General features: G+C 48.2%; 49 protein-coding genes and 1 CRISPR repeat array (1 of these 50 running past the window's edge). Of the genes, 22 read left to right on the forward strand and 27 right to left on the reverse strand.

The features are described 5' to 3' along the window. The 3 genes from BGO59_RS14015 to BGO59_RS14025 all read right to left on the reverse strand — a co-directional run. Positions 1-165, reverse strand: a 165-nt coding sequence (locus BGO59_RS14015; RefSeq protein ID WP_293684289.1) for a DEAD/DEAH box helicase, incomplete at its 3' end; no start/stop codon positions are given. Positions 166-299: 134 nt separating this feature from the next. Continuing rightward, positions 300-1,073, reverse strand: coding sequence for an SDR family oxidoreductase (locus tag BGO59_RS14020; RefSeq protein ID WP_293684235.1), 774 nt, complete (start codon positions 1,071-1,073; stop codon positions 300-302). 93 nt (positions 1,074-1,166) lie between these two features. Further along, positions 1,167-1,982: a phytanoyl-CoA dioxygenase family protein gene (locus BGO59_RS14025; protein ID WP_293684236.1), complete on the reverse strand. Its 816-nt coding sequence runs from the start codon at positions 1,980-1,982 to the stop codon at positions 1,167-1,169. A 229-nt stretch (positions 1,983-2,211) separates the two neighbouring features. Between BGO59_RS14025 and BGO59_RS14030 the strand changes: the two genes are divergently transcribed. Then, the gene (locus BGO59_RS14030; protein WP_293684237.1) at positions 2,212-3,300 is read left to right on the forward strand and encodes a BamA/TamA family outer membrane protein; all 1,089 of its coding nucleotides are present in this window, start codon (positions 2,212-2,214) and stop codon (positions 3,298-3,300) included. A gap of 69 nt (positions 3,301-3,369) precedes the next feature. Here BGO59_RS14030 and BGO59_RS14035 read toward each other — a convergent pair whose 3' ends face one another. After that, positions 3,370-4,569, reverse strand: a complete 1,200-nt coding sequence (locus BGO59_RS14035; RefSeq protein ID WP_293684238.1) for an aspartate aminotransferase family protein — start codon at positions 4,567-4,569, stop codon at positions 3,370-3,372. A 44-nt stretch (positions 4,570-4,613) separates the two neighbouring features. On the opposite strand from BGO59_RS14035, the gene BGO59_RS14040 reads away from it, so the two are divergent. Together BGO59_RS14040 and BGO59_RS14045 are read left to right on the forward strand one after the other, a co-directional pair. Further along, the gene (locus BGO59_RS14040; protein WP_293684239.1) at positions 4,614-5,768 is read left to right on the forward strand and encodes a hypothetical protein; all 1,155 of its coding nucleotides are present in this window, start codon (positions 4,614-4,616) and stop codon (positions 5,766-5,768) included. A 248-nt stretch (positions 5,769-6,016) separates the two neighbouring features. Continuing rightward, positions 6,017-7,699, forward strand: coding sequence for a sodium:solute symporter (locus BGO59_RS14045; RefSeq protein ID WP_293684240.1), 1,683 nt, complete (start codon positions 6,017-6,019; stop codon positions 7,697-7,699). Positions 7,700-7,718: 19 nt separating this feature from the next. On the opposite strand, the gene BGO59_RS14050 is transcribed toward BGO59_RS14045, so the two are convergent. Together BGO59_RS14050 and BGO59_RS14055 are read right to left on the reverse strand one after the other, a co-directional pair. Beyond that, positions 7,719-8,915 (reverse strand): DUF4249 domain-containing protein, encoded by a 1,197-nt coding sequence (locus BGO59_RS14050; protein ID WP_293684241.1) that lies wholly within the window; start codon positions 8,913-8,915, stop codon positions 7,719-7,721. 229 nt (positions 8,916-9,144) lie between these two features. After that, entirely contained in the window at positions 9,145-10,044 is a 900-nt protein-coding gene (locus BGO59_RS14055; protein ID WP_080056938.1) for a DUF2911 domain-containing protein, read from the reverse strand. Between the two features lie 64 nt (positions 10,045-10,108). Between BGO59_RS14055 and BGO59_RS14060 the strand changes: the two genes are divergently transcribed. Beyond that, on the forward strand, positions 10,109-10,642 hold the full coding sequence (locus BGO59_RS14060; RefSeq protein WP_080056937.1) for an NUDIX hydrolase: 534 nt from the start codon (positions 10,109-10,111) through the stop codon (positions 10,640-10,642). A gap of 85 nt (positions 10,643-10,727) precedes the next feature. Beyond that, positions 10,728-11,147, forward strand: coding sequence for a hypothetical protein (locus BGO59_RS14065; RefSeq protein WP_293684242.1), 420 nt, complete (start codon positions 10,728-10,730; stop codon positions 11,145-11,147). A gap of 62 nt (positions 11,148-11,209) precedes the next feature. Here the strand turns inward: BGO59_RS14065 and BGO59_RS14070 are convergent, their stop codons facing one another. The 5 genes from BGO59_RS14070 to BGO59_RS14090 form a co-directional block, all read right to left on the reverse strand. Further along, positions 11,210-11,797, reverse strand: coding sequence for an O-methyltransferase (locus BGO59_RS14070; protein ID WP_293684243.1), 588 nt, complete (start codon positions 11,795-11,797; stop codon positions 11,210-11,212). A 95-nt stretch (positions 11,798-11,892) separates the two neighbouring features. After that, positions 11,893-12,408 (reverse strand): O-acetyl-ADP-ribose deacetylase, encoded by a 516-nt coding sequence (locus BGO59_RS14075; protein WP_293684244.1) that lies wholly within the window; start codon positions 12,406-12,408, stop codon positions 11,893-11,895. 44 nt (positions 12,409-12,452) lie between these two features. Continuing rightward, positions 12,453-14,129 (reverse strand): S8 family serine peptidase, encoded by a 1,677-nt coding sequence (locus tag BGO59_RS14080; RefSeq protein ID WP_293684245.1) that lies wholly within the window; start codon positions 14,127-14,129, stop codon positions 12,453-12,455. Beyond that, complete coding sequence (locus BGO59_RS14085; RefSeq protein ID WP_293684246.1) at positions 14,083-14,778, reverse strand: hypothetical protein; 696 nt, start codon at positions 14,776-14,778, stop codon at positions 14,083-14,085. The genes BGO59_RS14080 and BGO59_RS14085 overlap by 47 nt, the downstream gene beginning before the upstream one ends. A gap of 15 nt (positions 14,779-14,793) precedes the next feature. Then, positions 14,794-15,723 carry a LysR family transcriptional regulator gene (locus BGO59_RS14090; protein ID WP_293684247.1) on the reverse strand — a complete coding sequence of 310 codons (930 nt, stop codon included), beginning with the start codon at positions 15,721-15,723 and terminating at the stop codon, positions 14,794-14,796. Positions 15,724-15,834: 111 nt separating this feature from the next. Between BGO59_RS14090 and BGO59_RS14095 the strand changes: the two genes are divergently transcribed. Beyond that, positions 15,835-16,812 (forward strand): EamA family transporter, encoded by a 978-nt coding sequence (locus BGO59_RS14095; protein WP_293684248.1) that lies wholly within the window; start codon positions 15,835-15,837, stop codon positions 16,810-16,812. 78 nt (positions 16,813-16,890) lie between these two features. Here BGO59_RS14095 and BGO59_RS14100 read toward each other — a convergent pair whose 3' ends face one another. The 5 genes from BGO59_RS14100 to msrA form a co-directional block, all read right to left on the reverse strand. Next, positions 16,891-17,394, reverse strand: coding sequence for a hypothetical protein (locus tag BGO59_RS14100; RefSeq protein WP_293684249.1), 504 nt, complete (start codon positions 17,392-17,394; stop codon positions 16,891-16,893). Between the two features lie 94 nt (positions 17,395-17,488). Next, a complete protein-coding gene (locus BGO59_RS14105) occupies positions 17,489-18,541 on the reverse strand; it encodes a hypothetical protein (protein WP_293684250.1) in 1,053 nt (350 codons plus the stop codon). A 96-nt stretch (positions 18,542-18,637) separates the two neighbouring features. Then, positions 18,638-19,651, reverse strand: a complete 1,014-nt coding sequence (locus tag BGO59_RS14110; RefSeq protein WP_293684251.1) for a hypothetical protein — start codon at positions 19,649-19,651, stop codon at positions 18,638-18,640. 90 nt (positions 19,652-19,741) lie between these two features. Beyond that, positions 19,742-20,431 carry a hypothetical protein gene (locus BGO59_RS14115; RefSeq protein ID WP_293684252.1) on the reverse strand — a complete coding sequence of 230 codons (690 nt, stop codon included), beginning with the start codon at positions 20,429-20,431 and terminating at the stop codon, positions 19,742-19,744. A gap of 168 nt (positions 20,432-20,599) precedes the next feature. Continuing rightward, positions 20,600-21,265 (reverse strand): peptide-methionine (S)-S-oxide reductase MsrA, encoded by a 666-nt coding sequence (gene msrA, locus BGO59_RS14120; protein ID WP_293684253.1) that lies wholly within the window; start codon positions 21,263-21,265, stop codon positions 20,600-20,602. A 146-nt stretch (positions 21,266-21,411) separates the two neighbouring features. Here msrA and BGO59_RS14125 point away from each other — a divergent pair, with 146 nt between their 5' ends. After that, positions 21,412-22,008 (forward strand): tRNA-(ms[2]io[6]A)-hydroxylase, encoded by a 597-nt coding sequence (locus BGO59_RS14125; RefSeq protein WP_293684254.1) that lies wholly within the window; start codon positions 21,412-21,414, stop codon positions 22,006-22,008. A 539-nt stretch (positions 22,009-22,547) separates the two neighbouring features. Further along, positions 22,548-25,553, forward strand: coding sequence for a PD-(D/E)XK nuclease family protein (locus BGO59_RS14130; protein WP_293684255.1), 3,006 nt, complete (start codon positions 22,548-22,550; stop codon positions 25,551-25,553). Positions 25,554-25,778: 225 nt separating this feature from the next. Continuing rightward, positions 25,779-26,072: a CRISPR direct-repeat array (repeat unit 30 nt; unit sequence CTTTTAATCGTACCTGATTGGAATTGAAAT). A gap of 82 nt (positions 26,073-26,154) precedes the next feature. Here BGO59_RS14130 and BGO59_RS14135 read toward each other — a convergent pair. After that, positions 26,155-27,984 (reverse strand): acyl-CoA dehydrogenase, encoded by a 1,830-nt coding sequence (locus tag BGO59_RS14135; protein WP_293684256.1) that lies wholly within the window; start codon positions 27,982-27,984, stop codon positions 26,155-26,157. A 153-nt stretch (positions 27,985-28,137) separates the two neighbouring features. Between BGO59_RS14135 and BGO59_RS14140 the strand changes: the two genes are divergently transcribed. The 4 genes from BGO59_RS14140 (at position 28,138) to BGO59_RS14155 (ending at position 32,743) form a co-directional block, all read left to right on the forward strand. Beyond that, complete coding sequence (locus BGO59_RS14140) at positions 28,138-28,668, forward strand: DUF2911 domain-containing protein (RefSeq protein ID WP_293684257.1); 531 nt, start codon at positions 28,138-28,140, stop codon at positions 28,666-28,668. A gap of 321 nt (positions 28,669-28,989) precedes the next feature. Beyond that, entirely contained in the window at positions 28,990-29,865 is an 876-nt protein-coding gene (locus tag BGO59_RS14145) for a hypothetical protein (protein WP_293684258.1), read from the forward strand. Positions 29,866-29,954: 89 nt separating this feature from the next. Further along, a complete protein-coding gene (locus tag BGO59_RS14150; protein ID WP_293684259.1) occupies positions 29,955-31,910 on the forward strand; it encodes a sialate O-acetylesterase in 1,956 nt (651 codons plus the stop codon). Positions 31,911-32,074: 164 nt separating this feature from the next. Continuing rightward, entirely contained in the window at positions 32,075-32,743 is a 669-nt protein-coding gene (locus tag BGO59_RS14155) for a hypothetical protein (RefSeq protein WP_293684260.1), read from the forward strand. Between the two features lie 162 nt (positions 32,744-32,905). Here the strand turns inward: BGO59_RS14155 and BGO59_RS14160 are convergent, their stop codons facing one another. Together BGO59_RS14160 and yidD are read right to left on the reverse strand one after the other, a co-directional pair. Continuing rightward, positions 32,906-33,280, reverse strand: coding sequence for a co-chaperone GroES family protein (locus BGO59_RS14160; RefSeq protein ID WP_293684261.1), 375 nt, complete (start codon positions 33,278-33,280; stop codon positions 32,906-32,908). A 113-nt stretch (positions 33,281-33,393) separates the two neighbouring features. Beyond that, positions 33,394-33,603: a membrane protein insertion efficiency factor YidD gene (yidD, locus tag BGO59_RS14165; protein WP_293684290.1), complete on the reverse strand. Its 210-nt coding sequence runs from the start codon at positions 33,601-33,603 to the stop codon at positions 33,394-33,396. A gap of 180 nt (positions 33,604-33,783) precedes the next feature. Between yidD and lgt the strand changes: the two genes are divergently transcribed. The 4 genes from lgt (at position 33,784) to BGO59_RS14185 (ending at position 39,511) form a co-directional block, all read left to right on the forward strand. After that, positions 33,784-34,629, forward strand: a complete 846-nt coding sequence (gene lgt / locus BGO59_RS14170) for a prolipoprotein diacylglyceryl transferase (protein ID WP_293684262.1) — start codon at positions 33,784-33,786, stop codon at positions 34,627-34,629. Between the two features lie 196 nt (positions 34,630-34,825). After that, positions 34,826-36,982 (forward strand): S9 family peptidase, encoded by a 2,157-nt coding sequence (locus BGO59_RS14175; protein ID WP_293684291.1) that lies wholly within the window; start codon positions 34,826-34,828, stop codon positions 36,980-36,982. Positions 36,983-37,057: 75 nt separating this feature from the next. Further along, positions 37,058-38,719 carry a M1 family metallopeptidase gene (locus BGO59_RS14180; RefSeq protein ID WP_293684263.1) on the forward strand — a complete coding sequence of 554 codons (1,662 nt, stop codon included), beginning with the start codon at positions 37,058-37,060 and terminating at the stop codon, positions 38,717-38,719. A gap of 162 nt (positions 38,720-38,881) precedes the next feature. Then, positions 38,882-39,511: a transposase gene (locus BGO59_RS14185; protein WP_293684264.1), complete on the forward strand. Its 630-nt coding sequence runs from the start codon at positions 38,882-38,884 to the stop codon at positions 39,509-39,511. A gap of 86 nt (positions 39,512-39,597) precedes the next feature. Here BGO59_RS14185 and BGO59_RS14190 read toward each other — a convergent pair whose 3' ends face one another. Next, the gene (locus tag BGO59_RS14190) at positions 39,598-40,545 is read right to left on the reverse strand and encodes a carbohydrate kinase (protein WP_293684265.1); all 948 of its coding nucleotides are present in this window, start codon (positions 40,543-40,545) and stop codon (positions 39,598-39,600) included. Positions 40,546-40,652: 107 nt separating this feature from the next. Continuing rightward, a complete protein-coding gene (locus BGO59_RS14195; protein WP_293684266.1) occupies positions 40,653-42,032 on the reverse strand; it encodes an MFS transporter in 1,380 nt (459 codons plus the stop codon). 123 nt (positions 42,033-42,155) lie between these two features. Between BGO59_RS14195 and BGO59_RS14200 the strand changes: the two genes are divergently transcribed. The 5 genes from BGO59_RS14200 (at position 42,156) to BGO59_RS14220 (ending at position 49,970) form a co-directional block, all read left to right on the forward strand. Next, positions 42,156-43,592 (forward strand): BamA/TamA family outer membrane protein, encoded by a 1,437-nt coding sequence (locus BGO59_RS14200; protein ID WP_293684267.1) that lies wholly within the window; start codon positions 42,156-42,158, stop codon positions 43,590-43,592. A 234-nt stretch (positions 43,593-43,826) separates the two neighbouring features. Beyond that, on the forward strand, positions 43,827-45,791 hold the full coding sequence (locus tag BGO59_RS14205) for an SPFH domain-containing protein (protein WP_293684268.1): 1,965 nt from the start codon (positions 43,827-43,829) through the stop codon (positions 45,789-45,791). A gap of 104 nt (positions 45,792-45,895) precedes the next feature. Next, complete coding sequence (locus BGO59_RS14210) at positions 45,896-47,650, forward strand: ABC transporter ATP-binding protein (protein ID WP_293684269.1); 1,755 nt, start codon at positions 45,896-45,898, stop codon at positions 47,648-47,650. Then, entirely contained in the window at positions 47,634-49,397 is a 1,764-nt protein-coding gene (locus BGO59_RS14215; protein WP_293684270.1) for an ABC transporter ATP-binding protein, read from the forward strand. The genes BGO59_RS14210 and BGO59_RS14215 overlap by 17 nt, the downstream gene beginning before the upstream one ends. Positions 49,398-49,400: 3 nt before the next feature. Next, positions 49,401-49,970: a hypothetical protein gene (locus BGO59_RS14220; RefSeq protein WP_293684271.1), complete on the forward strand. Its 570-nt coding sequence runs from the start codon at positions 49,401-49,403 to the stop codon at positions 49,968-49,970. A 21-nt stretch (positions 49,971-49,991) separates the two neighbouring features. On the opposite strand, the gene BGO59_RS14225 is transcribed toward BGO59_RS14220, so the two are convergent. The 6 genes from BGO59_RS14225 to BGO59_RS14250 form a co-directional block, all read right to left on the reverse strand. Then, positions 49,992-51,122: an energy transducer TonB gene (locus BGO59_RS14225; RefSeq protein ID WP_293684272.1), complete on the reverse strand. Its 1,131-nt coding sequence runs from the start codon at positions 51,120-51,122 to the stop codon at positions 49,992-49,994. Positions 51,123-51,197: 75 nt separating this feature from the next. Next, positions 51,198-53,207 (reverse strand): alpha-amylase family protein, encoded by a 2,010-nt coding sequence (locus BGO59_RS14230; protein ID WP_293684273.1) that lies wholly within the window; start codon positions 53,205-53,207, stop codon positions 51,198-51,200. A 22-nt stretch (positions 53,208-53,229) separates the two neighbouring features. Beyond that, positions 53,230-54,504, reverse strand: coding sequence for an erythromycin esterase family protein (locus BGO59_RS14235; RefSeq protein ID WP_293684274.1), 1,275 nt, complete (start codon positions 54,502-54,504; stop codon positions 53,230-53,232). Positions 54,505-54,551: 47 nt separating this feature from the next. Continuing rightward, a complete protein-coding gene (locus BGO59_RS14240; RefSeq protein ID WP_293684275.1) occupies positions 54,552-55,187 on the reverse strand; it encodes a hypothetical protein in 636 nt (211 codons plus the stop codon). A gap of 201 nt (positions 55,188-55,388) precedes the next feature. After that, a complete protein-coding gene (locus tag BGO59_RS14245; protein ID WP_293684276.1) occupies positions 55,389-56,459 on the reverse strand; it encodes a branched-chain amino acid aminotransferase in 1,071 nt (356 codons plus the stop codon). Positions 56,460-56,573: 114 nt separating this feature from the next. Further along, positions 56,574-57,125 (reverse strand): cob(I)yrinic acid a,c-diamide adenosyltransferase, encoded by a 552-nt coding sequence (locus BGO59_RS14250; RefSeq protein ID WP_293684277.1) that lies wholly within the window; start codon positions 57,123-57,125, stop codon positions 56,574-56,576. A 242-nt stretch (positions 57,126-57,367) separates the two neighbouring features. Between BGO59_RS14250 and BGO59_RS14255 the strand changes: the two genes are divergently transcribed. Further along, positions 57,368-57,671 carry the 5' portion of a hypothetical protein gene (locus BGO59_RS14255; protein ID WP_293684278.1) on the forward strand. Its footprint extends 203 nt past the window's final position, so 304 of the gene's 507 nt are visible here — the first part of the coding sequence; it begins with the start codon at positions 57,368-57,370; its stop codon lies off the right edge, out of view.

Raw genomic sequence — 57,671 nt, forward strand, 5'->3', positions numbered from 1 at the left:
AAAAGCGGCTGTTTTACCGGTCCCGGTTTGCGCGCAACCCAACAAGTCGCGACGACGCAGCAAGATGGGGATGGCTTGTTCCTGAATGGGGGTGGGGGTGGTATATCCTTCTTCAGCAAGCGCTTTCAGGATAGGATCTATTACTGATAAATCGGAAAATTGCATGAATTGGTTGGACGTCGGCAGGCTTGGGAACTTGGTTTAAGATAAGGTCAGCATCCAACGTCTTTATATAGTTATATGTCTAAAACTACAGTATGACAAATAAAGTGCCATTTATTAGCGGAACGCAAAAATGGTTACTCGTAAATGCTGCCAGCGGTCTTTTCCACGAGTCCTTTAGGGAGCAGCCAGGCCATGAATTTTCCCGCCTTGTTGAGTAGACCCGTTACGACTTCGGCTTGCCCGGCTAAAGTAGCTTCAACAGCCTGACGGGCTACTTCCTGGGGCGTCATATTCACTTTTTGAGCTGCTTTCCGACCTTTCTCACCAATTTGAGCCCGATCAACGAAGTTTGTATCGGTGGAACCAGGACATACACAAGTGACCGATACAGGTGAGCGTTTTAACTCCTGGTGCAGGCCCCGGCTAAACTGGAGCACAAACGCTTTGGATGCAGAATATAAACTAAGACCTGGTACGGCCTGATAGGCCGCTGAACTACCGATGTTCAGAATATAGGCTTTAGGTTGTTGCCGTAAGGAGGGAAGAAAGAGGTAAGTTAATTCTACTAGAACCGTCATATTTACCGCCATCATATCCGTATGCTCGGCTAACGGATGCTTTTCGAAGGGCCCGCTGAGGCCATAGCCTGCATTGTTGATCAGCATCTGGACGGTATAGCCTTTCTGCTGACACCAGGTATATACCTGTTGAGCAGCGCCCGTGGCGGCTAAGTCAACGGCCAGATAATCTGTTTTGATTCCATACTCACTAGCCAGTTGACCAGCTGATTCGCGCAGCAGCGTTTCGGAACGGGCAACCAGTAGTAAGTCGATTTTTTTGCGGGCCAGTTCTGTCGCAATGGCTAAGCCAATGCCCCGGCTGGCTCCTGTAATGAGGGCGTAGGCCATAAGAGAGAGGAGGTATGGAAAAAGGAAGAAGGGAAAAAGGAGAAAGTGACCAATGTAAGGCTTTCTCCTTTTTCCCTTCTTCCTTTTCCTTTCTTAAATATTGACTTTAGAGATGAAGCGGTGATAAAACGGCGTTTTGCTGTTCTCATCCTTAGGCATGTACTTACCCGTCACGACAGGCACATACATTACGCGTCGGCGGCTGGCTTCACCAAAATAAGGCGACTGCTGTGCTCGATGCCATAGTCGTCCGTCATGTACCGACAGGTCACCGGCATTGATGTCGAAGCCTACTTCGTGTTTGTCAGGCTCGTTGTCGACAAAGTATTTTTTGCGGAACAGCATTTTAAGAATTCCCTGTTTGTGGGTACCAGGAATCACACGAAGTCCTCCGTTTTCGTAAGGCGTCGCATTGAGATGAATGCCTACGTTAAGCATGGGCATAATGCGCTGACCGAGGAAAATGTCGCGAGGGCTATCCGTATGCCAGCCCATTTGAGAGAACTTACTGTTGGGGGTACGAACGTAATGGTTCAGAATAAGACCGTCTTTTTCAATTTCGGCAATACGACCCTCATAAGGCTGCAATAGGTCTACAACAGCCTGAAGGCGAGGGTCCTGCAAAAATTCATGCAGGGCTGTACTGTGCTGCGACAGGAAGCACATGCGCTGAATCATAGGGTTCCCTTCTTCGTCCTTACCAAATTTTAGGGGAACGCCGTTTACCTTATCACGCCCTTCGTCGAGCCATTGTTTTTCGATCCGCTCCGTTTCACTGATAAAAAGTTTAACTGTTTCGGGCTCAATGAAGTTACGAAATACAATGACACCATATTTGTTGAAAAACTGGCGTTGTTCTGGAGTGATAGATTCGCCTAACGTAAAGGGCGGTAAGTTTAATTTGCTCATATCGGTGGTTTACAAATCGGAGGTTCCGTAGTTGATGCCAACCCGTTGGCTGCCCCCTACTGAACGGGTGCAGACTGTATCGGTTAATAAAAGCCCAAATCTACGAAATTTACAATTTTAGGATTACTTTGCCGCAATTTAATTAATGCGAGTTTAATTAACGGTTAATTCGTTGACAGTGTCAGTTTTACTTGATAAAAGGTTGGTTTTGCTGTTAATCAGCCAATTAATGGGTTTGGGACAAACGCTTCGAGCCCAGCCCGATAGTCTCCGTGTTCCGCGTGAACCTATTCCCAGTCAGCTAATTCGTACCCGAAATACGCTGATTTTGCCGCTGGTAGCCCGTTCTATCGAAACAGACTGGTCGTTTGGCCTGGCGGGGTCATTTACATTTCGGTTCAATCGGCATGATACCATCACCCGTACGTCAAACACCCAGGCACTCGCATTATACTCCCTTCGAAAGCAATTTATTGCGGCCGTAAACGGGACAACTTATTTTCCGGGCGAACGAATTATCCTAAATTATCAATTGTCGTACAGCTATTTTCCCGATCGATTCTGGGGGCTCGGTAAGGATGCCCCTGATGAACAGGTGGAGCCGTATATTTTTAAACAATACTACATTTATCTGCATGCTCAACGTAAACTTAAAGAGCGCGTCTTTGCCGGTTTGGTTTACGAATACCAGCGATTACTGGATGTAGATTATCAGTCGGGAGGGCTTTTCGATCAGCAGCAGGTCGTTGGTCGTCAGCCGTACCACATTTCTGGAGCCGGGTTAAGTCTTACGTACGACTCACGGAATAATGCATTTGCACCCGATCGAGGTGGTTTTTTGCAGGTGTATTTCAATCATTTCAATCCCGCACTTGGCTCAAATTTTCGGTATACTAATTACGTGATCGATTTCCGTCGTTTTCTTCGGACGTACCGACAGCAGGTGTTGGCTATTCAGGCCTATGGCTTTTTCAATGGTGGGAATACGCCCTTGCGAAGTTTAGCCAGTTTCGGTGGGTCTAATAGTATGCGGGGCTTTTATGATGGGCGTTACCGTAGTGAAGATCAGATTGTAGCTCAGGCCGAGTACCGGGTGCCATTGTTCTGGCGATTTGGGGCCGTTGGTTTTTTTGGGGTCGGTAATGTAGGCGATAATCTGCATGAACTGAATTTTCAACAGCTCAAATACTCGATTGGGGGGGGGCTCCGACTGGCCCTGAATCAGAAAGAGCGATTAAACCTTCGTGTCGATTACGGTTGGGGTATTGGCCAGAGTGTGTCGAATGGCCTGTATTTTCAGTTAGGCGAAGCATTTTAAATTTTCTTTTGACAGGATTTACAGGATTTGACTTTTATGTACAATCCTGTAAATCCTGTCAAAAGAAAATTAGCCTATAGCTTCCAGAATAACCCCACAAGATTCCCGAATCTGTTCTTCAGTGATGATTAATGGAGGGGCTATACGCATGGAATTATTACAAAACAGGAACCAGTCGGTTATAATACCCAGACCATTTTTGCTGCTTGCTATGGCACGATCGATAATGGGTTTCAGAACGTCGAAAGAGTCGAATTCAACGGCCAGCATCAGCCCTTTACCGCGGATTTCCCGAATGGCTGGATGCCTTAACAACTGCCTGAACAATTGCCCTTTAGCCTCAGCCTGCTCATGTAATTTTTGTTCCTGAATAACTTGTAAAGTGGCCAGTGAGGCAGCACACGAAACCGGGTGCCCTCCGAATGTTGTGATGTGACCGAGAATCGGATTGTTTTTGAACACACTCATTAGGTCATCTGAACTGATGAAAGCTCCAATGGGCATGCCGCCACCCATACCTTTGGCACACAGAAGGATGTCGGGTATAACCGAAACCCCTTCAAAAGCCCAGAACGTACCTGTACGCCCGTACCCCGTCTGAATCTCATCAAAAATAAGTAGGGCTCCTGTATCCGAACAGCGTTGACGAAGCGCCTGAAAATAGGCTGGTTCCGGCACGCGGACTCCTGCTTCGCCAGCGACTACTTCAATAATTACGGCTGCCGTACGATTCGTAATCTGGTCAAGGTCGGCCGGGTTGCCATGTCGAATATGACGTATATCGGGTAGGAGTGGGCGAAAATTTCGTTTGAAGTTTTCATCCCCTGATAGGGATAACGCCCCCTGGGTGGAACCATGATATGCATTGAAGCAACTGATTATTTCGGAACGCCCCGTGTATCGCTTCGCCAGTTTCATAGCCCCTTCAACCGCTTCGGTGCCTGAGTTGGTAAAATACACATTATTTAGGCTGGGAGGTAACGTTTGGGCGAGTGCGTGGGCAAGCTGGGTTTGAGGGGTTTGAATATATTCTCCGTAAACCATCAGGTGCATGTACTTATCCAACTGATGATGTATGGCTTCCAGCACATGCGGATGCCGGTGCCCAACGTTGCTTACTCCGATGCCCGAAATAAGGTCAACGTAGCGCCTGGTATCGCTTTCGTATAAATAAATGCCTTCCGCTCGTTCGATTTCCAACCCTAGTGGAAAATCGGAGGTCTGAGCTATATGCTGAAAAAATAATTGTCGGTGTGTAACCGTTTGCATAAGAAAATATCAACGCCAATTCTTCAACCTTAACGTCTGCTACCGTGAAAACAGTTCTATTACTTCTCGTCCTATGTCCATTTCTAGCCCAGGCACAGCTCATCAAGATAACGCCCGAAGATACCTATCGTAAGCACTCTTACCTGCTTATGCGGGACGGCTCGGTTGTTCGGGGGCAGATTGTTCGGCAGGATAGCTCGATTATCAGTGTTCGGGTTCGAGGTGGTGATCTGTCTTTCGTAGAGGCCGATCAGGTCGTGAAAATACTGGCCGAACGCCCGAAGGACAATCGATTGATGGTCAATCCATCTGCTTCTCAAACGGTTTTTGTCTTAAAAGATGGTACGCAGTTGCCGGGTACGTTTGTCCGTCGGAATGAGACCATGATTACGGTGCGTAAGCAGAATGGACAACTTACGTATTTTGAGCCTGAATTGCTGCTTCGGGTCGATACGTTACGGGCAGGGGGTGATGAAACGGGCCTGACTACTTTGGGTAAACCCGCCTACGCTAATCGATTTTCGCCCTTTCTTCCGATTACGACTACTGCCTTTAATCCGGAGAAAGGAAAAGGCTACTATCGAAACGCCTTGTTTCTGCTCAATGAGTTCCATTATGGAGTTACGCAAAACTGGAGCGTGGGAGCCAGTGTGAATCCTTTTTTCAATGTATTCGAACGGGACAATATAGCAAGGGAAACGGTCTTGAATGCTACGTATCGTTTCTTTTCGAAGCTAACCTTCCCTATTGGCAATCAATTTCGATTTGGCGTAAATGTGACCTATCAACCCCGTCAAAAAGGGACGCTTTTCTCCATGCCTCAGCAAATTCTTTTGCATGGGTTGTTTTCGTTAGGGAGCACAGAGCGCCATGTAACCCTGGGCTATGGCATGCGGCTTTTGCCAGATTACACGGTGTATAGCAAGACCCCGTTTATATCGGCCGGCGTTATGCACAAAATCAGCCGTAACCTGACCGTGTTGAGCGATAATGTATTTTATTTGAATCCGTATCAAAGTAACGCTAGTGCAAACTTATCACTGGCTCTTCGCTTTGACCGACGTCGACACGCATTCGATCTCGGAGCGTTATCGGTTATACAACCTCGACTGGCATACTATGGATTATCGACTGATCCAGGCACCTACAGCTACTTCTATCCTTACATTGCGTATAACCTGCTTATAGGGCGTAACTGATCCGGATAGAATCTGGCATTTCGTTTGTACAGGTTCAGGAGAAATAAGCCATTCCTGTAGTTAATCGAAGTCGATACATCTATTTCTGCTAATTTCGCCGTTATAGATTCGACGACCCAATCATTCATGACCCGTAACCCAACCGATCTACCTCCTTTCGTTCGTTCCTGGCCACAGCTTTATGCTATCGTTATCGGTAGTCTGGTTGTCGAAATGCTTCTGTTTTACGGTTTAATGCGCTGGTTATCATGAGTGTTCTTGATTGGGGCGTGTTAGTGCTCACACTGGTGGGTATCATCACCTATGGCATTGTTCGAAGCCGCGGTAGCCGGAGTATGAACGATTATCTGCTGGCAGGCCATTCGCTGCCCTGGTATCATGTTGGCTTATCAGTGATGGCTACACAGGCTAGTGCCATTACGTTTTTATCGGCGCCGGGGCAGGGCTTTACCGATGGGATGCGGTTCGTACAGTTCTATTTTGGGCTTCCGTTAGCTATGGTTGTCCTGTCGGTAACGTTCGTGCCGATCTTTCATAAATTGAAAATTTTTACCGCCTACGAATTTCTGGAATCTCGTTTCGATACGCGGGTTCGGACTCTGACGGCAGGACTGTTTTTACTCCAACGTGGTTTATCGACAGGTTTGTCGATTTATGCGCCTTCCATTATTCTATCCACTATTCTGGGCTGGAACATTTACCTGACCAACCTGATTATGGGGGGGATTGTGCTGGCCTACACCGTTACCGGGGGAACCAAAGCCATATCGTATACTCATCTTCAGCAAATGGCCATTGTAACCTTTGCGATGGCATTGGCGGGTTACCTAACCGTGAAGCTATTACCCGATGGAATTGGCTTTGTTGATGCGCTGCACGTAGCGGGTAAGGCTGGGCGGATGAACTTGATCGACCTGAAATTTGACCCAAACAGTCGGTACAATATCTGGTCCGGGCTGATTGGTGGTTTTTTTCTGCAACTGTCTTATTTCGGTACCGATCAGTCGCAGGTGGGGCGATACCTAACGGGCGAAACCATCGGGCAAAGTCGACTCGGCTTGCTGATGAATGGCCTGTTGAAAGTACCGATGCAGTTTTTAATTCTGCTGGTTGGTGTGCTGGTGTTTGTCTTTTATCAGTTCAACCCCTCACCGATCTTTTTTAACAAGCAGGAAACTGACCGGCTAAAACAAAGTGCCTACGCCAGTGATTATCAGCTTGCTGAAATCAAGCATCAGAACCTGACCGCCCAACGGCAACGTGCCGTGCTCGATATGCAGGCAGCGTTACAGGCTGACGATCAATCTGGTCAGGAAGCGGCTGGTACACGAATTCGGGAAACTGATGAGGCATTGAAAGGGGTAAAGTCCGACGTGACGAAGCTCATCAAAAAGGCAAACCCTACGGCTGATACGAACGATGTGAATTACGTATTCCTGCGATTTGTACTGGATTACCTCCCGCATGGGTTAATCGGGCTACTGATTGCCGTCATATTTGTAGCTTCGATGGGATCGATTGCGTCGGCGTATAACTCCCTGGCATCCAGTACCGTTGTGGATGTGTATAAACGCCTGATCCGTCCCGATGGTGATGATATGTTTTACGTACGGGCATCGCGCTGGGTGACTATTGGCTGGGGCGTTTTCTGCATAGTGGTGGCCCAGTTTGCCAATCAGTTTGGCAGTATGATCGAAGCCGTGAATATTCTGGGGTCCTTGTTTTACGGGGTTATTCTGGGGGTTTTTGTGGTTGCCTTTTATGTCAAATCCATCGACGGGAAGGCCACGTTTTGGGGCGCTATTATCGCTGAAATTCTGGTTATTCTGAGCTGGTATTTCGACCTGACTGCTTTCCTGTGGCTGAACGCCATCGGGTGTCTGCTTGTGGTAGGAATTGCGTGGATATTGCAGCGTGCATGGGGGCGGTAAGCCAATAAAACAGCAGCAATTAGTCGCGCCAACCAACGGGCTTGTTGGGCGTACGACCATCACTCGGTACACAGGTCGCTGTTGGGTAATCCTTGGAGCCAAAACCTCCCGTATTAAAAGGTTGCGAGGGGGGCCGGTTGTTTAAAGCAATAAAAAGGCCCGGCGGACGACCCGTTGCATCCTTTCGGTCGATCCAGTCCAGTGCCACCGCCACCGATGAGGCCGTAAAGTAGCCAATTACACGTTCATGTCCATTGGCCACATTGCGAATATTTCCGACTAATCCCGTTGGCGGAGTCGTCGCCACGCCCCCATTATTTTGGGTCTGTTCTTCTACCGTCCGGTAGTATTGGTAGGCTGCCTTCGTAAGTGAGGATTGACGAAGCTGAACCAAACAACCATTCTGCTGGTAAAACGGAATCTGGGCCACTGAACGGCCTAAAATCTGCCCACCATTACTATACACATCGTCGAACACATTCGTCGTATAATTGCGCAAAATCTCCCAGCATTGGGTACGACACTGGTAATCTGAGACAAAGTACCCATTATCGACTTTCTGACCATAACAATCTTCGATGAGGATGGGTGGGTCTCTATCCAGCAAGGCGATCACATACTCATTATTAATACAAGTACGACACCAGTCCTGTTTCTCCCACAGCAGCCAGTCCCAGCGATAATAGTTATGAGCCTCGACGGGGTCTTGAAAATCAATGGTTACTTCATGCGCTCCCCGGTATTGATTAAGGGTGCCATCGCCAAGGATAGCGGGCAAACTGGCGGGGTTGAATTTTGTATGGACGCGGTCAATGGCAGGGACTGGTACCATCACTTCCGTTGTTGAGCGATACTGTGTACCATCCGAGAGGGTGAAGCGTAGTTGGTAGGCGTGGCCGGGTTGTGCCCGAAAGCCTGCTGGGGAGCGATAGGCGCCCGCTGTGTCGGTCTCGGTGAAGACCAGTACCTGGGCTGAATCAACTACAACCTCGACTCGGGCTTTGGTGATGGGCAAGCTGCCAAAACGGCCAGTTAACGAGTCGGATTTGGCACGGTTAATATGAATTTTCTGATCCTCATTCAGGTTGGTCAGCGTGCCATCGACCACGATCACATTGACCCGTTGCGTTAAGGGAGTCTCCAGCAAATCGACGCAGGCGGTTGGTAAAATCAGCGTCGTTAAGCCAACGAGTAAAACTAAACTAGCAGCACGCATAAACAAGAAGGTGTAGAGTAAGTAAAATACGGTAAGTGGAGTGTTCTACTTATTCCAGTTGATTTCTAGTCAATTGTCAGGATTTGGCCACTAGCTAACCTATAAGTAACTAGTTATGAGTACATTCGTTTACATGAAGCTCATTGTAGCTAAGCGCTTAAAAGGGTTATAAACACAAATGCAGGCCAATTTGACCTGCATTTGTGTTTTCGGAAAATGGAACTTCAGATTATGCTTTTTTCTTGCCCTTGCCTTTGATGGCTGGCACGGCTGGTACTTTGGCCGTGTATTCTGAAATGCTTTTCTCAATGCCATCCTTAAAGAAAGGGAAAGCGCCATCGGTAGACGACTGACCGAGTGAAAGGGCTTTTTGTGCCAATGGCAGCGCTTCAGCATATTTGCCCATCTTGCCCAAAATTTGTGCCTTTACATACAGGTTCCGATAATTTTCGCCCGCTGCAATTGACTGATCGATCCAGCTTAACGATTGCTCCAGATTCCGACCTTTTGAGAGGTTATAGCTGGCGGCAGCCTGTAGCACAGCCGGGTCGTTCGGTTTTTCGGCGACAGCCTTATCGACGTTGGCGGCAGAATTGGCAGCTACGTCCACTTTCAGGTCTGCAACGGCTTTGATGTTCGCCCAGATGAAATTCAGCTTGGCGGTGCTATCAGTCACATCGCTGAAACCGATGGTAAAGGTTTCCACTTTCTCACTGTTCTCCATCGGCGTCAGGTTGACACGAAGCGCGTCTTCTTCCTGTTTGTACGATTGCTCGGTACTCGTCTTGTTTTTGCTGAAAATCAGCGTTGCCGAACCTTCCTCGGGTATCGACAGAATAGCGTAGCTACCGGCTGCAAGCGTTTTGCCGTTAACCATCACATCGGTTGTGGTTGTAAATAGGGTGGGTGAGTTGGCTCCTGTTCGCCACACTTTACCCAGTGGTACAAACGATGAGGTAAAAGGCTGACGACCTTTCAGGCTTGGACGCGAATAGGTTATGGTCATGTCGGTAGTGCCGACCGTTTGCATAACGGAGGCACCAGGGCTGGGAGAAGGCAATTTGATTTGCGCGGTGGCTAACTGAGCTGCCAGACAGAGCGTTACGGCTGTAAGCGTTAACTTGTGCATAATAGTCGATAGAGTATTGAAAAAACGGTAGCAAATTGCAGTTTTTACCTAACAAAAACAACGAATGTACCGCCAGCCGTTATTAAGTTTACTTTACCAGCACACCCCATCCGATTTCAATGAAAAGGCCATGACGGAGGCCACCATTGCCTTTGTCGAACAGCATCCGGATTGCTTCGAACGGTCGTTGTTGATTGGGCACGTTACCGGATCGGCCTGGATCGTAAGCCCCGACCGCCAGCAGACACTGTTGATTCATCATCGCAAACTGGATCGTTGGCTGCAACCGGGTGGCCACGCCGACGGCGACCCTGATGTGGCGGCTGTAGCGCTGAAAGAAGCACAGGAAGAAACCGGACTCCAATCGGTTCGTCTACTCAGCCCGGCGATTTTCGACGTAGATGTGCACACCATTCCAGCGCGGAACGCTGTGCCCGAACATCTGCATTATGACATTCGATTCCTGTTTGAAGCTGACCCGGAAGATGTGTTTGGGGCTTCTGACGAACGAACAAATATTCAATGGTTTTCTCTGGAAAAAGCCACTTCAATAGCCGATTCAGAGTCGATTTTACGATTGCTTCGTAAAAAGATATAAAAACTATAAACCTAGTAGTTATTTTAATCGTTTTTTAATCTGACGAGGTGTTAACTTTGCTTTACAACAAAACCAGAGAAAAACGATGAAATCGCTAACCTTTTTGCTTGTCGGCATCGGCATTCTGTCGATAGCTGGTCAAGCCAGTGCGCAGACAAATCGGGATGATGGTCAGAAAAAGCCGTTGAATAATCCCATGTATTCGACCGCCAATTATAAGCATCCCAACATGGCGGCTGCTGCCAGTCGATGGGAGAAAAAGTCAGGAGTTGCCGTTCAGAAACCTTCTCCTTCGGATGCTCAGCTAGCAAACTACAAGAACCAGCACCCGGCGGTACAGCCAGTGGGTGGCGTTTCCGTTGATCATACGCCTTCCATGAGTCTGGCTGACAGAAACTATAAAATTCAACGGGTGAGTGAACCCCGCGAATCGTCGACGGCTACGGAGTATATGGTCAAAAAACGTACTAAGAAGAGCGATAGTACCGCTGTTGGGGAAGACTAAGTAATTCTATACTCATTTCTTAACGAGCCATCTAGCTAATAGATGGTTCGTTTTTTATGGGGTTAAATGCATTTCCAAATCAGTAGTTCGCCATTCCCTATTGGCACTAAGGACGTGTCGAGGTCGGGTGTTTGCTGTACTAGACTCATAAATTCAGTGAGTTCGGCTTCATGCGATACGGCATTATCGACGACGAGTAACCCACCAGGCCGTAAAAGCCTGAGTAGCTGATTTAACCAGCCAGCATACTGACTTCGTTCAGAATCCAGAAAAATAACATCTATGCTATTCGAGGAGCAGGTTGGTAAATAGTTTTCGGCCGGAGTCACGATCTGCGTAATGAATTCATCAACGGAAGCTTGTTGGAAATTCAACCGTGCCTGATCGACTTTCCAGGGATTCATCTCGATCGTGGTTATGTGACCGCCCGTGCTGCGTACTGCATCGGCCAGCCAGATGGTTGAATACCCATTTGAGGTGCCGATTTCGAGGACATCTTTTGCCTTCGTGGATTTGATAAGAATGGATAGGAATGGGCCCGTATCGGGTGTAATATTGAGCATTCGCTCACTGCGTTGCGTTACCTGCTGGTCGTTGGTTTTACCAAATTTCGCCAGCTCTTCCAGAAACTTGTGTAAAGTTTGATCCATATCGAATCGCCTGTATAGGATAGAACACGGATCATTATGATGATTATGATTTACACAGATCTTAAGAAATCATAATCATCATAATGATCCGTGTTCTATTGATTTTGCGAATATAGCTTTCGCTCGTAAAGTAGTTGGTTCTCCGTATCGAAGCAGACAAAAATTACCTCCTGAATAGAGGTTGGATTTTCCAGAAAGCCCCTGACTGCAGCAATGGCAACTTCAGCGGCTTTGTCCTTGGGATATCCATAAATACCTGTGCTGATATTCGGAAAAGCGATACTTTTCAGGCTTTTCTCAGTAGCAATCTCCAGCGACCGTCGGTAACAGCTTGCCAACAATTCAGCCTCACCATGGGCTCCTCCCCGCCAGACTGGCCCTACGGCATGAATGATGTAGAGGGCAGGTAAACGATATCCTTTGGTTAGTTTGGCATCACCTGTTTTGCAGCCGTGCAGCATCCGGCACTCGAAAACAAGTTCAGGACCTGCTGCCCGATGAATGGCCCCATCAACACCACCACCACCCAGTAAACTGGTGTTAGCTGCGTTTACAATAGCATCTACAGTCTGTTTGGTTATATCACCCTGAATGACACGGAGAGTTGACATAGTTTTGACGTCGGTTTAGGAAAAGAATAAACCGTAAACCGACATTACTGTTTTACAAGTTTGAGAGTACGTTTTTTATCGCCAGCTACGAGGGTCATTACATACACACCAGCCGACAGATTTAAGTTAGGAAGACGAAAAGCCGCCAGGCCGGGTGAAACATACCGATTTTGCCAGACTATCCGCCCGGCCATGTTGGTCAATGTGGCATCGAGTGGTGTATTTTCCTGGATTTCACCCCACTGAACGCCCAGCGATTGCTCGTCGCTGAAGGGGTTTGGGAACACCATCAACTCGTTGTAGGTATCCGAAAGGGACGACGCTCGCTCAAAATTGGGGATACCATAGCCTAGTTGGTCGTTGGGAGTACCGTACTGACTACCGGATCGACGGAGAGCATCAGTGACCTGAGCGGCCGTCAGGCGTGGGTGGGCCTGCCAGAAACCGGCCACCAGACCAGCGATTAGCGGTGTGGCAAACGATGTACCATTGCCAGAACCAATTGCGCCAGTTGGATAGCCTACTGTTGTTCCTAAGCCCTGCGCATCCAGATCGGGTTTTATCCGACCATCGGCCGACGGACCGAATGAACTGAACGACGCCCGTTGCCCAGTTGTGCCAACCGCCCCAATGGCCAATACAGAAGCCGCATCGGAAGGAGCAGAGAGGTAATGCCAGCTACTATTCCCCTCATTACCAGCCGCTACCACTACGACCATGCCCGTTTGGGTGGCGATTTCGGCAGCTCGGCTGGAAAGGGCCGTGTTTCCATCCATGTTCTGGTAGGTGTAGCTAGTCGATGCGTCGTCGAATTGGGTATAACCCAGCGAAGAACTAATGACATCGACGCCAGCACTATCCGCGTATTCGGCCCCGAACAACCAGTTGGCCTCCTCAATCTGACGTTCGCTGGCGGCATCTTCAGTGCGAAGTAGAATAAAAGAGGCTTTATAAGCTGTGCCGTACAGTTGATTGTCGGCCGTTGCGGCAATGGCCGAGAGGCAGGATAAACCGTGCGAATCGTCTTCGTACACACTAGTCTCTTTTTTGACGAAATCGTAGGTGGCCAGTATGCGTTTTTCGTCGAAAACAGGCTTTAAAAAACTGACTCTATCGGCATTCTGAAATCCGGCATCGAGTACACCAATGAGCATACCTTCGCCATGATAACCCTGCTGGTGCATTTTATCGACCCCAATCTGTGTGATCTGCGCCAGGGATGACCCATAGTTGAGCGGCTGTACATCGCCAAATTTATTGAGTGCATTCATTTCGTTGGCAGACGACAGTACTGAGTCGGTAGCACCAATCCGGGCATTCGCCAGAGAACGACCAAACTCCAGCCCTTTCACAATCGGCAATTGCTGAACGTTGGCTATTGTGGCATCGTTGGCTTCGACCAGAACAGCATTGAGCCAGCGCGACGAAAACCAGATTTTGGCTCCGGCCTGTTGAAGTTGGGTGAGGTAAGCAGGGTTAACCGGCAGATCACGCTCCAGAATAGTAATATTCTGGCGTTGCCGACGAGCGATCGACCGTTGAGAAAGGAACTTGTCGGGCTGGTTGACACTGTAAGGTGAATTGGCTTTGTCGCGCAGTAGAACCAGGTATTTTCGATTCTGGCCAAACGTATCAAGATGACACAGAGCGATAAGGATGAGTAAACCCGATAATTTAGTCAGTGCCGTATGTGCGGATACGGTAAATCTGTTGAGTACCATAGTCAATCTGTTGATGCCCAATGCAGGCTGGCGAGGCCGTGCAAAACTGCACATGGGTACGTTCCTTAAACACTAATCCAACCCCTCGCGCATATACATCCATGCGTTTGTTCTGCGATACCAGCGTGGAGTCATCCTGAGCGACGACCGTTACGGTATTGTCGAATTGTTTTGCCAGTACGCGATAAGGCTGTCCGACGTTGCGGACTACATACTGATCCGCACCAGCACCAGAAAGCTGGTTGCCATTCCAGCTTAAGTGATCGCTGATTGGAAACAATAAGCTAACAAAATCCCTGCCGTTTTCCGAGCGTATAGCCAGGTTATTGACTAACCGGGCCGACCATACCGAATCGGGTTGCCAGGGCTGCGTGTCATCGCTTCGTTTGTAGCGTAATAGTCGGTAAGCGTGTTGCCCTGTCACATCGGTATACGCCTGCCCAACGAGTTCTTTTAGCTGATAGGTGCGCTGAACTGGCGAGGTTGCTGATGTAAATTGCTGTTCCTGGACGTCGTATATCCAATAGCGTCCTGTTTCAAGTGGAAAATAGGCATAATCTGGCGAAGCTGGCTCCTGTAGGGAAGGTGTACAGGCTACCGCCAGAAATAGAACGAAGCAACTAAGTACCTTTGTCAGTAGACGAAGCATAGTTATTGGCATGAATTACGCAAAACAACCAGTTGTTAGGTCTTCCGTACAGGCATAGCCCTCGCGTTCGCTCATGTACGACGCTAGCTGTTGGATAAAAGCCGTTGTGTAGGGCGGAAGCTGTTTGGTTTTCAACGTGGCCGCGTACCAGGTACGAAGAATCCGCTGTTCTGTAACCCGAACAGTTGTCAATTGCCTCGATTGAGTATAGGGTTTAATAACCCATGTTGGCAAGACAGCTACCCCCAAACCCGCTTTGACCATTTCCAGGATAGCTTCCGTCAGGGTGATCTTGTATACTTTTGGTGGTCGGCGATGCTTGAAAAACATCATGAAATTGGCGCTTTCCTCGTCGGGAATGTTATACATGATGTAGTTGTATTCAGCAAACTCATCAATCTCGACCCAACGACGACTGGCCCAGGGATGGTCGGGAGCAACAACGGCAACAAACTCATCCTGAAACAGGGGTGTATAAGAAAATTTAGGATTTTCGTCGCCTTCGGTAATCGCCACATCGATTTTATTGGCGAGTAAATAGTGATCCGCAGCATGAAAAGGGGCTTCCAACTCAACCTTTACATCAACTTTGGGATAAATGTTCTGGTACTCCCGCAGAAAACCGGCCAGCCAATGATAGGAGGTATAGCATTGGGTACAGAGTCGTACTTCGCCCGATTCGGCATCGGTCAGGCAACGGACTTTCGCCCTGGTTTCGGCTACTTCCTGAAGGATTTTCTCAGCGGCCTGCAACACCACTTCGCCTGCCTGGGTAAGCAGCATCTGTTTTTTATCACGAATAAAAAGCTGGGTGTTGAAATAGGTTTCTATTTCCTTCAACTGGTGGCTCAACGCCGACTGCGTAAGGAAAAGTCGATCAGCGGCTTTGGTCAGATTTCCGCTTGCCGCAACCTCTTTGACCATCTGAAGATGCCTGATTTCCATGATGAAGAGAATTCATGATTTCTACAAAAATAATTCGCTTTACTCATGAATCAAAGTGCGCTACCTTTGATCTCTTGACCAGTAAATAACACCTGAAAAACGAAAAAAGCCATGAATCAGCCAACCCAAAAAACTGTATCGCCACTACTGGTGATCAGTGCATTTGCTATCGTTTACATTGTTTGGGGCTCTACTTATTTTTTCATCCGGATGGCCATACAGGATTTCCCGCCGATGCTGATGGGAGCCATGCGATTTCTGACGGCCGGTCTGCTGATGTTGCTGTGGGGATTCCTGAAAGGCGAGCCACTGTTTAACAAAAAAAGCATATTGACTTCGGCGGTGGTTGGTATCCTACTGCTGGTAGGGGGAAATGGGGCTGTAATCTGGGTGGAGCAGAGCCTGCCGAGTGCCTTGGTGGCTATCATGGTGTCGTCGGCTCCGCTCTGGTTTGTCTTGCTGGATAAGCCCAACTGGAAAACGAATTTCAAAAGTCAAGTTACCCTGGCTGGGTTATTAATCGGTTTCATCGGGGTGATTCTGCTGTTTAGCGAACAATTGGGCGATCTATTCAGCGGCAATGCTACCCAGGCTGAAATAATATCTATGCTACTCCTGATTGGGGGTTCAATAGCCTGGTCGTCGGGGTCGCTGTATGCAAAGCATAATCCATCGGAAGGAGGATCAACGGTTAATGTAGCCTGGCAGATGATCATAGCCGGATTGGTATTTTTGCCCGCCAGTCTGCTCAATCGGGAGTTCGAACGGGTACACTGGGCGCAGGTGTCTGGTCAGGCCTGGCTGGCGTTGGGGTATTTGGTGGTGTTTGGGTCGATCATTGCCTATAGCGCCTATGTATGGCTGCTTCAGGTGCGCCCTGCCACACAGGTTAGTACCTATGCTTATGTAAATCCGGTGATTGCTGTTATTCTCGGTGTTCTGTTTGCCAATGAACTAATTTCCTGGATACAAATTGCCGGACTGGTTGTGATTTTGGGAAGTGTATTGCTGATAAACCTACCGAAATACCGACAGGAACGAGCCGCTAAACGGATAGATGCGAACCGATTGTCTATTGCCAGTGAGTAGCCGATTCGCTATGGTATAAGCCGAGAATCTGCCCTCACTCTGACTGGGCAAAAGGAGGTTTACGTTAAGCTGAACACGTCAGAAAATTCGGCTCCAGGCGAAGCGAATGATAAGAAGAAGGGCAACAAACCCGACGGCAATATAAATAAACGGAATATAGGTAACGGCGTAAATACGGGTTCGGTCGATGAACCACATAATCCCTATAACCGCAACAATCAACGTCAGAAAGCCCGATAGCTTTCCGAAGCCCGGTATGTAATCGAAAGGGATTTTTCGCCGGATCAGCATCAGGGTGGCAATCATGGTAAGTATGGGCAGTATCTGAAGCGCCAGATTCATATCCCACACACTCTGTCGTTCGAACAAAAACAGGTAAATGTTCAGCGTAACGGCAAACATTCCCGGAATGCAGGCCAGATACACCAGCACAGCATATACATACTTCCACTTTATAATTTCTTCGGCCGTGCTTCCCGACCACAAATTCACCAAAAAAGCTCCTGTCGGTATGGCCATCAGGAGCAGAAACAATAAAGCAGGCTGGCCCGATATGGCCTGAAAAACATCACGGAGGGTCATAAAAGATGATTGAGTGATTGAGCGAATGAGTGATTTAGTGAGGGACTTATACAAGTCATTTATCACCCAATCACTCATTCGCTCAATCACTCAATTATTTTAGTATCAACAGATAGCCGATGGTGAAGTTTGCATCCCAGTCGAAGACGAACTGGTTGCAGCCGGTGGCGTCGGCAATAGCTTTGTAGACGTTCAGCCCAGCTTTCGATTTGGCACTTTCCAGCTTATAGGCCGATGGAGCATCGAGAACCGTATACCGCTCTTTACCTTTCCGAACCGACTTGGCTAACTCGAAGGGAACACCACCGATGATAAAACAGGTTTGCCGATGATCGGAAGGTACCTGCTTCGCTTTGGCTTTTACTTCATCATAGACGGTAGCATCGCTGGTACCTTCGCTGTAGTATTTTGATCCGTAGGTTTCCAGGGCCTTGATAGAACTGCCCTCTTTCCACGAGATTTTAGTGTTGCCCGATCCAATGTCTGTCACGAATGAGTTGCCTTCATAGGAGTCTGGCAGTACCGCTCGTAGGCCCAGACTGCCTTCCTGCTCAGGCGTTACTGTATTGACGAAGTAGTTCAGCGATTTCAGCACTTTGATGATTTTCTGGGTGCCTTCTGCTTTCACAGCCCCTGAGCTAACGACGAAATGGATATTCCGACCCCCCACGCCAAAATCGAGCATCTTGCCGATATAGCTTTTCAGACCAGTCCGCACGTCGTTGTCGGTAGCCATGTTTTCGAGCACGAGGCTATTGCCAAACTCAGCTTTTTCCAGTTTCCATCGTTTCTGATCGTCGATCCGAACAACGAATGAGTTGAAACCACTAGCGCCTAATTCAACTACCCCTTTCAGTACGCCATTCTGGGGTTCTGGGGCTGTATACGAGAAATCTTTTTGGGGCTGGCTGCTGCTCGCTTCATCCGATGAACCAGATGAAGAAGCACTCGACTCATCGGTAGCTTCCTCGGCCGTCTTGTCGTCGGCGCGTGGCATGGTTTGTGACTCCGTGTACTCCTTTTCTTTGTCTTTCGACTGAAGTTTCTTCAGAGCATCGTTACCACCAAAATAACGGAACGCGAAAAAGATAGCGGCCAAAATCAGGACCGTAATAAGCAGCCGACCGGCTACGGTTAATCGTTGCATAGTTTTATTGAGTGATTGTGTGAATGAGCGATTGAGTGAAAAAGGCGGTTGAGTGACACTCGCTCAATCACTCAATCACTCAACCGCTCAACTAAATTAGTCCAGCAAATTCTTATAACCAGCGTCTTTTTGTGGAGCGGGGCCGAGGTTGACGGTCTGGGCAGGAGCATCCAACTGAACCATCTTAAACTCGCCTTTATTATAGGCTTCCAGCAGGGCCTGACCTTTGTCGGACAGGATACCGTTCTGAATATCGACCCCATTGATAAAGTCCATCGACAGGTCCATGGCCCGTTTCATTTCGCCCAGTTTATTGCTCATATCATCCTGGATATACTCCATCGACTGATCGAAATAGAACTTCTTGTCGGGATCGCCTTTGAAGATACTGACCGCCGTTTTCAGCGCGTTGGAGCTTTCTTTGACGATCTGGTATTCGGTCTCTTTCAAACGAACCTTGATTTCCGTTTCCTTGATAATATAGTCGGCGCTCTGGTTCACCTTTTCCATGAAAGCCAGCACCTGTTTCATATTACGTTGCAGAGGCAGCAGTTTCTCGTTCATTTCCTGAAGGCCAGCCCCCTCGATAGTGGCTAGTTGAGCCGCTTCGCGCATGCCCGGCTTTTCGGTCATGGAGTTTGCCTTGTTAGCTTCCGCGAATTTCTGTTTGATGGCTTCGTTGTTTTCATTGATTCGCTTGTTTAGCTTCACCAACTGCCCCGCCAGCGTATTGATTTGCCCCTGCATTTTTTCGCGCTTATCCTTCAAATCCTGAACATAGATTTTCATGATCGCGATAGGATTTAGTTGGATCACCGTACCCGTGAGGCTACGCATCAGCGATTTAAACAGAAAGAAGACCGCAGTCCGAATGTCTTTACTAGTGAACAGGAAGATCAGCACACCCAGCGCACCCAGCAGCAACGACAGTTCGAGTATATTCGAAGTCGCCCGAATCAGAAATTCCAGAATATCGTTGAGGTGCCAGAGGCCAAAACCAGCGATCCCCGCCAGCACAATCAGGCCTAGTACCCCTTCGGGGCGGTTCCAGAACGATTTCTTTTCGGGGCCGGAACCACTACTCAGTTGAGAAAAATCAGGAGTTGCCATGTTTTTGATGTATGATGTAAGATGTACGATATAAGATGTAAGGTGTTGGTAGTAGGCGCAGTAAATACACCCTATATCCTACGTCATATATTATTTTAAGTACTGTGTCATTTTGGCGATGTCGCCTTTAATCTGATCGACAAAGTGCGCAAAGGTGGTTTCGTAATTTTGCTTATTCTGCGTGATTTTACCTCCCTGCTCCGTAATTTCTCCGCTGATATTGGTCAGTCGGGCTGTGTTGGCGTCGATCTGCTTCTGAATTTCGATCAATTGTTTGGCCAGCGACTCGTTTTCGGTCTGTAAACGTTTCTGTTCGTTTTGTAACCCCCCGACGCGTTCGGCCAGAGCTGCTTCCACGCTTTTGCCGAAGGCATCACGATCTTTGTTGAGCGCTGCAATATAACCATTTGCCGTATTGGTCAATGTGGCCATATCGGTACTGCCTCCCATTGCCTTAAAGCTGGCCCAGGCTGCCTGATACTGCTTGTCTTCGGGTAAACCCAGATTAGACAGGCTGCGTAAGGCTTCCCGAAACTCAAAGTAATCGGGGCCGGGCGGATTGTTCTGTGCGAGTACAGAAGCAAAGTGCTCGGCAAACTTCGAGTCGATAGAGCCGGTCTGGGCTGGGACTTCCGGCGCCGGATTCGACAGTGTAGGAGCCGGTGGTCGGGGCGAAGCTGGTGCAGCGGCTGGCGCAGAGCCCGTTGCAACGCCCGGTTCTTCTTCTTTGATGAAGAAACTCAGAATTTTACGCCCAATTGATTTATCAGATTCTGGCATAGGAGTCAGTCAGTTAGTTGAAAGACAGAACAATGTTACAAGGTTCGTCTGAATCCCACAATATCAGATTAGGCCGAACGGTTGCGGGAATGGGGAAATGGTCGTAGAACGGGCCGAATGTTAGAAATGGGTATCAGTTTATCGATTTCCGTTGAGGTGGATCGTCGCTCACTTCAGCCAGTTCTCCATACGCTCCCGAAACGTTTCGACTTTAGGCTTAGAGACGAGCTGAATATACATATTGTAATCATTGTGTTCATAGTAATCCTGATGATAAACCTCCGCCGGGAAAAACGCGTTGAATGGTACCACTTGCGTAACAACTTTCCCTTTATGATGCCCCGATGCATTTTCGCGACGGATAGCTGCTTCGATTCGGATTTTCTCGTCGGGGGTACGGTAGAAAATGGCCGATCGATAGTGTTTCCCGATATCAGGACCCTGCCGGTTGAGTTGGGTAGCATCGTGCCCGGCAAAGAATGCATCGAGCAGAACATCGTATGAAATTACGTTGGGGGTGTAGTAAACCTGAACGGTTTCGGCATGGCCCGTCTGATCGGTGCTTACCTGCTCGTAGGTTGGGTAATCGAGGTCACCACCTGCATAGCCGGAGACCGCCACGCGAACCCCTTTCAGTGATTTCATTTCTTCCTGAATCGCCCAGAAGCACCCTCCAGCAAAGGTAGCTACGGCTTCGCCGGGTTGCAGAGTGGGTAATTTGGCTGGATTTATATCAATCGTTGTACTGGCCGATTTGTCAGTTGATTGTTGGTGGCAGGCCGATAGCGGGTAAGTAGCAACGACTAGTATGAGGACGTAGGTGGCTAATTTCATAATGAGCTGACTGGAATCAATTAACAAAAAAGCAGGGGGTGGGGTTACAAAGCCCTCAAATTCGCCCTGACTGGTTACCTTTGCTCGTAGAACGTCCCGAATTAAACAGAATAGACGTTTATTTCCCAATCCAGCTTTCGACGTTTATGTCGCTGACAACTTTAGGCCTTGAATTGCCAACTGACCCTCGCTGGGTGAACATTGCCGAAATGAACATTGGCGATATTTTGATCGATCATGCTTACTGCGAGCAGAAAGCGGCCTCTTCCTGTATCTCGTTGATTGTGCAGTATTCAGATAAGGCAGAACTGGTCGAAACCCTGACGCCCGTGGTGGCGGAGGAGTGGGGGCATTTTCAGCGTGTATTAAAAGAGTTGCGAAAACGCAATATCCCACTAGGTAGGCAGCGCAAAGATGAGTACGTCAATCAACTACGCAGCCGACTTCGCCGACCTATTGGTGATCAGAAAGAACAATTGATGGATAATCTGTTGATTAATGCCCTCATTGAAGCCCGGAGTTGTGAACGATTCAAACTCCTATCCGAGCATATTGCCGATGAAGGGCTACAGAAGTTCTATCGGGAACTGATGATTTCGGAGGCAGGTCATTACCGCAACTTTATCGACCTGGCCGAAACCTACCTGCCCGCTGAACGGGTTCGCCAGCGCTGGAAAGAGTTTCTGGCTGTCGAAGCGGATATTATGGCCAATCTTGACGTCCGGGGAGATCGGATGCACTGATTAGGTCTTAAGCCAACTGATCACCAGCCGCAGGATATAGTAATGGCATAGGAGTGAGAAAAAAATAGCAACTAGCCAGGTAAGAACAAAAACAGGGTCAAAGGATTTGGTTCGATTCATGGTTACGGTAATATGGTAACACAAAGAATAGGTCTTGTAAGTTATACTTATTGATTATGCTTTTTAAGTAACACTGTGTGAGTGTATTTGGTTGGTTTTAGTTGATTGGCTGCTTACTTGCTCCGCTTAAACTTAAATAGTAACGCTACAAACGAAAAAAAAATATAGTGGCAGGTATCTTCTCTTCTTCACTATCTATTGGGCTCGACTACCAGGAAATAATAGCGCTGACCTATTGTGATTTTAGCTTCCAATCGTATTCAGACGAATGATTTATTGAACGTCTGGAGGTCAAATGCTTACGAATTTTGCGTCGTGGATTTGGCAAATTGTTGGGCTTTCGGGCAGCAAATCGGTCGTAGGAGGGTTATCTTTACTGATTGGCTGCCGGAGCAGTCTGATTAAGTACGCACCAACTCATGACATTTCTTCAGCAAACGGCCCAGCGAATTTTTGAAACCCACGGCCCCAGCCTGAGCGATGTTTGGGTAATTTTGCCTACTCGTAGGGCCGTTTCCGTTTTTCTTGACGAATTGGCATCGCTATCCGATCGCCCGTTTCTGGCCCCTCATGCCTTGGCCGTCGACGACTTTATTACGCATGCTGCCGGGGTTCAACTGATCGATTCAGTAAGCCTGCTATTCGAACTCTTTGAAGTATTCAAAGTAATTGACCCACAGGTTGAGTTTGAGCAATTCATTGGCTGGGCCTCCGTACTGCTGGCTGATTTCGACCGGATCGATCAGTATCTGGTTGATATACAGGAATTGTTTAGCTATTTAACAGCGGCTAAAGCACTTGAGCGCTGGCAGGTCGATCATCCATCATCGGCAAAACCTATTGTCGAAACACCAGGTACAACCCGTTATTTCCGGTTGTTTGAGAATCTGCACCGTGCCTATACCGATCTCCATAACCGACTGAGTGAGCAGCGATTGGCGTACCGTGGAATGGCGTACCGGCTCCTGGCGCAACACGTAGACACACTGATTCGCGATAATCTGGCATATGAGCGAATCTATTTTGTTGGATTCAACGCACTCAGCCGGGCCGAGGAACAAATCATACGGGTGCTCGTCGATGCTAAAAAAGCTGAATTGATCTGGGATGCGGATCAGTATTATGTAGCCGACTGGCGGCAGGAGGCCGGTGAGTTTTTACGACGATACCGGGATAATGGCTGGTTTTTCTCAAAGCAGAACCGTGAAGATTTAGCGCAGCTATCGAATAATCTGCTCAATACCGACAAAGCGATTCGGGTCGTAGGCGTACCGAATGCGAGTATGCAGGCGAAGGTAGCCGGGAAGCTTTACAGCGACTGGCAGGCGAGTAGCGTGTCGGGAGCCAGGGCTAAAACCGCTATTGTACTGGCCGACGAAACCCTGTTAATTCCGGTACTATATGCACTCGACGACAATGTGACGGATCTGAACGTAACCATGGGGTTATCCTTACGTTCGTCCTTACTCTTTACGTTGATCGATACGCTGTTCGAAATGCAGCGGACGGTGCACGAATTTCGGTCGAAAGATGACCCGGATGGCCGAGTGGCTAAGTACCACCATCGTCATGTCGTTAAGTTGCTCAATCATCCGTTTGTAAAGCAGTATGAGCGCATTAAAGGGCTGATGTGGCCGGGCGATGTACTGGAATCGGGTGAAGAGCTGCCACCGGAACCTTTGTTTCAGTGGATGGCTAAAGAAATTGTTCAGAACCAGCGGGTGTACCTGACCGAGAACGAACTCCGCATGCTGGGCCAGAACGACCCACTGGTGCAGGTCTTGTTTGCACGATGGCCCGAAAACGAACCCATGCGGGCTGTCCAGTTTTTGTACGAACTGATCGAGCGCCTTCGGGATGTTTATCGGGTCAGTCAGGATGCCATCGAAATCGAGTACCTATACCTGTTTTTTACCTTGCTCAAACAGCTCGAAGCCACACTCGAACGACAGATGGCAGATGGAAGAGGGCAGAAAGGACAGCCTTTATCGCAAGCTACAGTTACCGTGCGCAGTTTTCGTACGTTTTTGTACGAATTGATTCGGCAGACCAGTATTCCCTTTACTAGTGAAGGCAAGAGTCAATTGCAGATTATGGGTATGCTCGAAACGCGGGCATTAGACTTCGACCGGGTGATTATTTTGTCGGTCAATGAAGGGATTTTGCCCCAAGCCCGTCGCTTGAACTCGCTCATTCCGTTCGATATAGCTGCCGAACTAAACTTGCCGACTTATCGGGAGCAGGAGGCCGTGATGGCCTATCATTTTTACCGACTGCTCCAGCGAGCCAGCGATATTGTGCTGCTGCATACCACATCGACCGATGCCTATGGAAGCAGCAAAGGTGAGCCAAGCCGATTTATCCGACAGATCGAGCATGAGCTTGTCCCTGGCTCTCAGGGTCGTATCAGGTTAAGTTATCCAACCGTTCGTTTTGGTAAGGCCGGAAGCAGTACTGTAGCCGATCTGACCGACTTGCGCGTTCCTAAAACGGCTGCTATTCGCAAACAGCTTATCACCCTGCTCACAACGAGGGGCTTATATCCATCGTATCTGAACCAGTTCATTAGCTGCTCCATGCGATTCTACTTCAGCCGGATTGTAAATATTGCGGAAGAAGACGATATTGAAGAAAAGATGGGGGCGGCTGAGTTTGGAAGCTGGCTGCACATGGTGCTGGAACGGCTGGATAAAGAATATCGGCTAAAATCCCGACCCATTGATGAGGGCATCATCAAGCATTTGCTGGAAGAAGAGTTCGCTAAATCGATGAAGGGCCGGGTGATCGAATCGGGTATGAATTTGCTGCTGTACGAACTGGCCCAGAAGCTCATGCTCGATTTTCAGCGTGAGCAAAGCAAACTGACTGGCCTGACGGTGATCGCTACGGAACAAACGCTGGAAACCTACCTGGATGTCCCGCTTGAACAGGGCGTGTCTATTCGGGTACGTATTGCCGGTAAAGTTGACCGAATTGAACAGTATGCTGGACAGATTCGAATTGTCGATTATAAAACGGGTCGCGTTGATCTGGCCGATAAAACCCCGCCCGACTTAACCGAAAAGCTACTGAACGATGGGCGCGAGGAGAAAATGCGTCAGTTGTGGATGTATCGGTATCTGGCACTCAAAAATATCAGTCAATGGGGTGGTTTGCCCCGCGATAAAGCGAAGAACGATATATTTCCGACGCGTGGGTTACCCGTTGAAGCCGGATTTTATTCGTTCCGTGATTTGAATGGCGGTTTTAAAACGAACCCAGTCCGATTTGGCGCGAATGATGATCCCAATCAGTATATCGCCGATTCGGAGGCAATTTTGCAGCAACTCATTCGGCAGATTCTGGACCTAAGTGAACCATTCCGAAAAACAGATCGGCTGGAAACCTGCCAATACTGTGACTTTAAAGGCATCTGTGGACGGTAGAACAGCCGACTCAGTTGTCGTCGATCGGCTCAATTAGTTCTTTGACTTATAGGGAATTCAGGTTGTTATCAAGCGATTTTAGGGATAGTCATCTGATTATCAGTTAGTCGTCGATCGGCTAGCATTTTCATAGTATTGCCGATTGACGACTAACCTTCTCAAAATGAATTCTACAAAACAGCATCTATGCCCTAACGACGCGGTTTTTTATGTAAATTCCCCCGGCTTTTAATCGTACCTGATTGGAATTGAAATTGCCTAACTGAAACAGAATGCTTATTTCTACATTCTCTTTTAATCGTACCTGATTGGAATTGAAATTAAGTAGTCAGGGTGACCAAGGACAGGATTAAATAGCTTTTAATCGTACCTGATTGGAATTGAAATGTGTCGGGGTCAGTACGGGAAATGGTAGGGAAATTTCTTTTAATCGTACCTGATTGGAATTGAAATTCTTCGACCTGGTTCATGCCCGTCGCCCCCAGGCCGCTTTTAATCGTACCTGATTGGAAGTGAAATGTTGTCAAGTAAATAACGGACAGGCCGCATCCATGGGTTGAATGCGGCCTGGCTGTGTACTAGGTAAAAAGAGAATGACAGTTTATAGGGCTAGTTCTTTTTCCGTGACTATTGTCAGTACTTCGGGGTCTTTCAACCGTACGGCTAGCCCTAACGTTTTAGGTACTTCATAGTGGAAAAAGTATTTCATCGTATGAATCTTTCCTTCATAAAAAGCTAGTTCGTCGCCTTCAGGATTTTGGGTTAGTAAGGCCTGTTTGGCCACGATAGCCTGTTTGAGCCACTGCCAGGCCACCACCACAATCCCAAAGAACTCAAGGAACAAAGTGGCATCCGACAAATACCGCTCAATGTTCCCCTGCTGGGCATAGGGCAGCAGGCTGGTTAATACCTCCTGGGTGCGTTTTAACTCAGTTGTCAGGCTGTCAGCGTAGGGTTTCAGGTCATCGTAGGTGCTGGCGGTACTGATCGTTTTGCTGATTTCGGCAAATAGCAACTGGGGGGCTTTCCCGCCTTTCATCGTCATTTTGCGGCCGAGCAGGTCCTGCGCCTGAATACCTGTGGTTCCTTCATAGATAGGCGTAATACGAATGTCGCGGTAAAGCTGCTCTACCGGAAAATCTTCGGTATAGCCGTAACCGCCAAAGGTTTGCAGGCTCTGGCTGACCGACTGAACACCCATTTCGGAGGGATACGATTTGGCAACGGGCATGAGCAGATCGAGCAGCAGAAACGTGTTCTCTTTCTCTTCGCCTTCCGTTACTTCATGGAGATCGTATAAGCGAGCGGCTTCGAGCAGTAACGACAGCGACCCTTCGGTAACGGCCTTCTGAAATAACAGCATCCGGCGCACATCAGGGTGATTGATGATGGCTGTCTGGGGGGCGTCCAGGTGATTCTTCTCGTTCAGACGACGACTTTGCGGACGCTCTTTCGCGTATTGGAGGGCTGCATGGTAGGCCGCTGTGGCTATGGCAGTTGCCGTCATTCCGACGCCAATACGGGCTTCATTCATCATCTGGAACATATAAGACAACCCCTGGTTAGGCTGTCCGACCAGATAACCTATGGTGTCGTCGTTCGATCCCATCGTCAGGTGCATGGCCGGAACCCCTTTCTGCCCCATCTTGTGGTATACCCCGGTTGAGGTAACATCATTGTCGACAAAGTTGCCCTGTTCGTCTTTGCGGTATTTGGGAACAACAAACAGAGAAATGCCTTTTGTGCCTTTGGGTGCTCCATCGATTCGGGCCAGCATCAGGTGAATAATGTTTTCGGTGGCATCGTGGTCGCCAGCCGATATAAACACCTTCTGTCCCTTGATTTTATAGGCTCCTGCATGACCTGCCTTTGAGTCATCAACCGATAAGGGAGTTGCTGTTGTGATCACATCCGACAGCGACGACCCGGCCTGTGGTTCTGTAAGGGCCATAGTTCCCTGCCAGGTGCCCGAAAGCAGATTAGGTACGTAGGCCTCAATCAACTCGGGCGATCCAAATGACGTGATCAGGTGAGCCGAGCCGGATGTAAGGCCGGTATACATCATGCCATTGTTGGCGGCCATTATAATAAAGCCGACGCACGAACTGATCATTTCGGGAAGTTGCTGACCACCGTGCTCGAAGGAGAAACCAGCGCCAATCAGACCCGCTTCACCCATCGCTTTGAGGTACTCCTTGATTTGCGGATGCACCCGTACCTTACCGTCTTTAAGTTCAGGCTGATTTTTATCGACTTCTTTCAGGTAGGGGTGCATCAGTGTATCGGCAATGTATGTGGCCGAATCCAGAACCAGGTTAAACGTTTCCCGATCGTGGGCACTGAAATAATCGTATTTGGTTAGTTCATCTGCTTTAAATACGTCATAGAGCAGAAATTGCAGATTGCGCTTACTAAAATAAGTAGTTGCCATATTGGGCCTTCGGATTAGGCCAATTGTATGATAATTGGCTATTGACAGGGATAAAAATACCATCTTTTGGCCTACATTTTGTACTGATGTCGAAAAACTATCATTTACTTTAGGCTGTTATAAAAGACAGTTAAATAACTTAATAGGTTAACCATGAAAAAACTAATTGCAGTAGTTGCGCTCTTACTGACTGTGGTAACAGTGGCTCGTGTTCAGGCCCAGGCACCAGCGAGTCCGAAAATGACTGCCGAAAGCCCTGATAAGAGTATTAAGGTTGTGTATGGTCAGCCATCCAAAAAAGGTCGTGTTATTTTTGGTCCTGAAGGGTCCAGCAGCCTGGAGAAGTATGGGAAGGTGTGGCGTACCGGAGCCAATGAAGCTACGGAAGTTACGTTCAGAAATGATGTGATGTTTGGGGGTAAAATGGTTAAGGCCGGTACCTACACATTGTTTACGATTCCGGGTGAGAAAGAATGGAGTGTCATTTTAAATAGCCAGCTTAATCAGTGGGGGGCCTATGATTACGAAAAAATTAAAGCCAGTGATGTGGCGATGATTAAAGTGCCGGTTTCGATGAATAAAACACCAATCGAAAAACTAACCATCACCCCCGCGAACTCCAGCATTGCCATTGCCTGGGACAATATGACTATTTCAGTGCCTGTTATGAAACATGGTTCATGAACGGATAACTTTTTAGCGATTAAAAAGCTTCTTTTTAGTGGCACAAACCCAGTCCTGAAGGCTGGGTTTTTTGTTGGTTAAAGGGTAGAAAGTTACGCAAACGACTTTAGTAGTTAAAGCGATGCGAATACCTGATTTTTGCTCGTATTTAGCTGTATGTGGCTTGTTTATGAACCGTTTTTGTTCGAAAACGTGATGAAACGGAACGTGTATTTGTACGTTTAGTAATTTTAATCGCTTTTTATAAAAAAAAGAGTTGTAAGTGATTAACAAACAAATGTTTATCGCGTTATTTGCGATACCATCTAACCGATATCCCGTATGATAAAATACTACTTACTGTATGTACTGCTCGGCTTGGCCGTACTGCCTGTCTGTGGTCAGGGGGTGACGGACTATTACCAGCTGCCTGAAAATGGGCAACAATACAAACGATTACTGAGCCGTTATGGTGGGCCGCAGGTACGCGACCGCTGGTATGTATCCCTCGAAAGCTTCGTTCGAACCGATCGGGCTCAGCTCGATAATTCGTTAAACGGACTTATTCAGAGTGACCCGGTTGGTAAAGCAAGCTGGGGCGTTTTACTCGGATGGGCTTATCGTGAACGATGGATAGTAGAGGGCGGATACTCCCGTATGCCCATTCATACCCAAATGTCGATTAGCAACACAACACCTACTGTTTCGTTCCGGTATTCAAATGATCAGAATGCGTTTGTACTACGAGGTAAACGCTTGCTTCTCTCGACCAGCAAACCCTGGCTTCGATCGGGATTCTGGGTTAGTGGAGGTATGTGGGTAGTTCCCAATACCACGCAACAGGAAGGCGTTGTATCCATAACCGGTAAGCGGTATTCAGGCCGTTGGGAAGCGCCTGAAATGTTTCAACTGACTACCCAGACGACGACAAACGCTCAGACCGCAACACTGGCTGAACTTGGTGCTGAATACAATGTTCGGCTGTCTAATGCCCTGGATTTAGGCGTATCCGTTCGCAAGCTATGGGGCCTCGCCAATTCAGTGACAACAGATATAACGTATACCGCTAATCGTTCAGCAGCTCAGCAGGCTCAATTGCAGGGCGCAGGTTCAGGTATGAGCTATGGTGTCACACTCCGATACAATTTTGCCGTGCGACGTGCACTATCAAATGTGTTGGAAGTACAAGGGAAATCGAGAACCAGCAGAATCCGTTAAGCGATTGACGAACGAAATAGAAGAGAGTAGGCGGCTAGTAAAGCCGCCTTTTTTATGGATTCTGATTCATTTTCTTAACCTTTACCAACATGAAACGTTTCGCTTTGTGGTTCTGCCTTGCGAATAGTCTTATCAGTCAGATCTCCTTTGCTGATGTCCGTTTACCAAATGTATTTGGCTCGCATATGGTGCTCCAGCGCCGAAAGCCCATACCCATCTGGGGCTGGGCGGACCCCTCCGAAAAAGTCACCCTGACGTTCAACGGGCAGACAAAAACGGGTAAGGCAGACAAAGAGGGTAAGTGGAATCTTACGCTTGATCCAATGGAGGCTGGTGGGCCTTACCAACTGGTTGTAAAGGGAAAGAAAAATACGGTTTCCTACGATGATGTGCTGCTGGGTGAAGTGTGGGTATGTTCGGGGCAGTCGAATATGGAATGGCCCCTGCGCGCTGCTGCCAATGCAAAGACCGAAATCCCCCTAGCCAACTATCCGAGCATTCGCCAACTGCTGGTCAAAAAAGATATTAGCTTGACGCCTAAAGATAATATCGAAGGGAGTTGGGATGTCTGCACACCTGAAAATGCCCCCAATTTTACAGCCGTCGGCTATTTTTTTGCCAAACACCTTCAAAAAGAACTGAACGTACCCATCGGTCTGATTAATACATCCTGGGGTGGTACGCATTCCGAAACCTGGACCAGTCGGGAAGCCCTTACTCAGAATGATGACTTACGGCTAGTCGCCAGCAAGTTACCTGCTACCTATGAAGATGTGATCCGAAGTGGCTCCGAACGGACCCAGAAACTCGTAGCCTCACAGCAAGGAGGCTTACCTACAGTTGCTGAAATTCGAACCTGGCCCGATCCCGCTTTGAATACGTCGCAATGGAAATGGATGAATGTACTGGGCGACTGGGAGTGGAAAGGCTTGCCTACACTGGATGGCGTTGTCTGGTTTCGTCGGGAGGTTATGATTCCCGAAGGGAGCAACCTGAAACGAATGACGCTCCAGTTTGGTCCCATCGATGATCAGGATTCGACGTATGTGAATGGTCAATTCGTTGGAACAGGTAAAGGTTCGTCGCCTAGGTCGTATCCCGTACCAGATGGATTGTTGAAACCCGGTCGAAATGTGATTGCTGTTCGCGTACAGGATACGGGTGGAGCTGGCGGTTTGATGGGAGAAGCTGAACAGCTTCGACTATCGGGCGAATCGGTGTCGATTCCGCTGGCCGGAAGCTGGCAGTACCGGATTGCCTCGGTGAGTGAATCATCCTATAAACCAGGTCCTAATACCTATGCGACGCAGTTGTTCAATGCCATGCTGAAGCCATTGATTCCTTACGCTATTGCTGGAACGATCTGGTATCAGGGGGAGTCGAACGCAGGGCGGGCCTATCAATATCGGAAATCGTTCCCACTGATGATTCAGGACTGGCGGAAGCATTGGGGCTATGATTTTCCGTTTCTGTTTGTACAGTTAGCCAGCTTTAACGCGTCGAATGGGGATAGCCGGAAAGGAAGTACCTGGGCTGAACTCCGCGAAGCACAGACCATGACGCTCCAGTTGCCTAATACAGGTATGGCCGTGACGGCCGATATTGGTGAACGCTCCGATATTCACCCGAAAAATAAGGAAGATGTAGGCAATCGATTAGCAGCCGAAGCCATGCGAATTGCCTATCAAAAGCCAGGTGTAAGTGCGGGGCCTATGTTCGATAAACTTACGGTGAATGGGAATACAGCTACAATAAGTTTTCAGAATGTAGGCTCCGGACTATTGGTAAAAGATAAATACGGCTATCTGAAAGGCTTTGAAATAGCGGGTGCCGATCAGAAATTCTATTTTGCAAAAGCCGAAATTCAGGGTAGTACCGTGGTTGTACACACCGATTCGGTTACGACGCCCGTAGCTGTCCGGTATGGCTGGGCCGACGACAACGGTGATGTGAACCTGTATAATCGGGAAGGTTTTCCGGCAGTGCCTTTTCGGACTGATACCTGGAAAGGAATTACCGAAGCCGCTAAATTTGGCGAACAGTAAACAGAACCGTATCTATCTGGTAGCTGATTATTGGCTTACATGCTTTTCTGCTAAAAGCGATTAGGGTGAGGGCAGATTTGAGAATTTACCCTCACTAACTTAACTATCTTCTAAAAGTTATGAGTCGTTCTGTATATTGGATAATAATGGGTTTCTTGCTGCCTATGGCTACGCAAGTTGTAGCGCAGGTTGAGTATGGATACAGCCGTACCATTCGAATTTATGCGCCGAATTTCAAGCCTTATGATGATGTAGAGGGTTCGCCGTTTGTACCGAGCGATAGTGTTCAGAATGGTTGGCTGGTATATGGCCGGAAACAGGTACCCGCTCGGTTACGATACAACAGCTACTCGGGCGAAGTTGAGTATGTGGAAGGTGGCAAAGTACTTACCCCAGTCAATTCGGTAGCTGAGTTTGAGATCATTACTGTCGACACACTCCGGTTTCGAAAAGGCTTTCCGGCCGTAGAAACCTGGTCACCGATCGATTTTTACCAGGTTGTATACGACGGGCGACACACAAAACTGCTCAAACGGATTGTATCGGTTATCAAAAGCAATACCGAAACGATGTCCGATGATTTTGGCAAGAAGCGATTCGAACAGCGCGAAGGCTATTTTATCTGGGCATCAACGGCAAAACCATCGACAGATGCGTATGTTGAAAAACTGTCGGAGGGTGAAATGAAATTGATTATTCTGAACAAAAAGGCATTGCTAAGTGCATTGCCGCAAAAGGCCGATCAGATAAACGCGTACCTGACTGAGCAAAAAATAAAACTCAAATCCTGGAAAGAAGTTGCCAACGTATTGAAATACCTGGACACGCTGTGATTCCGGTCAAAATCTGGCTGATTTTGGGATTAACACGATTTTGTTTTAACAGGTGAACGCTGTCGATAGAGTGCTGATTATCAAGTATTATAGTAAATCATAGCAATCATAAAAATCTGCGTTCTATCATCAGACAAAATCGTGTTAATCCTCAGACATGGATTACAGCTCCTCCAGGCGCTCCAGCATCAGAATGGATGATTGAGGTACGATGATATACTGCTCTCCTTCGTATTGTACGTCGATGGCGTTCCGTTGCAGATAAATCGCCAGATCGCCTTCCTGCGCCTGAAGGGGCATATATTTTACTTTTTCTTCTGTTTCTTTCCAGGGCTCATCTTCAGTGGATACAGGAATCGGATAGCCTGGACCTACTTTTATGACATAGCCAGCCTGCACCTGTTCTTTTTCCTGAACTGTAGGGGGCAAGTAAAGGCCGCTACTCGTACGGTCGGTAGGATCTTTAGGTTTTATCAGCACTCTGTCGCCTACAACAAGAAGGCGTTTTAATTTATTATCGGCAGTGATACCAAGCATACGTTTTAGTCAATAGTAGTCAGTGAATATCGGTTTCCGGATGTTGGTTGTGGAAGGCAAAAATCGGGCAAGTTGTGTAAATGCGTCAAAATGTCAGCCTGTTTTGCGATTCATCAGGGAACAGGGTCATAACCATGGCCCCCCCAGGGATGGCACCGACCGATGCGTTTTAGCCCAAGCCAGCTACCCCGCAAGGGGCCATGTTTACGAATGGCTTCAATCGTATATTGCGAACAGGTGGGTGTATAGCGGCAGGCATTAGGGAAATAGGGCGATACCACTGCCTGATATACTCGGACCAGACCAATTAAAAATGATGTCATCATATACGCTTAAACAGCAAAAGGGTCAAAAACTTTCCCGCAATATGTATCTTTGCTTTCAGTTGGTTTACGGTTAATGTTTTTCGGTTTACGGTAGGCTGATGTGAGTAGCTTTGCTGCGTCAACCGATAGTGCCCCGACAGTCATAACCTGTAAACATCAAACGCATTTTTCTCTCTTATGCTTCAATACATTATTTGGGAGGTCAATCCCGAAATTTTCCACATTGGTTCATTCTCGGTACGTTGGTATGGCCTGCTGTTTGCGCTGGGTTTTCTGATCGGTATGCAGATCATGAGCTATATCTACAAAAAGGAAAACAAGCCTGTTGCCGATACCGACACCCTTTTGATTTACATGGTAGTGGCTACTATTCTGGGAGCCCGCATCGGCCATTTCCTCTTTTACGAACCCGACGTATTGCTGCACCATCCCTTAACGGTCATTACACCACCATTTGCTGGTTTGGCCAGTCATGGAGCTACCATAGGTATTCTGACGGGGCTATGGCTGTATTCGCGTCGTAAACAAAGCCGGTTAACTAACCAGACATTTTTGTGGGTAACCGACCGAATTGTTATTGTGGTGGCGCTGGCTGGGGCCTGCATTCGGTTTGGTAACCTGATGAATTCCGAAATTGTAGGGCGCCCAACCGATGTTCCCTGGGCGTTTGTATTCATGAATAACAGCGAATACGCCAAAATTCCCCGTCACCCAGCTCAGTTGTACGAGTCGATTTCGTGTCTGATCCTGTTTTTTATTCTGTTGTGGTTCTGGAACCGGACCAAGGAGCGCACCCCGCGAGGGAGTATGCTGGGGATCTTCCTAATCTGGGTATTTAGCCTGCGGTTCTTCTACGAATACCTCAAAGAGAACCAGGTGGCTTTTGAGGATAATTTACCCTTAAATATGGGACAGTGGTTGAGTATCCCGGCCGTATTGATGGGAGTCTATTTCCTGATTCGCAGCTACCGGACGCCGATCGTTGTGCCCGATCACGAAGCGTCGAAACCAATTGAATCCTAAGACGAGTTTAGTTACAGTAGCAGCGATACGGTTGGAGCGAGAAGCCTGACTGTATCGCTGTTTTTTTGTGTAGTGAGTTACCTGATCTCGTTTTGAGCGGTATCGGAAATCTGTGTATTTTTGGCGATTACTGACTGTAAATCACACTTCATCTGTGAAATCAACACCTATTATTTTTTGCTGCTTTTTTATTGCACTGGTAGATACGCTATCGAATCATGCGTTGTGGGCTCAGGTTCCCGGTCGGCAGGTCCATTGGTCGGCTGATGGGAACGCCTACACCAGCATCGAGCAGGGCGATTTAGTAAAAACAGACATTCGAACAGGGAGCAAAACGGTACTCTTACCCAAAGCCAAACTACAGCCAACTACCCGCAAACAGCCATCGCCCATTGCCGATTTTACGTTCTCCAGTGATAGTAGTAGCTTACTTCTGTTCACCAATACCGCTCGGGTTTGGCGCTATAACACGCGGGGCGATTATTATCTGGTGAATCGGGCAACGGGTGAGATGCGCCAGCTTGGAAAAGGCCGACCATCACAGTCGTTGATGTATGCCAAACTGTCGCCCGACAGCCGTAAAGTAGCGTATGTCAGCGAACATAATCTATTTGTTGAGGACGTAGCTACTGGTCAGATAACTCCGCTTACGACTGATGGAACCCGTAAACGCATCAACGGCACCTTCGACTGGGCCTATGAAGAAGAGTTTGGATGCCGAGACGGATTTCGTTGGAGCCCTGATAGTAAGCAGATTGCGTATTGGCAGGTTGATGCGACGGGCATTCGCGATTATCTGATGCTTAATACAACCGATTCAGTGTATTCGCACGTCGTTCCGGTCGAATATCCCAAAGTAGGCGAGTCGCCTTCGCCCACCCGTATCGGTATCGTATCCGTTGCAGGGGCTCGGGATGCCGTACCTACAACTACCTGGCTGGCTATTCCAGGTGATCCACAACAACATTACCTGCCGCGCATGGCTTGGTTGCCAAATGGGAGTGGTCTGATTGTGCAACAACTGAATCGTAAGCAAAACGAAAGTAAACTGTTGGTGTGCTCGGCAATGGGGCAGTCGATTACGCCAATTTATACCGAAACTGATAAAGCCTGGATCGATGCCAAAGATGATCCCGCTAGCTGGGAGTGGATTGATGGTGGAAGAGCGTTCGTGTGGCTATCTGAAAAAGATGGCTGGCAGCATCTGTATCGAATCAGTGCCGATGGAAAGAAAGAAACACTATTGACACCCGGTTCGTATGATGTGGCCAGTATCAGCCATATCGATGAAACGACGAACTTGATTTACTTTATTGCCTCTCCTCAGAATACGAATCAGCGGTACCTCTACCGTACCCGACTGGATGGAAAAGGGAAAGCCGAACGGGTCACCCCAGCCGATTTGTCAGGGACGAATAGCTATGTTGTATCCCCCAATGGCCGACTGGCTCAACACACGTTTACTAATTACCAGACTCCGCAGGTTCGCCAGTGGGTTACCCTGCCCGACCACAAACCTGTAAATGGTCAGAATAGCCTGAAAATCAATACAACACCTAAGCCCAACATCAATTTCTTTACGGTTATCACCGACGATGGCGTAACGCTGGATGGCTGGATGGCGAAACCAACGGATTTTGACAGTACTAAAAAATATCCAGTTGTTTTCTTTGTTTATGGCGAACCGGCCAGCAGTACGGTAAATGATGTATTTTCGGTTGGTCAGAATCGACTTTTCAATGGCGATATGGCCAAAGCAGGTTATCTGTATGTGGCGCTCGATAACCGGGGAACTCCCAATTTGAAAGGGGCTGCCTGGCGTAAGTCGATTTATCGGCAAATTGGTCGGCTCAACGTTCGCGACCAGGCCATGGGGGCAAAGAAATTATTGGCCCAGCATGCCTACATAGATACCAGCCGGGTAGCTGTCTGGGGATGGAGTGGGGGAGGTTCGACAACGCTGCACCTGCTTTTTCAGTACCCCGACATCTATAAAACGGGCATTTCCATAGCGGCTGTTGGCAATCAGTTGTTTTACGACAATATTTACCAGGAACGGTATATGGGTTTGCCGCAGGAGAACCGCGAGGATTTCGTGAATGGATCGCCGGTTACCTATGCCAAAAATCTGCGTGGCAATTTGCTTTATATTCATGGCACCGGCGACGATAATGTGCATTACGATAATGCCGAAGTACTAATCAACGAATTGGTGAAATACAATAAGCAGTTTCAGGTGATGCCCTATCCAAACCGGACGCACAGCATTTCGGAAGGAGCGGGTACCAATCTGCATTTACGGACACTGTATACCAATTACCTGCTGAAATACTGTCCTCCCGGCCCTCGTTGATAGTAAGCAGCCCTACGCACCGGGTGTAAAGTAGGCTCGCTTTTGCAGAGATGGTCATTCAGAAAATTAGGATACATGCAACAAACTAAGCTAAATCGTTCGGTTCTGAGTCGGCTGCTGATGGCCTGCTTACTCGTTTTGCCTTTTGTGTCATCAGCACAGCGAATGGAATTTACCCACGATGATACGCTGCGAGGCTCCATAACGCCCGAACGAGCCTGGTGGGATCTTACCTTTTATCACCTGAACGTGCGCGTACAGCCTACCGACAGTACCCTGACAGGATCAACAACCATTCGGTATCGAGTATTGAAGGCCAATAAGGTTATGCAGGTAGATTTGCAGCGCCCCCTTCGAATTACCCGTGTTGAGCAGGATGGTAAACCGCTGTCGGTGCGGCAGGATGGCAATGCCTGGTTTGTAACCCTGTCGAAGCCACAAACGCCAGGAAGTAAGGAATCGATTACTGTGTACTATTCGGGCAAGCCCCGCGTCGCTAAACGCCCACCCTGGGATGGGGGTATGGTCTGGAAGCGTGATAAAGCGGGCCACTGGTTTATTGCCACAGCCTGCCAGGGGTTGGGGGCCAGTGCCTGGTGGCCCTGCAAAGACCATATGTACGACGAGCCTGATTCAATGGCCATCAGTGTAACCGTACCGGAAGACCTCACCGACGTATCGAACGGACGCCTTCGCCGAGTAACAACCAATCCTGATCATACGCGGACTTTCGACTGGTATGTGCAGAATCCTATCAACAACTATGGCGTCAATCTCAACATTGCCCGGTATGAACATTGGGAAGAAACGTATTCGGGTGAAAAAGGGCCACTTACACTGAATTATTATGTACTTCCGGAGCATCTGGACTCGGCCAAAGTACAGTTTCGGCAGGTGCCTAAAATGTTAAAAGCATTTGAGTACTGGTTTGGCCCATATCCATTCTATGAAGACGGGTATAAACTGGTCGAGACACCTTACCTGGGTATGGAGCACCAAAGTTCGGTCACTTATGGCAATCGTTTTCAGAATGGCTATTTAGGGCGCGATCTGTCCAGAACGGGCTGGGGACTAAAATGGGATTTTATTATCGTACATGAGTCGGGTCATGAGTGGTTTGCCAACAATATCACCTACAAGGATATTGCTGATATGTGGATTCATGAGAGTTTTACCAACTACTCAGAAAACCTGTTTACGGAATACTACTATGGTAAAGATGCTGGGGCACAGTATGTAATCGGCTGTCGGGCCAATATCCGAAACGACCGACCCATCATTGGAATCTATAACGTCAACTACGAAGGTTCGGGCGATATGTATTACAAGGGAGGGAATATGCTCCACATGATCCGTCAACTGGTTGGCGATGATGCCAAATGGCGGCAACTGCTGCGGGGTATGAATAAAACGTTTTACCACCAGACGGTCACAAGTGCGCAAATTGAGCAGTATATGACTCAGCAAACGGGCTTGAATCTGAAACCTGTTTTTGACCAGTATCTGCGCGATGTTCGGATTCCGGTACTCGAATACAAGCTCGTTGCCGGTGGGGTACAATACCGATGGACTAACTGCATAGCCGGGTTTTCGATGCCTGTTCGGGTGTGCTATAATGAAACCGGACCATTTCAACAGCTACAACCAACTACCCAATGGAAAACGATTGCGGCTAAAGAGGTGACCTCACTGTTGCCTGATTCAAATTACTTTGTAAACTGTAGGCGTGTTGATTGAGCATTTCCTCCGGTGACGTGTCGGTGTAAACGCCTGTAGACTGTAGGGATTAATTCTTAATTAAATCAGGTATACGTTTACTCAATAGATGTGCCGTCGTATCTGAAGAAAGTGTAGTTTTCTGATCAGTAAACCTTTACCACATTCTAACTTAACTTAATTATGCGAATGAATCGACATTTGTTGTGGGCCGGATTGTTACCGGTGATGTTGTTGATGGGTTGTGGCGGAAGTAAAGAAAAAGAGGAAGAAGAGAAAAAAGATGAAGAGTCCGTTTCGGCCTTAGGAGCCGTTGGGGCGCTAAAGGAAATGGCATCGAAGGCTGAAGAATTACAAAAGAATGGCCCTGTCGAAACCGTCGATTTTCGTAAACTGAAAGAGTTATTACCCGCCGATGCGGATGGACTGCCTCGTAAGGAAGCAACTGGAGAGAAAAATGGTGCAGCAGGTATGGTCATTTCGACGGCCAACGGGAAATATTCGAATGATGATGGCAGCGAAAGTATCGAACTGTCCATTATCGATGGAGGTGGCTCCGCTATGATGATTGGCCTGGCTGCCTGGTCAATGGTTGAAATCGATAAGGAAACCGATAACGGGTACGAGAAAACGAGTACAATGGGCGACAACAAATCCTACGAGAAATACGATAACGCCAGTAAAGACGGTGAGATAAACGTGCTGGTAAACAAACGATTTATCGTCTCGGCAAAAGGGCATGGAGTTAGTATGGATAAATTAAAATCGGTCTTGGAGGATCTGGATCTTGATAAAGTCGGTGCTCTGAAGTAGCGTTTCGGTCATTATAATTCAAAAAGAATGGGTTAACTCTGTGAGGTTAACCCATTCTTTTTTTGCCGGTCTTTCTAATCCAAATGTTATTCAAACTGCTCGTAGAGCAATTTTCTGTCTACTTTTTCGGGTAGTGGACCCTGGCGGGTTAGTTTCATTTTGGCTAAGGCGGCTCCCGCATGGGCACAGTTGCCGGGGGCATATCCATCCAGATAAGCCGTCAGAAAACCAGCCCAGTACGCATCACCAGCCCCGGTTACATCGACAACATCGATCTTTTTGCCGGGAATTCGGGCCTGTTTTGCTCCTCCGTCGTAAGAAACCAGACTCCCATCGGCACCCAACGTCAGGCAAATCATCGGCGACCCCATTTGGTGAAAGTCCTGAATGACCTTTTCCGGGGCCTGTCGCTCACCATAGAGCCGCTCTATATCATCCTCACTCACTTTTACCAGCGCCCCTGCAGCAAAATAATCCGCCAATACACGCCAGGCTTGCTGACGGTCAGGCCAGATGGTCGGGGCATAATTCGCGTCGATACTCACCTGACAGCCAGCCGCCTGAGCCCGTCGGGCGGCATCAACAATAACCTCCTGGGCAGGCTGGCGACTTAAAGCAAAGCAGGTTGTGTGAAAAAGCTGAGTTTGAGCCAGCAACGAATCTGGAATTTGTTCGGAACGAAGCTGGCAATCGGCATGGCGATAGGCGACAAAATCGGGTGTACCGGCGGTACGCGAAACCACTACAATGGTCGTAGGTTCGAGTGGATCGGCAGTAATGAACTGCGTATCAACCCCCGACTCATTAATCTCACGGGTTAAGTATTTACCGATACTGTCGTTGCCAACGCAGGCTACCAGGGCTACCTTATTGCCGAGCCGGGCCATGTTGGCAGCCATATTCGCTGGACTACCGCCCTGGTATCGGCGAAAGTCCTGGGCATCAACCAGGTTGGTCGATACATGATGACCAATGAAGTCGGCCAGAAGTTCGCCAACGGAAAGCAGTGCATAAGGGCGGTCAATAGAAGTCATGTCAATGATTGACTGAAAACGGGATACGAGTTACGAATGATTGGTAATGCGAATATGGCAGTCGTTGGCAATAAATGGTAATTCGTGTCCGTATTTCGTAAGCTATTTTAGTTACCGCCGGGTTCAATCGGGAAGGCCGCTTCTTCGCTCCGCTTATTCTCTTTGACCAGAAAACAGGCCCCGGCTGCCAGCAAAAGGCAAACGCCTGCCAATGCCAGTGCATTTCGTGGGTCATTGTTGAGAAGGGTCGGGTAGAAGAACCGCACCGTTAAGTTGTTGACAATCTGCGGAACAACGATAAAGCCGTTGAAAATCCCCATATATACCCCCATGCGTTCGGCAGGAACAGAGCTCGATAGCAGTACATAAGGCATCGACAGAATAGACCCCCAGGCCAGGCCCACCAGCGTCATGCCCACGAAGAAAATATACTTATCATTGGAGAGTAACATTGACAGAAAGCCCAGCCCTCCGATGGTTAGAAATACGGCATGGGTAGCCCGACGGCCAATTCGATCAGCGATGGCTGGCAGGAAAAATGAAATGGTAAAGCAGCCGACGTTGAACATGGCAAAACAGATATTTCCCCATTCGGTACCTTCCTGAAAACCCGGCGATTCGGCAGTGGGTGCGTTGAAGGCATGTCGGGCTACAGCCAGCGTCAGGTATTGCCACATGAGTGGTAAGGCAAACCAGGTGAAAAACTTGACCCACCATAACTGCTTCATGGTCGAGGGCATTTCTTTAATGGCATGGAATATTTCTGAAAAAGCCCCGCCAATGCCGCTCCCCTCTTTCTTCATCCGCTCAAACTCCTTCATGTCGTCGGGCGGGTATTCGTCCGTCGTATACACCGTCCAGATTACGGCCAGCAAAACAGCCAGACCGCCTAAGTAAAATGGGTATTTAATGCTGTTGGGGATCACATTGGCTGCTACGGCAGCGGTGGTAGTTAATCCCAGAAGCCGGAAAATTGTAGGCATCAGGTTAGCCAGGGTTTGACCAAAACCCACAAAAAAACTTTGTACGGCAAACCCTAAATCGCGTTGCTGGTCGTTTAACTTATCGCCGATGAATGCCCGAAAAGGCTCTTGGGTGATGTTCAGTCCCGTATCCAGAATCCACATTAAACTGGCAGCCATCCAGAGGGCCGACGAGTTAGGCATCAGAAAAAGGGCTAAACTGGTTACGATGGCGCCAATCAGGAAAAAGGGTTTACGTCGACCCCACCGTGGCGACCATGTACGGTCGCTGATGGAACCAATAATGGGTTGAACGATCAGTCCTGTAATTGGTCCAGCCAGCCAGAGAATGGGTATATTAGCTTCGTCGGCTTGTAAGTATCGGAAAATAGGACTCATGTTGGCCTGTTGTAGACCGAAGCCATATTGAATGCCAAAAAAGCCAAAGCTCATGTTCCAGATTTGCCAGAAGCTTAGATTCGGTTTGGCCTTTGTGGAGGATTTTTGAACAGTTCCCGTTTGCATCGATTGTAGTATCTTTAAAGAATCATCATAGGTGTTCGCTCAAGAGCTAGCAATTATACATAGCGATTTGCAGGATATGGAGATATTCTTGTCTTATTTTTTTGAAAAGACGTATTTTTGAGAATGATTCCCAAAATGTGGCCGTCCGTTATACTGGCTGTAACGGTGTTTCTGATGTCTTTTCAATGCGCTTTCGCTAATTCGGCGACCGATTCGACACAGACAGTCGTGATACGTTCCATCACGCTTAAAGGTAATTACCGTACAAAAGACCGAATCATCACCCGCGAAATGAGCCTACATGTGGGCGATTCTGTTCGGTTGTCCGACCTGCCAGACCGGCTAGCCTGGGATCAGCGAAATATCAATAATACGACCCTATTTATAACCGTCGATCTAACTACATCGCTCAGTCCATCGTCGGACCCGACTCAACTGGCGCAACTCGATCTGACGGTGACGATGAAGGAGCGATGGTATTTTATTGCCTATCCGGTTTTTGATCTGGCCGATCGTAACTTTAACGAATGGTGGTATGACCGGGGACGGGATTTTAGCCGGGTAATTTACGGAGGCCGATTGAGTTACCGAAACGTAACGGGCACCAACGATCGGCTTCAGATAGCCATTGAACGCGGTTTTCTACAACGCACTGTATTGTCGTATGCCACTCCTTACATCGATAAGGCCCAGAAAATTGGCTTACGCGCAGATCTGGTGTACGTTACAAATAAAGAAATTCCCTACCGGACTCAATTCGATAAATGGTTGTATGTCAAATCGGAAGATGTACTTCGTGAACGGGCGTACGCTACGGTTATTCTAACACATCGCCGGGGGCTGTATCATTACCATACGCTCAATGCTACCTATACCCGAAATACCATTGCCGATACCATTGCCAAACTGAATCCCGATTACTTTCTTGATGGCCGTACAACTCAGCACTATTCGTCGCTGGGTTACAGCTACCGATACGACCGGCGCGATAATGTTGTCTATCCATTGCAAGGGACGTTGTTTGTAGGGGGATTAACAGCATCAGGGTTGTTGCCCAGTGATAATTTCCGGTTCCTTGATGTATCGGCATCCATTACCCGTTACTGGCCATTAGGAGGTAAATTTTATGGTGCCGTCAATGTACGCGGGCGGTCTACCTGGCCGAACCATCAGCCCTATTATAACCTACGGGGACTCGGTAATTCCAGCGATATGATCCGTGGGTATGAGTTATACGTGATTGATGGACAGCGCACAGCCATCTGGCGAAATAGTCTGCGGTATCAACTCTTCAACGTTCGGAAGCAACTGAATTGGCTACACGTTCGTCAGTTCAATACCGTGCCGATAGCGGCTTACCTGACAGCCTTCGGGGATACCGGCTATGTGCATAGTACAGTAGCCGAACAGTATCAGAGCAATCTTGCCAATAAACTATTGGTAGGCACGGGTATGAGCCTCGATATTGTAACATTCTACAATCTGGTACTGCGATTTAGTGGCACCATCAATGCACAGGGTACCACCGGCTTTTTCTTTAATCTGGCACAGGAGTTATAATCCCAGGCCACTCATCAATCCCCGGCTCCAATCCGGCCATGCCGTAACCAATCATCCGATTTTCGATACACGGAAATCGGGTGCCGCTATACATTTGACCCGTCAATCTGACAGTCAAATACTTACACCGATGTAGACCTAATGTCTTCATTATCCGATCACTAACGGAGTCGTCCGGCTCTGGATCTCTCCACTTACTTTTTATTTCTTAACCATTTTAACATTGTTTCAGCTATGGAACTAAGTCCACTTATCATGAGCTGGGGCTGGATTATCCTGCTCCTGTTGACCTTTGTACTGTATAAAGTAGTACTCCGCTTTTTGTTCGGGATGGTTATTGTTCCCGAGGACCGGATCGGTCTGGTCACGAAAAAATACGTGCTGGTTGGTGCCGAAAAAGGGCTGCCCGATGGGCGAATTATTGCTACTAAAGGAGAAGCAGGGTATCAGGCCCAAACCCTGGCTCCCGGTTTATACTGGTGGATGTGGCCCTGGCAGTATGGCATAACCATGCAACCGTTTACGGTCATCCCCGAGGGTAAAATCGGACTGGTCTTATCGAATGACGGTGCTGAATTACCGACGGGTAATATTCTGGCTCGCCGGGTCGATTGTGACAACTTTCAGGATACCGAACGCTTTCTGAGCAGTGGTGGGCAGAAAGGCCGCCAAACGGCATTGCTAACACCCGGTACTTATCGAATCAATACATTCGCGTTTACAATAACCATTGCCGACATGACCGTTATTCGGGAAAACATGGTCGGTATCATTACGACGCTCGATGGGGCACCTTTACAACCAGGACAGATTGCCGGTAAAAACGTAGAGGGCCATAACAACTTCCAGGATGTCGATAGCTTTCTGAAATATGGTGGTAATCGGGGGCTTCAGCCACAGGTTGTGCTGGCGGGTTCGTACTACATAAACCCCTGGGCCATTCAAATTGAGGAAATTCCTATGACCGAAGTGCCGATTGGCCATGTGGGTGTCGTGATATCGTACATTGGCGAAGATGGTGAAGACCTGACTGGCGAGTCGTTTAAACACGGTAACATCGTGCGGAAAGGCTTTCGGGGTGTCTGGATGGAGCCGTTGGGGCCGGGTAAATACCCGATCAACACCTATACCATGAAAGTGGAAGGCGTACCGACCACGAACCTGGTCCTTAACTGGGCCAATGCCCGAACGGAAGCCCACGCGCTCGACCGAAACCTCTCGACCATTACGGTTCGCTCAAAAGACGGTTTCCCGTTCAACCTCGACGTGGCCCAGATCATCCATATTCCATCGGCGGAGGCTCCGAAAGTGATTGCCCGCTTTGGTAGCATGACAAATCTGGTATCGCAGGTACTGGAGCCGACCATCGGTAACTATTTCCGTAACTCGGCGCAGGATTCTGATGTGATTGCCTTCCTGAGTACCCGTAAAGAACGCCAGGAGGCTGCCCGCGAACACATCCGTGCTGTGCTGGAAGTGTATAACGTAAACGCTGTTGATACGCTGATTGGTGATATCGTGCCACCCGATAGCCTGATGAAAACCCTGACCGACCGGAAGATTGCCCAGGAGGAAGAAAAGACGTACGAAACGCAGCGGATGGCGCAGGAAAAACGGCAGGGGATGGAACGTGAAACGGCTCTGGCCGATATTCAGCGCGAAGTGGTGAAAGCTCAGCAGAGCGTCGAGATTGCTCAGCGAACGGCTGATGCCGCCGTGAAAAAATCGGAAGGGGAGGCCCGAAGCCTGAAGTTACAGGTTGCTGCCGAGTCGGAAGCGACCAAGGTACGGGCCGAAGCCAATGCCGAAGCACGTCGTCGACAGGCAGCTGCCGATGCGGAAGCTACCAAATTGACTGCGGATGCCGAAGCCGAACGCATTGCCAAAACAGGTAATGCCGAAGCCGAGAAAATTCTGGCCATTGGTCGTTCAACCGCCGAAGCCTACGAATTGCAGGTTTGTGCGATGGGTGATGATAACTTTACCCGATTTAAAATCACGGAGGAGATCGGTAAGGGCCAGATACGCATCATACCCGATATTGTTATCAACGGAACGGGTACTGGTTCCGAAGGTTCGCTAAATGGTTTAATGGGTATGCAATTGCTGGAGCAGATTGAAGAGCGCAAAACAGGTAAGGTCACCAAAATTGTGGATGTGACCAGGGCTGTAGAGCCGAAAGCTGGGGAGAGTAACTAAATCGGTTTGTGGTTAAAAGTTGGGCAAAGCACTCGGCTCAACTTTTAACCACAAACCGATACGCTTTTTGCTACCTTTGTGCTATCCTTCACCCAAGGCTATCTATGAGCCAACCTGTACCGAAAAGAGAAGCAGCAAAGAAGCCTCCTTCGCCTTTGCTGGGGTTGTTGAAACCCTACTCCAGAACGATTTTCCTGCTGATTTTCCTGGCGTTGGCCAGCAACGGAATCAATCTGGTGCTGCCTATGATCATCGCAAAGGCGATTGATGCGTACAGTGCCGGGCACTATGTGCTGAAAACAACGCTGATCCAGTTTTTGGGTGCTGCCCTGGTTATTTTTGTGTTTACCTACCTGCAAAGTATTGTTCAGACCCGCGCATCGGAGCGTGTCGCCAAAGACCTGCGAACCAAACTGGCCGATAAGATTTCCCGCCAGAGTTTTACGTATATCCAGGAAACCAATCCGGCCAAATTACTTACCAACCTGACGTCGGATATTGATTCCGTCAAGACGTTCGTTTCGCAGGCCATCGTGTCCATTGTGTCGTCGCTATGCATCATCGTTGGGGCTAGTATTCTGCTGATTGGCATCAACTGGCAACTGGCGCTGGCCGTGCTATCGATTGTACCCATTATTGGGGTTACGTTTTTTTTAGTCCTAAAAAAAGTTCGCGTGTTGTTCATCAAGAGCCGCGAAGTAATTGACTGGCTCAACAAAGTCATCAACGAAAGTATTCTGGGATCGGCCCTGATTCGGGTTATCAACTCGCAGCAACTGGAATATGAAAAATTTCTGGCAGCGAACACACAGGCAAAGGAGTTAGGTATTGGCATTTTAAAGTTGTTTGCCGGACTCATTCCCGTCATCACGTTTACGGCCAATATGGCCATGCTGACGATTCTGGTGCTGGGTGGGCATTTTGTCATTACTGGCAGTATGTCGTTGGGCGACTTTGCGGCCTTCAACAGTTATCTGGCCCTGCTAATTTTTCCAATCATCCTGATTGGGTTCATGAGTAACGTGATTGCTCAGGCATCAGCCTCCTACATGCGTGTGAATCAGGTCTTACAGGCACCTGAAACGGTGAAAAATGGGACAATTGATGTTGCGTTGAACGGTGACGTGGCGCTTCAGGATGTGTCGATCAATTACGGGGAAAAGCCGGTTTTGAAACATGTTTCATTTTTGGTCCGTGCAGGTACGCGAACCGCCATTGTAGGGCCAACGGCTGCGGGAAAAAGTCAACTCTTGTTTCTATTAACGGGGCTGATCAAACCTACGTCTGGTCTGGTCCTGTTTGATGGGCAACCGATTGATGCGTATGATGAAGATGCTTTTCATCAGCAGGTTGGGTTTGTCTTTCAGGATAGTATTGTCTTTAACATGAGCCTGCGCGAGAACATTGCCTTCAACGAAACTGTCACCGAAGCGTCGATGAATAAGGCCATTGCCACGGCTGAATTACAGGATTTTGTCGATTCGTTGCCCGATAAGCTCGAAACTATTGTGTCGGAACGGGGGAGCAGCCTGTCGGGAGGTCAGAAGCAGCGGATCATGCTGGCCCGTGCGCTGGCACTCAATCCCAAAATACTCCTGCTGGATGATTTTACCGCGCGGGTGGATACCAATACCGAGCAGAAAATTCTGGCTAATGTGCAGCAGAATTACCCTGGCATGACCCTTATTTCGGTCACCCAAAAGATTGCCGCCGTGGAAAATTACGAGCAGATTATTTTGCTTATGGAGGGCGAAGTCGTCGATAAGGGCACCCACACCGAACTGATGAACACTAGCCCCGAATACGTTCAGATTTACCAGTCGCAGCGGAGCACCAATCAGTATGAACTACGATCTTAATCAGTTTGTCGGGCAGAAGGAAGAAAAAAATGCCACAACAAAAGCCCTCCGCAAACTCCTGACGTTCATCAATGATGAGCGACAGACGTTGCTGCTGGCCTTTGCTGCAATCCTGGTCAATTCGAGCCTGAACCTACTGGGGCCCGTGCTGATTGGTCGGGCGGTGGATACGTATGTGCAGGCCAAACAGTTTCATGGGCTGCTGGTGTATGGCAGTATTTTGCTGGCGATGTATGCCTGTACGTTGGGAACCAGTTATTTGCAAACCCGGCTTATGGGGGGCGTGGGGCAACGGATGCTATTCAAGCTGCGCAATGCTGTGTTTGGCAAACTTCAGGAATTACCAGTCGCATTTTTCAACCAGAACAAGGCAGGGGACCTGATTTCGCGGATCAACAACGACACCGACAAACTGAATCAATTTTTCTCGCAATCGCTGATGCAGTTTATTGGGAGTATCGTGACCATGATTGGTGCAGGGCTGTTCTTACTTTTTATTGATTTGCCACTAGGAGCGGCTGCCCTGGCACCAGCCATTCTGATCTGGTTGTTTACGCAGGTTACCTCCCCCTGGGTGAAGCGGAAAAATGCAGCTAGCCTGAAAAGCGTAGGCGGGATGAGTGCTGAAATTCAGGAGAGCCTGACAAATTTTAAAGTAATCATCGCCTTTAACCGACGCGATTATTTTCGCAAGCGTTTCGAAGAAGCGAACGAAGCAAACTATCAGGCGGCTATAGGTGCTGGGATTGCCAATACGGTTTTTATGCCCGTTTATGGTTTCGTGGCGAGTTTGGGGCAGGTAATCGTTTTGACAGTTGGCATTTATCTGATCTCAACAGATCGATTTACCGTTGGCTTGTTGATTAGTTTTCTGGCCTACGTGACGAACTTTTATAACCCGCTTCGACAATTGGCTGCCTTATGGGCTAGCTTTCAGGTGGCCATGGCCGGTTGGGACCGGATTTCCTATTTGCTGACGATGCAATCGAATTTACCTATAATTGAAAACCAGTTGGCGGTAACAACGGCATCCCTACTGGCCTTTCAGAACGTATCGTTCAGCTACCCCAATGGTCATGAAGTGCTGCATAATATCAGCTTCACGCTCGAACGAGGAAAGACCTACGCGCTGGTTGGGCCAACAGGTGGTGGTAAAACGACAACCGCTTCGCTCATTGCCCGTTTGTACGATCCAACTAGTGGAACCGTGTGGCTCGATGGTAAAGATATTCGGGCGTATAGCGCCGAAGAGCGGACGCAGAAAATCGGGTTTATTCTTCAGGAGCCATTTCTGTTTACAGGCACCGTTCGGGAGAATATTCTGTATGGTAATGAACAGTACCGAAACTACACCAATGAGCAGTTGGCAGACGTAATTCGGCAAGCGAACCTGACTGGATTGCTGGAACGGTTCGACGAAGGACTGGAAACCAGAGTACAGTCGACCGGCGACACGATCAGTCTGGGGCAAAAGCAACTGATAGCGTTCATTCGGGCGGTTTTACGTAATCCTGAACTGCTTATTCTGGACGAAGCTACCGCCAACATCGACACCATAACCGAACAGTTACTGGAAGAAATTTTGCAGAATCTGCCCGAATCCACCACGCGCATCATCATCGCCCATCGCTTAAATACCATTGAAAATGCCGACGAGATTTTCTTCATCAATTCCGGGGAAGTTACCCGCGCGGGTTCGTTGGGGGATGCGGTCGATATGCTACTTCATGGCAAACGAGTTAGTTAATGTATGAAACAAACAGCTATACTTCTCTTAAGTATTTCCTTAGTATGCAGCCAGCAGGCTTGTAAAAATCGTCAGCAAACGAACACACAAACGGCTGATACAACAACGACCGCACCGGCTTCACAACCCGATACAGACGTAACGATTACTGACCGCCTGGCTGAGTTGGGGCTGACGGCCGACAGTGATTGGCGCGGTATTACGTTGGGTGATGACTTTGATAAGGTGAAAGGAGCCGAGAAAGGTGAACCGTTCGAGAGTGATGATGATCACGTTGGTTATACCATCGAGTTCAAGAACCTTGAATCGGCGGATATGCTCTACTATCAGACCGCCAAAAAAGTATCGGCCATTGATGTCGATTTATTCCTGAACAACCGCGAGTCGGTTAATGCTTATCAGAAAGAGCTGGGAGCCTATTTTACTGCCCATTATGGTACACCAAAGGCTAATCAATGGACGAGCCCGAACGGAATTACAGTGACCATGAAAGACGTTTCGAAAGGCAAGGATTTCGGTCTGAAAGTCAGAATGTCGATTGCAAACGGATCGGCCACGGCTTCTGCAAAATAGCCGGTTTGGCAAGGATGAAATCTATTTGTAATAGCCCCACACTTCGCGCGACGCGATACCGGGTTTAGAAATGCTTGTTTTAACCGCAAATTCGTCCAGCACCGTTTTGCCGCTCATACGGTCGCTGGGAAGTTGGTTTACGGGTATATGAGGCTCGTTCGACTCCTTAGTGTTGGTCAATATGAAGGCAACGGGCAACACATATTTCCCCTGAAGCTCAGGGTTGACGGGTGGCATCTTTTCCAGCGCATTTCGGACGACTAAATCGAACCGGAAGCCCGCATTATCGGGGCTCAGGATGGTTACGTTTGTGATTTGCCCCTGCTTGTCAATGTCGAAGCCTGCATATACCCGGCCATAAATACCCTGATTTTGCGCAAAGGCTGGATAAGTAATTTTTTGATGGAGTACCTGCGTAAACGTAGGATTGGCCATGAGTGGAGATTTCATGGTTCGGTCCCCCTCCATTAACTGATCGTAATAGGCAAGAACATCGATGAGTGCCTCCGGTGTAAGCGACTTATCGGTTAATTGGGTTTTAAGTTTGTCGGACTGCTCATACAGAACAGCCAGAATGGAATTGCTCTTGGCCAGATTGATCAACTCCGGTTTGGCTTCCCCTTTCTGAATGTAATAATCAATTTTAGTGATGTAAGCCCCGAGTGTGTAGATATCCTTACTATAGCTATCGAGTCGGCTATTGGCTCTGAGTTGCCGACTCATACCTTTCAGCAGTTTGGTTGGCCCATTGGATAGAACCATCAAATAAGGCCGGAACATATTGGTAGATATAGTGCCCTGAGGGCGAATAAAACGATCTGAATTGATCGTAAATGTTTCTGGCGTAATAATCTGAACAGCAGAATCACCCGGAAAACGGTAGAGCACTTCGTTAGTCACCAGATTGTAGGCGAGTTCGGCATCGACCTGCTTCCCCTGTTTATCTAACAAAACGGTGCCAGGTTGCCAGATTGGATAGGTAAGAAATGGGCTACCCTGATACGTTGTCTGCGTTCGGGCACTGGCATTGATGCCGCTTGCGTACGTTTCGAACGTAGTGAAAAGCTGCCCACTATCGTTCTGATATACGGTAAACTGGCCGTGGACATTCGTTACACAAATGATAATCAGAAGGAGAATTGACAGCTTCATAGCAGTAGATAGTAAGATTATTCAAGTAAGCACATGGTATTTATGGAGCAAAATACTGGAAAAAATTAATTTTTATTAATCCAGCACCACTACCGAATGAATAGTTAGTTGAGGAACGATCACAGTGGCGATACCATTGGCATACCGAACTGCTAATTGTTTATTTTCGGGTTGTTGCAGCACCCGTTTCGGTTGATGATCGGTACGTATACGAACTTGTAGATTCGTGAGGGGCGGTACCTCATCATACGTAAAAACCTGCGGATCGGCGTGACGACCTCCAGTGTTGATCAGGTTTACAGTGAGTCTGTTGTGCTGTTGCCCCAGAACGACATGGACTAAATGCGAGCCACGAACCTCAACAAGCGGGTTGGGTAGCAATGGCTTGGCTAGAGCAGCTATAAAATCGCGCAGACCCGTTGACTGATGGATACGATAGTCGGCGCTAATGTCGGCATAGATCGCAGTAAGCTTCCCTTTCCCCCAGGGTATTTCGGAAGCTACAACACCATTGACCAGTTCGTTAGCCTCTGATGCCAGAAATTTTCCAATGGGTTGAGCGGCTTTGCTGGCGAGTCGAACGGGTAGGAAAGGGCCGCTGAGCATCAGTGTCTTACCGTTCATCAAGATGGTCTTGGGCGAGCTAGTTGATTGAATCGGACCAGCAGTTACACCTAGTTCGGTTGCGAATTGCTGGGTAGTACGAGCCCCCATAATAAGTAAATGCCCCCCCTGTTGAGCATAATCAAGCAAGTCATGTCGGAAGGCGGGACTAAGCGAATCCTGCTGCGAGAGGACAATGAGCGGATATTGATTCATACGCCCCTGCAAATGCTGTTCCGACAGGACTTCAACCGGTAACTGGGCATCGAGCAGAGCGGTCAGTACTCCATTGATGCGCTGCGTTTGGCCGTTTCCGAACAGCGATTGATTGAAGGCCCGAACGGTCGTGTTTGCATAGACCACCGCCACTTGTGGAATTGGGGTAGTACCTTCGCAAAATGGTTGCCGGGCTCGAACAAAACGGCTAAGTTCAGTCATAACGGGTAAGTAACGCAGGGGAATAGCGGCTGTATTGCTTTGCTGATAGTATGCCTGAAAACCACCTCCCAGTGAAAGAATCTGTGCCGCATCCTGCATCAAATGGATGGCTGTTTTCTGGTCACCCTGCCGATTGGGGTTAAAGCTATACCAGAAACTCCACGACATAATATCCCAGGGCTTTTTATAGAGTTGGCTCTGGGCAGCCAGAATCCGGCCTTCCAGGGCTGCAGAATTAACGCTGTTGCCCGGTGTCAGATCACCCGACAGGTAATCGACATGTGTGGTAATCGGCTCTGGCATCATGGAAGAATACGCCCAGTTCGAAGCTATTCGGAATGTCGGGTGTTTCTGGTGAATAGTATCAACATATCGGCCCAGATAACGGACAAACGATCGACGAGCAAACTCCCGAAAGGCTTCATAGCCAGCATCTTTACTAGAACGTGGAATGGTAGTGATTCCGGTTTCTTCGCGGAAGCGCTGAAGGGCGGTTGGGGAGTAGTCGAGTATAGTAGCCCAGCATTCGCCATCTACCCAAACACCATTGGCTCCATAGCTGGCTAACTCGTTAAGTTGCGGGACCAAAAGCGAATCGGCGTAAGGGCCGTATACCGACGTTTTCGATTTATCGATAGAGCCATCGGCTTTAACAACGGCCCAGTTTGGATGCTTCTCGATAGCCGCCACATCAAAAACGCCCGAATAATGGAGGTATAAATCAACGCCATGTTTCTGAGTAATGCTCCGGTAAAAAGCCAGTGGATCACCCTTGATATTACGGGCATGAGTGGCCGTTGGTACTTTCGATGGGTAACTACTGATGCCTGGGTGACCTTTGCAGTCGACCTGGATGAAATCGGGTTTGATGGCTGTTAAAAGCGAATCGAGCGATTTCTCAGAAAGATTTTTGCCAATGGTAGTATCATTTTCAGTAGCATGGAAATCGAAATGCATGCCAAAATAGCGTTTAAGCGTTCGCGGGGTCTGCGCGAACGACTGAAAGCTAAAAACCATGAAGAATAGTACCCGGATGGCTCTCATTCGAAAAAAGGTTAATGCAAAATCAGGGAAGTAACTTCGATGGAGAGGTGTCCCGAAAATGAAAGAGTATATCGAATCGGCCTGTCAAAGTCGATACGGAATAATACTGCTCTGGCCGCGTTTCGTCAAAAGCCGCACCGGTTTCGAACAGAGGATGTTTGGATCCTAACCAGTTGGTTAAAGCAGGCGCTAATCCCGGCTGATTTAAATTGAGCATAAAATTGGAATACTGAGTTTTGCCCAATAAGTTGTTAAAGGACGTGCTTACATCGCCGGTACGAACGGATAATTGGGACAAAGGCGAATTATTCTTGGAGGCATCCCGAACCGTAAACGAACCATTCGTAAGGAAAGTGCAGATCGTCAGATACTTGTCTTTCAATAGTTGTTTTAAATAGCCGCCCATTGATGGTTGGCTACAGTTAGCATAGGGTATATTAGAAATGTGATAATTATGCGCCCATAGGCTTGCCTTACTCACATGCATTCGGGTAAGCATCCATTGCACATTCTCCGCCATATACATATCCCGTTTTATATAGGTATTGCAGACATCTCCATTCGTTATATCCGCCTGTTGGATCAGCACACGAACGGCCTGTCTGGCAATTTCGTAGTTCTCCCGGCCACCTGCTGCAGCCCATTTTGTTTCATTCGCTACAAACCTATTGTACAAACTAGCCAATGAATCGCTTCCTGGCAGGGAAGTCGGCTCTACTTTAGCCAGAAACTCATAGATTAATGGCCACTCATCATCCGCATACTGACAGTCGAAACCGTAAAAAGACAGTTGTTGATCTCCCGGTTTTCCAACATTGTAGTCTTTCATCCATTGTAGTAAGTCGCGTACTTCCTCCGTCGACCAGGTCCAGAAATACATACTTTTAGCGGCTACCGAAGCTGAGGCCAGGTTTGTTGTTTGGCCGTGAATAAACCGGTTTACAATCACCGAACGGCCAAAATTAGCTTCAAAGCCAATGGCCTTAATCCCGTGTTTTTGAACCATATATCGAAACAGACGGTCTTTCATCTGGAAAAACTCACGGGTACCGTGCGTGCCCTCGCCCATACCCACTACCTGGGCTTTAGTCAGAATGGTATCAAGAGGGGTCAGGTCAGTAAAATCACGGTTGGGGTCGGCATCCTGGATCGGTGCAATGCTTTTGTTTAAGGCTTGGACAATAGCGATTTGGTCGGTGGTTAACCCCTCAAACGGGTCCACATCGGGTTGTTTGCAGCCTGCTAAAAAGAGGCTAAACCCGAGAACGAATAAAACTCGATATCCCAATGAAGGCATAACCAATTGCTGATGTGGTGATACGATCGTCTATGTACTCTTCTGGCTTAGTTGACTGATAACGATACATCGTCATAGTAAGCTGTCCCCGTAGTGGTTGGCGAAAAGAAGATCAACACATACATACTGTAAGTATCCGCAGGAAACGAGTCGAAGGTGATCGAATATTCCTTGAAATCGCTCGTACCTGTAATCGGGACTTTGCCCTCAGTTGATGTATAAAAGGCCGACGCATAATTCTTATTGAGGCCGTAATTGCCACCGACGGCTATAACAATACCATTTCCCTGGACATTAACCGTCTTGATTTTCGCTTTCATCGTAAGTTTCGCGCCCGTGGGTATGTTCAGTATCTTAGCCCCATTTGGTGCTGACGAGCTGGGTGTGTAAAAAAGCTGTTGTAACAAGTGGTAGGTAGAATCATTGTAAGCTGCATTGCAGCTTACTTTAATGGAATGGCTAGGTGAGGAGGCAGCTTCGGTAGAGTACTCAACGGTATAACTATTTGGTTTGGTTTTGGAGACCCTGTTTACATTGGATAGCCAGTCTTGATAAGGAGAAGCTTCAAAATCACCATTTACCACGGCATTGGCAATCGATTGTGGTTGTGCATCGTCCTTTTTGCAGGAGTTGAACAGCAACGAACAGATCAGGAGCGATAGAAATAAGGCAAGGGCTTTCATTATAATAGGGAAAAGATGTAGATGAACAGATGGTAACATTACCGTGACGTAATAACAGCTATAATTGGTAAAAGTCAATTAAATCTTAGTTAATTTAGATTTTTGCGAATTGATTGCTGAATAGCTACAATTAAAAATTGCTATAAACGCAACAACCCCGACCGTTTGGTCGGGGTTGTTGCGTTTAGGCTATTCTGTGGTTTACACTTTATATACCCAGCCAAATTGATCGGCAATCTTACCCGTCCGTAAGTCGGTCAGGTAATTTTTTACCCGAACGGCAAACGAATCTTCGGGCGCAAATTCCGGCAGCATATAATCTTTACCATTATAGCCGATGAGCGAATAGGGCGACACAACCACGGCTGTACCCGCTCCGAAAGCTTCTGTCAATCGACCCGTTTCAATACCACTGATTATTTCCTCAATTGATACCCGACGTTCTTCAACAGGAACATCCCAACTGCGGGCAATCTGGATGATGGTGTCGCGCGTGACGCCTTTAAGAATCGAATCAGAGGTTGCCGGCGTAACGAGCTTTCCATCAATCACAAACATGATGTTCATGGTGCCCGATTCCTCAATGTATTTATGTTCACGGGCATCGGTCCAGATCAACTGATCGTAACCTTGCTGTTGAGCCAGCATCGTCGGGTACATCGAACCGGCGTAGTTACCAGCGCATTTGGCATAGCCAACTCCACCCGGTGCTGACCGAATGTACTCCGTTTCTACTTTCAGTTTAGGAGGGTTGGTATAGTAAGCGCCCACCGGACCTGTGAAAATACAGAAGCGATAGGTCTTAGAGGGAGCCACACCCAGATAGGTGTCGGTCGCAAACATAAACGGCCGAATATACAGCGAACTGTCAGGGGTATCAGGTACCCAACCAGCATCTACCCGCAATAGCGCTTCCAGACCACCCATGAATACGTCTTCGGTCAGGGTGGCCATGCACATCCGACGAGCCGATTCGTTCATCCGCTCAAAGTTGGCATGGGGCCGGAACATCAAAACCTCGCCAGCTTCATTTTTAAATGCTTTCAGACCTTCAAAAATCGACTGACCATAGTGTAGTGACGACAGAGCAGGGCTTAGCGTGAAATTGTCGAATGGCACAATCATCTGATTTTTCCATTCACCATCGACAAAATCGGCCACGAACATGTGGTCCGAGAAATGTTTTCCGAAAGGCAGATGGTTGAAATCTACCTCCTGAAGGCGGGAGCGTTCCGCTTTCCGCAATTCAATTTGCAATACGTCCGTCGTCATAACAGCTTGTGGTTAATGAGTTAGCCTGCTGAAGATCAGGCTGCGGCAAAGCTAAAAAATTAGATCGACTAAATTTAGTTGTCAAGACAACTTTTTTTTCATCGGTCGGAAAAATTAAATTCTGGGCTTCCAGACTACCTCGTCAGAACTCAATTCCTGTGCCATTTTCCGGCCAAGAACAAATAAATAATCGGATAATCGATTGATATATTGGAGCACACGTTCATCGACCGGCGATTGTTCATGAAGTGTAATGACCAGGCGTTCGGCTCGTCGGCAAACGGTTCGGGCCAGGTGGCAGAACGAAACGGCCTGATGACCTCCTGGCAGGATAAACGCCCGGAGCTCGGGTAGTTCAGTATCCATAGTATCCATCGCCTGTTCAAGCATCTCTATATCGTCGGCAGTAATACTAGGTATAGTTCGTCTGGGGGCTTTCTCTGGGTCTGTAGCCAGTTCAGCGCCCATTGTAAACAGCCGGTCCTGGATTTCCTTTAATAGCGTTGAACGGCTTTCATTGACGGGTTGATCTCGTACCAGACCAATCCAGGCGTTTAATTCATCAATGGTACCATAGGCATCAATCCGTAAATCAGCCTTGCTGACCCGGCGGCCTCCAATGAGCCCGGTCTGACCTTTGTCTCCCGTCTTTGTATAAATTTTCATAGTGGGTAGGGTATGAATGCGTGAAAACGTGTCATAAGGAGCGTTGAGTGAGCAATCGGGCGTTTGTGGGAGATACGTATGTTCAGTAATACAGCCATAAGTACGATAGTTCTACGAATCGAGTGAGCGAAACTAACGGATTTCAACCGTTCCAGCCGTAACTTTGCCCCCTGATTTTAACGAGTCGATAAAAGAGGTTGGGTTGGTTGTCCTTTCACTCTATCGCTCTTTCACTCTTTTACATGAAAGCAGGTACTTTTTTTGTCCGAACATGGCGCATTCTGTCCATAATCGGATTTGTTGGTTCATTATTTGCCAGTTATATCTCGTATCCCGAAGAGGTCGCTGTTCGATTCGATGATCTCAAACAGCCCATTCAAACCATTAATCGGGAAACGATCTTCTACCTTTCGGTTGCTATCTTTCTTATTGCCAATACGGTTTTAAGAGCTATTTCGAAATTGTTTTTACGCGTACCAACCGCTCAGATTCCTGTTCCTACAGGCGTATGGACAAGCCATCGTTCGTTGCTCAACGAGATTTTTA

It is taken from the genome of Spirosoma sp. 48-14 (genome assembly GCF_001898575.1).
Lineage (GTDB): Bacteria > Bacteroidota > Bacteroidia > Cytophagales > Spirosomataceae > Spirosoma.

What these genes read in the sequence shown, in the direction of transcription:
- BGO59_RS14230 (WP_293684273.1), bottom strand. Translation starts at nt 53,207, where the DNA reads ATGAGAGCCATCCGGGTACTATTCTTCATGGTTTTTAGCTTTCAGTCG.
- BGO59_RS14210 (WP_293684269.1), top strand. Translation starts at nt 45,896, where the DNA reads ATGAGCCAACCTGTACCGAAAAGAGAAGCAGCAAAGAAGCCTCCTTCG.
- BGO59_RS14150 (WP_293684259.1), top strand. Translation starts at nt 29,955, where the DNA reads ATGAAACGTTTCGCTTTGTGGTTCTGCCTTGCGAATAGTCTTATCAGT.
- BGO59_RS14105 (WP_293684250.1), bottom strand. Translation starts at nt 18,541, where the DNA reads ATGCAACGATTAACCGTAGCCGGTCGGCTGCTTATTACGGTCCTGATT.
- BGO59_RS14070 (WP_293684243.1), bottom strand. Translation starts at nt 11,797, where the DNA reads ATGGATCAAACTTTACACAAGTTTCTGGAAGAGCTGGCGAAATTTGGT.
- BGO59_RS14075 (WP_293684244.1), bottom strand. Translation starts at nt 12,408, where the DNA reads ATGTCAACTCTCCGTGTCATTCAGGGTGATATAACCAAACAGACTGTA.
- BGO59_RS14050 (WP_293684241.1), bottom strand. Translation starts at nt 8,915, where the DNA reads ATGCGTGCTGCTAGTTTAGTTTTACTCGTTGGCTTAACGACGCTGATT.
- BGO59_RS14220 (WP_293684271.1), top strand. Translation starts at nt 49,401, where the DNA reads ATGAAACAAACAGCTATACTTCTCTTAAGTATTTCCTTAGTATGCAGC.
- BGO59_RS14135 (WP_293684256.1), bottom strand. Translation starts at nt 27,984, where the DNA reads ATGGCAACTACTTATTTTAGTAAGCGCAATCTGCAATTTCTGCTCTAT.
- BGO59_RS14155 (WP_293684260.1), top strand. Translation starts at nt 32,075, where the DNA reads ATGGCTACGCAAGTTGTAGCGCAGGTTGAGTATGGATACAGCCGTACC.
- BGO59_RS14235 (WP_293684274.1), bottom strand. Translation starts at nt 54,504, where the DNA reads ATGCCTTCATTGGGATATCGAGTTTTATTCGTTCTCGGGTTTAGCCTC.
- BGO59_RS14215 (WP_293684270.1), top strand. Translation starts at nt 47,634, where the DNA reads ATGAACTACGATCTTAATCAGTTTGTCGGGCAGAAGGAAGAAAAAAAT.
- BGO59_RS14020 (WP_293684235.1), bottom strand. Translation starts at nt 1,073, where the DNA reads ATGGCCTACGCCCTCATTACAGGAGCCAGCCGGGGCATTGGCTTAGCC.
- BGO59_RS14125 (WP_293684254.1), top strand. Translation starts at nt 21,412, where the DNA reads ATGTCGCTGACAACTTTAGGCCTTGAATTGCCAACTGACCCTCGCTGG.
- BGO59_RS14065 (WP_293684242.1), top strand. Translation starts at nt 10,728, where the DNA reads ATGAAATCGCTAACCTTTTTGCTTGTCGGCATCGGCATTCTGTCGATA.
- BGO59_RS14100 (WP_293684249.1), bottom strand. Translation starts at nt 17,394, where the DNA reads ATGACCCTCCGTGATGTTTTTCAGGCCATATCGGGCCAGCCTGCTTTA.
- BGO59_RS14195 (WP_293684266.1), bottom strand. Translation starts at nt 42,032, where the DNA reads ATGCAAACGGGAACTGTTCAAAAATCCTCCACAAAGGCCAAACCGAAT.
- BGO59_RS14055 (WP_080056938.1), bottom strand. Translation starts at nt 10,044, where the DNA reads ATGCACAAGTTAACGCTTACAGCCGTAACGCTCTGTCTGGCAGCTCAG.
- BGO59_RS14030 (WP_293684237.1), top strand. Translation starts at nt 2,212, where the DNA reads ATGGGTTTGGGACAAACGCTTCGAGCCCAGCCCGATAGTCTCCGTGTT.
- BGO59_RS14080 (WP_293684245.1), bottom strand. Translation starts at nt 14,129, where the DNA reads ATGGTACTCAACAGATTTACCGTATCCGCACATACGGCACTGACTAAA.
- lgt (WP_293684262.1), top strand. Translation starts at nt 33,784, where the DNA reads ATGCTTCAATACATTATTTGGGAGGTCAATCCCGAAATTTTCCACATT.
- BGO59_RS14245 (WP_293684276.1), bottom strand. Translation starts at nt 56,459, where the DNA reads ATGACGACGGACGTATTGCAAATTGAATTGCGGAAAGCGGAACGCTCC.
- BGO59_RS14140 (WP_293684257.1), top strand. Translation starts at nt 28,138, where the DNA reads ATGAAAAAACTAATTGCAGTAGTTGCGCTCTTACTGACTGTGGTAACA.
- BGO59_RS14110 (WP_293684251.1), bottom strand. Translation starts at nt 19,651, where the DNA reads ATGGCAACTCCTGATTTTTCTCAACTGAGTAGTGGTTCCGGCCCCGAA.
- BGO59_RS14095 (WP_293684248.1), top strand. Translation starts at nt 15,835, where the DNA reads ATGAATCAGCCAACCCAAAAAACTGTATCGCCACTACTGGTGATCAGT.
- BGO59_RS14025 (WP_293684236.1), bottom strand. Translation starts at nt 1,982, where the DNA reads ATGAGCAAATTAAACTTACCGCCCTTTACGTTAGGCGAATCTATCACT.
- BGO59_RS14225 (WP_293684272.1), bottom strand. Translation starts at nt 51,122, where the DNA reads ATGAAGCTGTCAATTCTCCTTCTGATTATCATTTGTGTAACGAATGTC.
- BGO59_RS14115 (WP_293684252.1), bottom strand. Translation starts at nt 20,431, where the DNA reads ATGCCAGAATCTGATAAATCAATTGGGCGTAAAATTCTGAGTTTCTTC.
- BGO59_RS14060 (WP_080056937.1), top strand. Translation starts at nt 10,109, where the DNA reads ATGTACCGCCAGCCGTTATTAAGTTTACTTTACCAGCACACCCCATCC.
- BGO59_RS14180 (WP_293684263.1), top strand. Translation starts at nt 37,058, where the DNA reads ATGCAACAAACTAAGCTAAATCGTTCGGTTCTGAGTCGGCTGCTGATG.
- yidD (WP_293684290.1), bottom strand. Translation starts at nt 33,603, where the DNA reads ATGACATCATTTTTAATTGGTCTGGTCCGAGTATATCAGGCAGTGGTA.
- BGO59_RS14250 (WP_293684277.1), bottom strand. Translation starts at nt 57,125, where the DNA reads ATGAAAATTTATACAAAGACGGGAGACAAAGGTCAGACCGGGCTCATT.
- BGO59_RS14085 (WP_293684246.1), bottom strand. Translation starts at nt 14,778, where the DNA reads ATGCTTCGTCTACTGACAAAGGTACTTAGTTGCTTCGTTCTATTTCTG.
- BGO59_RS14045 (WP_293684240.1), top strand. Translation starts at nt 6,017, where the DNA reads ATGAGTGTTCTTGATTGGGGCGTGTTAGTGCTCACACTGGTGGGTATC.
- BGO59_RS14200 (WP_293684267.1), top strand. Translation starts at nt 42,156, where the DNA reads ATGATTCCCAAAATGTGGCCGTCCGTTATACTGGCTGTAACGGTGTTT.
- BGO59_RS14205 (WP_293684268.1), top strand. Translation starts at nt 43,827, where the DNA reads ATGGAACTAAGTCCACTTATCATGAGCTGGGGCTGGATTATCCTGCTC.
- BGO59_RS14090 (WP_293684247.1), bottom strand. Translation starts at nt 15,723, where the DNA reads ATGGAAATCAGGCATCTTCAGATGGTCAAAGAGGTTGCGGCAAGCGGA.
- BGO59_RS14185 (WP_293684264.1), top strand. Translation starts at nt 38,882, where the DNA reads ATGCGAATGAATCGACATTTGTTGTGGGCCGGATTGTTACCGGTGATG.
- BGO59_RS14190 (WP_293684265.1), bottom strand. Translation starts at nt 40,545, where the DNA reads ATGACTTCTATTGACCGCCCTTATGCACTGCTTTCCGTTGGCGAACTT.
- BGO59_RS14240 (WP_293684275.1), bottom strand. Translation starts at nt 55,187, where the DNA reads ATGAAAGCCCTTGCCTTATTTCTATCGCTCCTGATCTGTTCGTTGCTG.
- BGO59_RS14035 (WP_293684238.1), bottom strand. Translation starts at nt 4,569, where the DNA reads ATGCAAACGGTTACACACCGACAATTATTTTTTCAGCATATAGCTCAG.
- BGO59_RS14145 (WP_293684258.1), top strand. Translation starts at nt 28,990, where the DNA reads ATGATAAAATACTACTTACTGTATGTACTGCTCGGCTTGGCCGTACTG.
- BGO59_RS14160 (WP_293684261.1), bottom strand. Translation starts at nt 33,280, where the DNA reads ATGCTTGGTATCACTGCCGATAATAAATTAAAACGCCTTCTTGTTGTA.
- msrA (WP_293684253.1), bottom strand. Translation starts at nt 21,265, where the DNA reads ATGAAATTAGCCACCTACGTCCTCATACTAGTCGTTGCTACTTACCCG.
- BGO59_RS14130 (WP_293684255.1), top strand. Translation starts at nt 22,548, where the DNA reads ATGACATTTCTTCAGCAAACGGCCCAGCGAATTTTTGAAACCCACGGC.